This is a genomic window from Anaerotignum sp. (assembly GCF_017483025.1).
Classification (GTDB): domain Bacteria; phylum Bacillota; class Clostridia; order Lachnospirales; family Anaerotignaceae; genus Anaerotignum_A.
Genome location: NZ_JAFUMA010000010.1, coordinates 115,343 through 164,598, shown reverse-complemented (window position 1 = coordinate 164,598; position 49,256 = coordinate 115,343). Strand labels below are relative to the sequence as shown.

At 44.5% G+C, this 49,256-nt stretch carries 40 protein-coding genes and 1 other annotated feature (1 of these 41 cut by a window edge); of the genes, 29 read left to right on the top strand and 11 right to left on the bottom strand.

Translation table 11 applies throughout. The features are described 5' to 3' along the window. A partial coding sequence (locus tag IJ369_RS01170) for a hypothetical protein (protein ID WP_330612877.1) occupies window positions 1-221 on the top strand: 221 nt, incomplete at its 5' end. Window positions 222-279: 58 nt separating this feature from the next. Continuing rightward, on the top strand, window positions 280-1,203 hold the full coding sequence (locus IJ369_RS01165) for an alpha/beta fold hydrolase (RefSeq protein ID WP_290715033.1): 924 nt from the start codon (window positions 280-282) through the stop codon (window positions 1,201-1,203). Window positions 1,204-1,250: 47 nt separating this feature from the next. Here the strand turns inward: IJ369_RS01165 and IJ369_RS01160 are convergent, their stop codons facing one another. Beyond that, complete coding sequence (locus tag IJ369_RS01160) at window positions 1,251-1,991, bottom strand: nucleoside phosphorylase (protein ID WP_290715030.1); 741 nt, start codon at window positions 1,989-1,991, stop codon at window positions 1,251-1,253. A gap of 190 nt (window positions 1,992-2,181) precedes the next feature. Between IJ369_RS01160 and IJ369_RS01155 the strand changes: the two genes are divergently transcribed. The 8 genes from IJ369_RS01155 to IJ369_RS01120 are packed head-to-tail and all read left to right on the top strand — an operon-like array spanning window position 2,182 to window position 9,960. Continuing rightward, a complete protein-coding gene (locus tag IJ369_RS01155; protein WP_290715028.1) occupies window positions 2,182-2,604 on the top strand; it encodes a DMT family transporter in 423 nt (140 codons plus the stop codon). A 13-nt stretch (window positions 2,605-2,617) separates the two neighbouring features. Beyond that, complete coding sequence (locus tag IJ369_RS01150) at window positions 2,618-3,055, top strand: DMT family transporter (RefSeq protein ID WP_290715026.1); 438 nt, start codon at window positions 2,618-2,620, stop codon at window positions 3,053-3,055. A gap of 24 nt (window positions 3,056-3,079) precedes the next feature. Then, window positions 3,080-4,003 (top strand): ribokinase, encoded by a 924-nt coding sequence (locus tag IJ369_RS01145; RefSeq protein WP_290715024.1) that lies wholly within the window; start codon window positions 3,080-3,082, stop codon window positions 4,001-4,003. Window positions 4,004-4,016: 13 nt separating this feature from the next. After that, window positions 4,017-4,607, top strand: a complete 591-nt coding sequence (locus IJ369_RS01140) for an FMN-dependent NADH-azoreductase (protein WP_290715022.1) — start codon at window positions 4,017-4,019, stop codon at window positions 4,605-4,607. A 29-nt stretch (window positions 4,608-4,636) separates the two neighbouring features. Next, complete coding sequence (locus IJ369_RS01135; RefSeq protein WP_442859655.1) at window positions 4,637-5,680, top strand: alcohol dehydrogenase; 1,044 nt, start codon at window positions 4,637-4,639, stop codon at window positions 5,678-5,680. 55 nt (window positions 5,681-5,735) lie between these two features. Continuing rightward, window positions 5,736-6,146, top strand: coding sequence for a metallophosphoesterase family protein (locus IJ369_RS01130; protein WP_290715018.1), 411 nt, complete (start codon window positions 5,736-5,738; stop codon window positions 6,144-6,146). Further along, complete coding sequence (locus IJ369_RS01125) at window positions 6,068-6,868, top strand: exonuclease SbcCD subunit D C-terminal domain-containing protein (RefSeq protein WP_290715016.1); 801 nt, start codon at window positions 6,068-6,070, stop codon at window positions 6,866-6,868. The genes IJ369_RS01130 and IJ369_RS01125 overlap by 79 nt, the downstream gene beginning before the upstream one ends. Further along, window positions 6,865-9,960: an SbcC/MukB-like Walker B domain-containing protein gene (locus IJ369_RS01120; protein ID WP_290715014.1), complete on the top strand. Its 3,096-nt coding sequence runs from the start codon at window positions 6,865-6,867 to the stop codon at window positions 9,958-9,960. Before IJ369_RS01125 ends, IJ369_RS01120 begins: the two co-directional genes overlap by 4 nt. Before the next feature lie 45 nt (window positions 9,961-10,005). Here IJ369_RS01120 and IJ369_RS01115 read toward each other — a convergent pair whose 3' ends face one another. Both IJ369_RS01115 and IJ369_RS01110 read right to left on the bottom strand, forming a co-directional pair. Beyond that, window positions 10,006-10,677 carry a YoaK family protein gene (locus IJ369_RS01115; RefSeq protein ID WP_290715011.1) on the bottom strand — a complete coding sequence of 224 codons (672 nt, stop codon included), beginning with the start codon at window positions 10,675-10,677 and terminating at the stop codon, window positions 10,006-10,008. Between the two features lie 18 nt (window positions 10,678-10,695). Next, the gene (locus IJ369_RS01110; RefSeq protein ID WP_290715009.1) at window positions 10,696-12,231 is read right to left on the bottom strand and encodes a YifB family Mg chelatase-like AAA ATPase; all 1,536 of its coding nucleotides are present in this window, start codon (window positions 12,229-12,231) and stop codon (window positions 10,696-10,698) included. 200 nt (window positions 12,232-12,431) lie between these two features. Between IJ369_RS01110 and dprA the strand changes: the two genes are divergently transcribed. From dprA to IJ369_RS01050, 12 genes are all read left to right on the top strand, one after another. After that, complete coding sequence (dprA, locus tag IJ369_RS01105) at window positions 12,432-13,520, top strand: DNA-processing protein DprA (RefSeq protein WP_290715007.1); 1,089 nt, start codon at window positions 12,432-12,434, stop codon at window positions 13,518-13,520. Between the two features lie 16 nt (window positions 13,521-13,536). Then, window positions 13,537-15,711, top strand: a complete 2,175-nt coding sequence (topA, locus tag IJ369_RS01100; protein ID WP_290715005.1) for a type I DNA topoisomerase — start codon at window positions 13,537-13,539, stop codon at window positions 15,709-15,711. Between the two features lie 203 nt (window positions 15,712-15,914). Then, the gene (rpsB, locus tag IJ369_RS01095) at window positions 15,915-16,631 is read left to right on the top strand and encodes a 30S ribosomal protein S2 (RefSeq protein ID WP_290715003.1); all 717 of its coding nucleotides are present in this window, start codon (window positions 15,915-15,917) and stop codon (window positions 16,629-16,631) included. A gap of 91 nt (window positions 16,632-16,722) precedes the next feature. Beyond that, on the top strand, window positions 16,723-17,655 hold the full coding sequence (gene tsf / locus IJ369_RS01090; protein WP_290715000.1) for a translation elongation factor Ts: 933 nt from the start codon (window positions 16,723-16,725) through the stop codon (window positions 17,653-17,655). Between the two features lie 191 nt (window positions 17,656-17,846). Next, window positions 17,847-18,551, top strand: coding sequence for a UMP kinase (gene pyrH, locus IJ369_RS01085; RefSeq protein ID WP_290714997.1), 705 nt, complete (start codon window positions 17,847-17,849; stop codon window positions 18,549-18,551). A gap of 30 nt (window positions 18,552-18,581) precedes the next feature. Next, the gene (frr, locus tag IJ369_RS01080) at window positions 18,582-19,139 is read left to right on the top strand and encodes a ribosome recycling factor (RefSeq protein WP_290714994.1); all 558 of its coding nucleotides are present in this window, start codon (window positions 18,582-18,584) and stop codon (window positions 19,137-19,139) included. Window positions 19,140-19,198: 59 nt separating this feature from the next. Continuing rightward, window positions 19,199-19,945, top strand: a complete 747-nt coding sequence (locus IJ369_RS01075; protein WP_290714992.1) for an isoprenyl transferase — start codon at window positions 19,199-19,201, stop codon at window positions 19,943-19,945. Window positions 19,946-19,956: 11 nt separating this feature from the next. After that, a complete protein-coding gene (locus IJ369_RS01070; protein ID WP_290714989.1) occupies window positions 19,957-20,769 on the top strand; it encodes a phosphatidate cytidylyltransferase in 813 nt (270 codons plus the stop codon). Window positions 20,770-20,790: 21 nt separating this feature from the next. Continuing rightward, a complete protein-coding gene (locus IJ369_RS01065; RefSeq protein WP_290714987.1) occupies window positions 20,791-21,936 on the top strand; it encodes a 1-deoxy-D-xylulose-5-phosphate reductoisomerase in 1,146 nt (381 codons plus the stop codon). Between the two features lie 36 nt (window positions 21,937-21,972). Then, window positions 21,973-23,037 carry a M50 family metallopeptidase gene (locus tag IJ369_RS01060; protein WP_290714985.1) on the top strand — a complete coding sequence of 355 codons (1,065 nt, stop codon included), beginning with the start codon at window positions 21,973-21,975 and terminating at the stop codon, window positions 23,035-23,037. Between the two features lie 62 nt (window positions 23,038-23,099). After that, on the top strand, window positions 23,100-24,149 hold the full coding sequence (gene ispG / locus IJ369_RS01055; RefSeq protein ID WP_330612875.1) for a flavodoxin-dependent (E)-4-hydroxy-3-methylbut-2-enyl-diphosphate synthase: 1,050 nt from the start codon (window positions 23,100-23,102) through the stop codon (window positions 24,147-24,149). 33 nt (window positions 24,150-24,182) lie between these two features. Then, a complete protein-coding gene (locus IJ369_RS01050; RefSeq protein WP_290714980.1) occupies window positions 24,183-28,514 on the top strand; it encodes a PolC-type DNA polymerase III in 4,332 nt (1,443 codons plus the stop codon). Between the two features lie 59 nt (window positions 28,515-28,573). Here IJ369_RS01050 and IJ369_RS01045 read toward each other — a convergent pair whose 3' ends face one another. Continuing rightward, the gene (locus IJ369_RS01045; RefSeq protein ID WP_290714978.1) at window positions 28,574-29,155 is read right to left on the bottom strand and encodes a DUF1836 domain-containing protein; all 582 of its coding nucleotides are present in this window, start codon (window positions 29,153-29,155) and stop codon (window positions 28,574-28,576) included. Window positions 29,156-29,385: 230 nt separating this feature from the next. Between IJ369_RS01045 and trhA the strand changes: the two genes are divergently transcribed. From trhA to IJ369_RS01015, 6 genes are all read left to right on the top strand, one after another. After that, window positions 29,386-30,009 (top strand): PAQR family membrane homeostasis protein TrhA, encoded by a 624-nt coding sequence (gene trhA, locus IJ369_RS01040; protein WP_290714976.1) that lies wholly within the window; start codon window positions 29,386-29,388, stop codon window positions 30,007-30,009. A 115-nt stretch (window positions 30,010-30,124) separates the two neighbouring features. Then, entirely contained in the window at window positions 30,125-31,861 is a 1,737-nt protein-coding gene (locus IJ369_RS01035) for an ABC transporter ATP-binding protein (RefSeq protein ID WP_290714973.1), read from the top strand. After that, the gene (locus IJ369_RS01030; RefSeq protein WP_290714971.1) at window positions 31,854-33,680 is read left to right on the top strand and encodes an ABC transporter ATP-binding protein; all 1,827 of its coding nucleotides are present in this window, start codon (window positions 31,854-31,856) and stop codon (window positions 33,678-33,680) included. Before IJ369_RS01035 ends, IJ369_RS01030 begins: the two co-directional genes overlap by 8 nt. A 90-nt stretch (window positions 33,681-33,770) precedes the next feature. After that, window positions 33,771-33,998, top strand: a binding site (T-box leader). Window positions 33,999-34,064: 66 nt separating this feature from the next. Then, entirely contained in the window at window positions 34,065-36,476 is a 2,412-nt protein-coding gene (leuS, locus tag IJ369_RS01025) for a leucine--tRNA ligase (RefSeq protein WP_290714969.1), read from the top strand. A gap of 73 nt (window positions 36,477-36,549) precedes the next feature. Further along, a complete protein-coding gene (locus IJ369_RS01020; protein ID WP_290714966.1) occupies window positions 36,550-37,224 on the top strand; it encodes a 4'-phosphopantetheinyl transferase family protein in 675 nt (224 codons plus the stop codon). Window positions 37,225-37,304: 80 nt separating this feature from the next. After that, window positions 37,305-38,444: a murein hydrolase activator EnvC family protein gene (locus IJ369_RS01015; RefSeq protein WP_290714964.1), complete on the top strand. Its 1,140-nt coding sequence runs from the start codon at window positions 37,305-37,307 to the stop codon at window positions 38,442-38,444. A 394-nt stretch (window positions 38,445-38,838) separates the two neighbouring features. Here the strand turns inward: IJ369_RS01015 and IJ369_RS01010 are convergent, their stop codons facing one another. From IJ369_RS01010 to IJ369_RS00985, 6 genes are all read right to left on the bottom strand, one after another. Next, window positions 38,839-41,757, bottom strand: a complete 2,919-nt coding sequence (locus tag IJ369_RS01010) for an insulinase family protein (RefSeq protein WP_290714961.1) — start codon at window positions 41,755-41,757, stop codon at window positions 38,839-38,841. 89 nt (window positions 41,758-41,846) lie between these two features. Further along, a complete protein-coding gene (locus tag IJ369_RS01005; RefSeq protein WP_290714959.1) occupies window positions 41,847-42,392 on the bottom strand; it encodes an NADH peroxidase in 546 nt (181 codons plus the stop codon). A gap of 200 nt (window positions 42,393-42,592) precedes the next feature. After that, window positions 42,593-43,585 carry a DUF2156 domain-containing protein gene (locus IJ369_RS01000; protein WP_290714957.1) on the bottom strand — a complete coding sequence of 331 codons (993 nt, stop codon included), beginning with the start codon at window positions 43,583-43,585 and terminating at the stop codon, window positions 42,593-42,595. A gap of 18 nt (window positions 43,586-43,603) precedes the next feature. Then, window positions 43,604-44,704: a GNAT family N-acetyltransferase gene (locus IJ369_RS00995; protein ID WP_290714955.1), complete on the bottom strand. Its 1,101-nt coding sequence runs from the start codon at window positions 44,702-44,704 to the stop codon at window positions 43,604-43,606. Window positions 44,705-44,835: 131 nt separating this feature from the next. Further along, window positions 44,836-45,882 carry an A/G-specific adenine glycosylase gene (gene mutY, locus IJ369_RS00990; RefSeq protein WP_290714952.1) on the bottom strand — a complete coding sequence of 349 codons (1,047 nt, stop codon included), beginning with the start codon at window positions 45,880-45,882 and terminating at the stop codon, window positions 44,836-44,838. Window positions 45,883-45,957: 75 nt separating this feature from the next. Next, window positions 45,958-46,581 (bottom strand): formate/nitrite transporter family protein, encoded by a 624-nt coding sequence (locus IJ369_RS00985; RefSeq protein WP_290714950.1) that lies wholly within the window; start codon window positions 46,579-46,581, stop codon window positions 45,958-45,960. 198 nt (window positions 46,582-46,779) lie between these two features. Between IJ369_RS00985 and IJ369_RS00980 the strand changes: the two genes are divergently transcribed. Next, window positions 46,780-48,111 (top strand): D-serine ammonia-lyase, encoded by a 1,332-nt coding sequence (locus IJ369_RS00980; RefSeq protein ID WP_290714948.1) that lies wholly within the window; start codon window positions 46,780-46,782, stop codon window positions 48,109-48,111. A 54-nt stretch (window positions 48,112-48,165) separates the two neighbouring features. Here the strand turns inward: IJ369_RS00980 and IJ369_RS00975 are convergent, their stop codons facing one another. Further along, a protein-coding gene (locus IJ369_RS00975; RefSeq protein ID WP_290714945.1) for a diaminopimelate decarboxylase crosses the window boundary here: on the bottom strand, window positions 48,166-49,256 show its 3' portion. It continues 166 nt past the right edge of the window; the window shows 1,091 of its 1,257 coding nt (coding positions 167-1,257); its start codon lies beyond the right edge, outside the window — the gene reads right to left on this strand; it ends in the stop codon at window positions 48,166-48,168.

The following is a 49,256-nucleotide window of genomic DNA, read 5'->3' as shown; positions in this document are numbered from 1 at the left end:
TCCATGACCCTACAGCGGTACTGTTTACAGCTTATCATGAACTGTTCAAAGGCGAATGGTGCGGTGTGCATGTAGAAACAAAGGGCAAAATTACATCTGGCAAAACGGTTACAGACCTGTATAGCGATAAACAGTTTGATGAACACAACACATTCATTGTAACAGAGGTGGATCGCGCAGCATTTGTAGAAAAAGTATTTGACCTGATGGGTAAATATTAAATAATAGAAAGTCGGGGGAGTTTTCCTCCGATTTTTTTACGAAAGGAGGGCGAAGGAAATGAAAAAGCATATTTATTTTCCTTCCTCTGATGGAAAAACAAAACTCCATGGCGTAATTTGGACACCAGATAGTGAACCCAGAGCTATCGTGCAGATCGCTCATGGTATGGTGGAATATGTGGAACGCTATGAAGGGTTTGCGGAATTTTTGAATGAGCATGGCATCCTTGTGGCAGGGAATGACCATCTGGGGCATGGCTATTCTTATACCAATGAAGAGGACAAGGGCTATTTTGCAGCAAAAAAAGGCGATATCGTTCCTCTGCAGGACTTGCATAGAATGACGCTGTTGCTGCAGAAAAAGTATCCTGATATTCCTCATTTTCTCTTTGGGCATAGCATGGGTTCCTTCTTCACCAGAAGATATCTTTGCATGTATCCCAATGAGATCGACGGGGCGATCATCTGCGGCACAGGCTGGCAGCCGAAGGCAGTTTTGGCAGGGGGACTTGCCATTGTAAAGGCAGGCACGCTGCTCCGTGGCGATCATCACCGCTGCAGGATCGTAGACAAACTGGCTTTTGGTTCTATCAATAAAGCCTTTGAGCCTGTCAGAACACCAAAAGACTGGCTTTCCAGAAACGAGAAATCTGTTGATGAATATATCAATGATGAAAGATGCGGCTTTATCTTCACATTGAATGGCTATCGCACGTTGTTCCGCAATATGCTGCTGGCGCAGGATATGGAATTGCTGCAGAGAATGGATGAGGATCTGCCTGTTCTGTTTATTTCCGGTGAGGCAGACCCTGTAGGTAATTTTGGTAAGGGCGTAAAAAAGGCAGTAAATGCTTTCAAAAAAGCAGGCATGGAGGATGTGGAATGTATCCTTTATCCCGAATGCAGACATGAGCTGATCAATGAGTTGAATAAAGAAGAGGTATTCCAGGATGTTTTGGAATGGCTGGAATTCCATATTTAAGCACAGAAAAAGGACTATGAGATTTCTCATAGTCCTTTTTCTGTTTCTTATTTATTATGGTATTTAACAAAGGCTTCCAGTGCTGTGATGATCTCGTTCTTTTCGCCTACCATAGCCAGGTTTTCGCCGTCCACATAGCTGCCGATGCTTTCAGATGTATCGCCGTCGTAAGGAACAACGTTGTTCAGAATAGATGCGGTTTTTACGCCTCTCAAGCGACCGATGGTGAAGAGAGCAGCAGTTTCCATATCGGAACCGTAAACACCCTGTTCTGCCCAGTAGGAATAGATTCTGTCTTCATCACCTGTGTAGAAGCTGTCATGGCTTCTGGCGATTCCTACATGGTAGGGGAAGTTGTTTTCCTTTGCAGCTTCGATGCAGTTGATCATCAGTTCTGTATCGGGAACAGCGGGATATTTATCAGCAATATACGCTTTGGATGCGCCATCATCACGAACAGCACCGTTTACGATCAGGATATCGCCAACTTTCAGTTCGGGCTGCAGAGTGCCACAGCTGCCGATACGGATCATAACTTCCACACCGATATTGTGCAGTTCTTCAACAGCAATGCCTGCAGATGCGCCGCCGATACCTGTGGAAATGGCAAGGATACGAACCCCTTTGTATTCACCAACCAGAGAACGATATTCTCTGTTGAAGGCCAGTTCCTGTACATTTTCAAGATAAGGGGCGATGCGATCCAGACGGGCGGGGTCGCCGGGCATCAGTGCATATTTCACATTGAGTGTTTCATCTAACTGGATATGAGGCTGTACGTTTGCCATAGGTATTTCCTCCTTTAAAATCAAATCGATTGTCTTACAAACAATTTACATGATTTTTTGGAAAAAAGCAATGGAAAGTGTTTATGAAAAAAGGCGAGAGAATCGGTCGATTTCGAAGGGAAGCGTTTGAAGAATGTAGTAGGTTGTGTTATACTTAAATTTAAGGGAAAAAGGGTTAGGAGGAAGAAAAATGTATATCCTTTTACTGGTTCTGGCTGGCATCTTGCAGGGATGCATGACCTCTCTGAATGCACAGCTGGGGAATTATTACAGCATGTTTGGTATTTGCTTTTTCGTACACATCATTGCGATGGTACTTTTGCTTTTATATATCAAAGGAAAAGAGAAAAAGAAACTCTCCTTTAAAGGCGCGCCCTGGTATGTCTACCTGGTAGGCTTTATGGGCGTTGGTATGGTTGCATCCAGCAGTTGGGTGACCCTTCGCATCGGCGCAACAGCCATGATGAGCCTTTCCGTTATCGGGCAGATGGTTTCTTCTGCACTGGTAGACCACTATGGTTGGTTCGGTGTGGAAAAGAGAAAATTCAGCCTGAAACAGCTGCCTTGCTACATTCTGGTTTTAGCAGGCATTCTGTGTGTTGTGAACGGATAAGGAGGGGAAAGAGATGATTTTTTATCTGACGGCGATTGCCAATGGTTTTTTGAATACCATCAATAGAATGACAAATGTAAAAGCAAAGCAGTGTCTGGGAACGACCAATGGCACACTGATCAACTATATCGAAGCGACCATCATCGCCTTTGTGCTGGTTTTTCTGACGGGGAATGGCGCAGAATTGAACTGGGCCCATGTGAAAGAGGTTCCCATTGTATTTTATCTGGGGGCGATCTGTGGCCTGGTTGCTATGATTTTTATCGTGATTGGTACACCAAAAACAGGCGCTATGCTTTCTTCTGTGCTGATGTTGATCGGTCAGCTCAGTACGTCCATTATTCTGGATTATGTTTTCTTCAATGAATTCAGTATGATTCGAGTTGTAGGCATTTTCCTCATCATTTTGGGGATTGCCTGGAGAGATAGATTGAAAGAAAAATCGGCTTAAGCATTGATTAAGGAGGAACTTGCAGTGAAAATTTTGAATTTTGGCTCTTTGAATCTGGACTATGTGTATGATGTGGACCATTTCGTTCTGCCAGGGGAAACCATGTCCTCTCTGGATCTGTTTATCAACTGCGGCGGTAAAGGTCTGAATCAGTCCATCGCGGCAGCAAAGGCGGGGAATGTTGTTTATCATGCAGGCGTTGTTGGTTCCGGTGGGGATATGCTGGTGAAAGAACTGGAAAAGAATGGCGTAGACGTTTCCTATATGCAGACAACAGACCAGCCTAATGGGCATGCCATCATTCAGGTGGACCAGAATGGTCAGAATTGCATTATCCTCTATGGCGGTACAAATCAGATGCTGACAAAGGAATATATCGACGCTACACTGGATTCCTTCGGCAAGGAAGGTCTGGTTCTGCTGCAGAATGAAACGAATTTGGTAGGTTATATCATCGAAGAAGCCCACAAGAGAGGGTTAAAAACAGCCCTGAATGCTGCTCCCATGAATGAAAAGGTTCTGGGTTATCCTCTGGATCTGTTAGACTGGCTTATCGTAAACGAAGTGGAAGGCAGCCAGATCGCAGGCTGCAGCCCCGAAGATGATATTCTGCCTGTTTTGAAAGAAAAATACCCCCATTGCAGCATCCTGCTGACACTGGGCAGCCGTGGTGCATGCTGCTTCCATAATGGGGAAACATACATCATTCCTTGCCATAAGGTAGATGTGGTTGACACAACTGCTGCAGGGGATACCTTCAGTGGTTATTTCCTGTATTCCATGCTGAATGGCGGCACAGTGCCTGAAGCACTGCAGCTGGCAAGTGCAGCCAGTGCCATCGCCATCGGCAAAAAAGGTGCGTCCGATTCTGTTCCCCTGAAAGCAGATCTGGAAGAAGCCTTGAAAAACGGCGTACTGAAAGAACTGGCGGTGGAAAAAATTGGTTGAGGAGGAATTTGAGATGAAAAAAGTATTATTCGTAGATTGCTGTATTCGCAGAGAAGGTTCCCGTTCCAAACAGCTGGCAGATCATTTTATCGGTGAACTGGAAAAAACAGGTGACTATGAAATGGAAACCCTCTGCCTGATGGATGAAAACCTTTCCTATTTCTCCGATGGTTTCTTCCTGCAGAGAGAAAGACTGCTGGAAGCAGGCAACTTTGACCATCCCCGTTTCCGTTATGCCCATCAGTTTGCGGCAGCAGATAAGATCGTGATCGCAGCGCCTTTCTGGGATCTGAGCTTTCCTGCGCTGCTGAAAGTATACATCGAAAATCTTTGTGTAGATGGTATCACATTCCACACAGACGAACATGGCCTCCACGGCCTTTGCAAGGCTGACCATATGGTTTACCTGACAGCCAGAGGTGGTATCTATACGGATTCCCCTATGGAACAGGGCTCCAGATATCTGGAACAGATGGCTGCTTTCTTTGGTATCGAGAAGTATGATTGCGTGGCGACAGAAGGCCTGGATATTGGTGCTTGGCCTGTGGAAGAGCTGATGGATAAAGCCAAGGCTCAGGCAACAGAGGTTGCAAAAACATTCTAAGAAAGAAGGCATGATTTATGGAAAACATGATGAAAGCTGTTGTATATAAAGGTAAGGGCGAAGTGGTTCTGGAAGACAGACCTATGCCTGTGCTGAAAAATGATACAGATGTTATTGTAAAAGTAACACTGTCTACGATTTGTTCCAGCGATTTACATATTAAGCATGGTGCAGTGCCCCGTGCGAAGGAAAATACCGTTCTGGGCCATGAATTTGTTGGCATCATCACAGAAGCCGGCGCGGGAGTGAGAAAATTCAAAGTGGGCGACAGGGTTTCTGTAAACGTGGAAACTTTCTGTGGCGAATGTTATTTCTGCAAACGCGGCTATGTGAATAACTGTGTGCATGGCGGCTGGGAGCTGGGCTGCCGTATCGATGGCGGCCAGGCAGAATATGCCCGTATTCCCATGGCAGATCAGGCGCTGACATTGATCCCTGATGACGTAACAGATGAAGCTGCTCTGTTCAATGGCGATATCCTTGCAACAGGCTATTGGGCAGCGCAGGTGGCAGAGCTGAAGCCTGCAGATACTGTAGTCGTTTTGGGCGCAGGCCCCACGGGCATGTGTACGCTGATGAGCATTAAGCTTTATAGCCCTGCTAAAGTCATCGTTGTTGATATCAGCAATGAAAGACTGCAGCTGGCAAAGGAACAGGGACTGGCAGATGTCATTCTGAATGCCAATGAAGTGGATGTAGAGGCAGAAGTGCTGAAACTGACAGAAGGCAGAGGGGCAGACCGTGTATTCGAAGTTGCCGGAACAATGGGTACTTTCGAAATGGCATGGAAAGTGGCAAGACCCAATGCAATCGTTGTGGTAGTTGCCCTGTATGAAGAGGCAGTTTCCATTCCTCTGCACGTGATGTATGGCAAAAACCTGACCTTCGTAACAGGCGGTGTAGATGCCAATTCCTGTGATGATATTATGACGATGGTACAGAGCGGCAAGATCGATACAAGCTGCCTGATCACCCATAAGAGACCTTTGAATGATGTCATGAAAGGCTATCATGTATTTGAAAATAAACTGGATGGCGTTATCAAATGGGTCATCACACCTTATGAAAGATAAGTGATTCGAAAACGGTATGGCGAAAGTTATACCGTTTTTTGTTAGGAGGGATAGCATGAAATTGTTCCATATTAGTGACTTGCATCTGGGCAAGCGGGTATATGAGTTTTCCATGCTGGAGGAGCAGAAAGAACTGCTCCGAACCATTTTAAAGAAAATAGACGAAGAAAAGCCGGATGCGCTGCTCATCAGCGGCGATGTGTATGATAAACCCGTACCACCAACGGAAGCGGTAAAATTATTGAATGATTTCCTGACAGAATTAGAGAAAAGGGAACTGCATACCTATTTGATTGCGGGCAACCACGATTCTGCCCAGAGGTTGGAATTTGGCAAAGATATCTTCGGGAAAATAATATCCATATTGCAGGCAATATCGGTGAAAAGATGGAACATTTCACGGAAATCGATGAATTTGGCCCTGTGGATATCTGGTTGCTGCCATTCTTCAAGCCTGCCCACGTAAATGGGGTACTTGTGGATAATAATTTTTCTTCCTACGGAGAGGCAGCAAAGGCGCTGCTGAATTGTGTAGAAATCGATTTTTCCAAGAGAAATATTATTCTTGTACACCAGTTTGTTACATGGAAAGGTGCTGCAGAGCGCAGTGAATCGGAAACGATGTCTCTGGGGGGTGTGGATGAGATCGATGTCAGCTTGTTCTTTGATTTCGATTATGCAGCTCTGGGGCATCTTCATAGCCCTCAGCGGATGGGGAAGGATACAGTGCGCTATGCTGGCTCTCCCATGCCGTATTCCTTTTCGGAAATTCGACAGAAAAAGGGAATCAACGTTGTAGAACTGAAAGAAAAGGGAACTGTCGATCTCGATTTTATTCCCTTGGAAACGAAGCGAAAATTCCGTGAAATCAAAGGCCCTTTGCAGGAACTGATCAAAGCGGCAAAGGCGGAAGGCGGCTCGGATGATTATATCCGCTGCATTTTAACGGATAAAGAAGCATTGCTCGATCCTATAGGTCAGCTGCGCAGTGTTTATCCGAACCTGATGACCTTGGAATTTGAACAGAGAGAAACAGAATGTGAAACGGAAATCACTATAGACGCAGAAGATATCAAGCCAGACGAACTGTTCTCCAGGTTCTTCCAAAAACAGAACGATCGAGAAATGAATGAAACGCAGCAGAAACTACTGCAAAAAATCTGGAAGGGATTGGAGGAAGAAGCATGAAACCATTATATTTGACTATTTCTGCCTTCGGACCCTTTGCGGAAAAAACAGAGATTTCTTTTGAGAAACTGGGCGACCAAGGGCTGTTTCTTATTAGTGGGGACACGGGCGCAGGGAAGACTACCCTTTTCGATGCCATTTGCTTTGCGCTTTTCGGGGAAGCCAGTGGTTCTAATCGCGGTGTTGACAGTGTGCGCAGCGATTTTGCTTTGCCAGGTACGAAAACCTATATAGAATTCACGTTTTCTCATCAGGGAAAACGGTATAGAGTGGTACGTAATCCTGCTTACCAGAGGCCGAAGCTGCGCGGGGAAGGCATGACAACAGAATCTGCCGAAGCAGCTCTCTATAGAGAAGAAGGGGAAGAAAAAGAGACCCTTGTGACTGGCTTTACCCCTGTGAAAAATGAGATTGAAATATTATTGGGTGTGGATGCCAAGCAGTTCAAGCAGATCTGTATGATCGCTCAGGGAGAATTTCTGAAGCTGCTTTATGCTGACAGCACGGAGCGGGGCAGTATCTTCCGAAAGGTCTTCCATACCGACCTGTATGCTGATTTCCAGAAAAAGCTGAAGGAAGCGGAGAAAGAAAAACGCATCGATTTAGAAGACAGCGAAAAGCGCCTGCTGCAATATTTGAGGCAGATGACAGAGGGAGAACTGGAAAAGAATGATATCTTCCGAGGAGAAGAACTCCTTTCTGCACAGGAAGAAAAATTGAAGGATATGCAAGAAACCCTTCGTACAGCCGATGAAAAACTGGCGAAATTGGAAACGGAGATCCGTCGCCTGGAGAAGGAAATCAACGAAGGAAAAGAAACAGAACAGCTATTCGAAAGAGAAGCGGTCGCCTGTGCAAACTGGCTGAAACAGGACGCATTAACCGTAGAAAAACAGGAAGAGACAGCTTACCTCAAAAAACAACGGATTGCTTTGGATATCATCTATCCTCTGGAACAGGCGTGGAAAACAGCGAAGGACGCGCAGGAAAACTGGTTGAAAGTTTTCCGCGAAAATGAAGAAAAGCAGAAACAGGCAGAAGAAAAACTGTCCCAAATGATAAAGGAAAAACAGGCATTGGAAGAAGAAAAGCCTGGGTTAGAGGAAAAAAGAAACCTTCTGCGAAAACTGACAGAAGAGCAGGAACGCTATCAGCAGAAAGAAGTGCTGGAAAAGGAATTACAGGGTCTTTCTGAAAAGAAAGCAACATTGGAAAAGGATGTTTCCGAGAAAAAGGAAAGGCTGACTGAACGGAAAATTAAGTTGGAAGAATGGCAGAACAGACTTCTGGAACTGGATAAGCTGTATGCAGAAATCAAACTGCAGGAACAGAAGGTCGGCCGGAAAGAGGAGAAAATCGAGGCCATCAAAGCTCTTTTGTCGCAAAAAGACAACATCATCCGGAAAGATGCTGAGCTGCGGAAGCTGGCACAGAAATATCTGACGGCAGAAAAAGAGTGGAAGCAGGCGAAAGACGATGCCGATTTGGCGGAAACTCTCTTCCTGCGGGAACAGGCAGGCTTTCTGGCGGAAGGATTGGAGGATGGCATGGCATGTCCTGTTTGCGGTTCCATCCATCATCCCGATAAGGCGAAACTGACAGGAAATGCTCCTACGGAAGCAGAATGGAAAGCGAAAAAGGACGTTCTGGAAGCTGCAAATCAGAAACGACAGGCACTTGCTGAGCAAGGGAAAGGCGAAAAAGAAAAGCTGGTTTTACTGAAAGAGACCTTCCTTTCAGGCTGCGAAAAAATTGCTGTCACAGCGGAAACCTTGGCGGCAGAGAAAGAAATTTCTGAAACCACACTGCGCCAGGAAAAAAGCATACTGGCAATGCAGCGGGAAACAGTGGCTTCGATAGAAGCCCTTCGTCCTAGAAAAGAAAAAATGGAAGAAAGGATTGCAGAAGGGGAAAAGGTATTGGAGGAACTGGAAGAAAAACAGGCAGAAGCCACTACTGTTTTCCAACAGAAACAGGGGGAATATGGCCTGCTGCAAGAGCAGTTGGGCGATACGACCGCTGCGGAACTGCAGGAGAAATGTGCTGCACTGCAAGAGGAGCTTTCTCAGGCAGAGGAAAGAGGAAACAGAGTGAACGATGCCCTGCAGATTTCCAGGGAGGAAAAAGAACGCGCCGTAGCTTTGAAAGAGCAGGCTGACAGAGAAGCAAGAGAAGCTGCGAAAACAGCAGAAAATGCTGAAAAAACTTTCCTGCTGGCATTGGGTGAAAATGGATTCGAAAACCAGAATGAGTATGATTTCACTTTGACGGAACGCTCCATTTTGGAGAAGGCGGAGGAAGATAACCGTAAATTCTTCACGGATCTGGCATTGTTGAAGCAAACAGCAGAAAATCTTCGTCAGGAATGTGAAAAAAAAGAAAAAAAAGACATTTCTGCCTTGGAAGAAGAAAAAACAAAATTGGATGCTGAAAAAGGAATCGAAAAACTAGCAGTAGACGAAGCCCGCGGGAAAGCGGCGGTTCTGGGGAATCTGTTGCAAAATGCCCGTAAGGAGCTGGCTCTCAGAGAAAAGGCGGCACAGGAGTTCCTGCCCATTTCTGAGCTTTCCAAAACAGCCAATGGCGAGCTGGTAGGGAAAGACAAAATTGCCTTTGAGCAGTTTGTACAGGGGTTCTATTTTCAAAAGATTTTGCAGGCAGCGAATTTGCGCCTGAAAGATATGACAGAAGGCCGATATCTTCTGCTTCACGCACAGAAGGCGACGAACAAACGATCTCAGGCGGGGCTGGATGTAGAAGTGCTTGACCATTATACGGGCAAAAGTCGTTCCGTGCGCTCTCTTTCCGGCGGGGAAGCCTTCAAAGCATCTCTTTGCCTGGCGTTGGGGCTTTCTGATGTGATACAGGCCCATGCAGGTGGTGTTCGTATCGATGCCATGTTTATCGATGAAGGCTTTGGTTCCCTGGATGATCGCTCCAGAGAACAGGCGGTGGAAGTGCTGCAGAAGCTTTCCTATGGGGACAGACTGGTTGGCATCATCTCCCATGTGTCCGAATTGAAGGATACCATCGATAAAAAAATCATCGTGAAAAGAGGCAGTGCTGGCAGTACGGTCGAACTGAAAGTATAATAAAAAAGCTTCACGGAATCTCGAAAGAGAAACCGTGAAGCTTTATTATTCATTGCTTTTGATGGAAAGCAGGGCGCAGACCAAAACCAGCAGGATATTGCAGTAAACCACTGCAGTATTTCCAAAGTGATTCGTCATCAATGCGCCGATGCCGGCACCGATGATGAAAAAGCCGATGACACCATAATAACGCAGGGCTTTCTTCCGTTCTTCCATATTTTTCGTCTGGGTGAAGCGGAAAAGCAATTCCGTACCGCTGCGGAGATTTCCTGTACACATGGTAGTGGCATAGGGCAACCCCTGCACCTTGCGGAAGCTTTGCACCTGCATGGAGCAAACGAAGGAGACCAGCACATTGGCAATCAGGTCATTTTTTCCGCCCAAAGGCAGCCATGCGACGATGCATAGGATGACAATCTCGAACAACAGCACGATTTGCCTCCAATGTATCTTTTTCTTTGGGAGAAAATATTTTTTGATCCATTCATCGACAAAAATACCACAGACGAAGGCCAGTATGGGGATGAAATAAGAGATGGCGTTCAGCCAGTGTCTTTCCGCCAGATTCAGCCCCAGTAGGACGATATTGCCCGTCTGGGCATTGGCGAAGACATGTCCTCTTGCTACATAGGTATAGGCATCCAGAAAGCCGCCAACGATGGCAAGCAGAACAGCGATGAGGAATGAATCGGACATTTGACGCTTAGAATATATCATCAGAAAGACCTCTTTTCCTTACAACAAATATTTTCTGTCCAGAGAACGATACTGCAATACCTCCAGTAAGTGTTTCAGACTGATTTGTTCCTCTCCTGCCAGATCGGCTACAGTACGGGCCAACTTCAAAACTTTGTGATAAGCTCTGGCGCTCAGTTCCATTCGTTCAAAGGCGGTGCGGAGCATTTCTTTATCTCTGGGCTGCAAAGTACAGTATTTTTCGGTCTGAGCTGCATTCATCTGGGCGTTGAAGAAAATGCCGTCATTTTTGAAACGTTCCAACTGTATTTTATGGGCACGAACCACTCTTTCTTTGATGGAAGCAGAGGATTCTGCAGCGGTAGTATTTTCTAAATCGTCATAGGACACAGGGGGCATTTCCACCATCAGATCGATACGATCCAGCAGGGGACCGCTGATTTTTCTATGATATTTCAATATCTCGTTGGCAGAGCAATGGCATTTTTCGCTGTTGCCCAGGTAACCACAGGGGCAGGGGTTCATGGCTGCTGTCAGCATGAAATCGGAAGGGAAGGTCAGGGTGCCGTTTACTCTGGCGATGGTCACTTTGCCATCTTCCAGGGGCTGACGCATGACTTCCAAGGCATTCCGCTGGAATTCGGGCAGTTCGTCCAGAAATAATACTCCATGGTGGGCCAGAGAAATTTCCCCGGGTCTGGGAATACGACCGCCACCGGTCAGTGCAGATGCGGAAATGGTATGATGAGGAGAACGGAAGGGTCTAGTTTTGACCAGAGCGTTTTTCTCCTTCAATAACCCAGCCACGCTGTAAATTTTCGTGATTTCAATACTCTCTTCGAAACTCAGGTCGGGCAGGATGGTCGGCAGACGTTTTGCCAGCATGGTTTTGCCTGAGCCGGGAGGGCCGATCAACAGGATATTATGACCGCCTGCAGCGGCGATCTCCATGGCCCGCTTGGCGTTTTCCTGTCCTTTTACATGGGAGAAATCCAGGTTTTCCGGGCCATCTTCTTTCTGAAAAGTAAAGGTATCGGCGTTTTTTTCGAAAGGTGGGATTTGTTTTCCACCGGAAAGATGGTTTACGATTTCCTGAATGGTCTGGACGGGATAAACAGTTATTCCTTCTACCAGAGCCGCTTCTTCCGCATTTTCTGCAGGAACGAAGCATTTTATAACGCCTCGGCGGTAAGCATCATATACCATTGGCAGAACACCATTCACAGGACGGACAGAGCCATCCAGAGAAAGTTCTCCGGTGATGATGGCATCTTCCAGTTGAGAGGCGGAAAAAAGATTGCAGGCTGCAAGAATACCCAATGCGATGGGTAAGTCAAAGGAAGCACCTTCCTTTTTCGTATCAGCGGGAGCTAGATTGACGGTAATTCTTTTTACCGGGAAAGAAAAACTGGAATTGCGTATAGCGGTTTTTACGCGCTCGCGGGATTCTTTGACGGCAGAGTCAGGAAGACCAACGATATCGAAGGCGGGTAGGCCATTGCTCAGGTCTACTTCTACATCCACAGGATAGCTATCAATGCCCATAAGGGCAGCGGATTTTATGATGGAAAGCATTTGAAAGCCTCTTTTCTTCAAAAATTTGCTTTTATCATATCAACTTTTACAAAAAAGTGCAATCAGATGTCCAAGTTCCTACTTTAAATAATGGGCTAATTTTGCTGAAATTGTGTAGTTCAAAAAAATTTAGTATTGAATTTTAATAGGAAAGGATTTATAGTATAGGTCGTAACTCGGAGAGGGGAAGGAGTGTTCGTATGGAAGAATTTTATCTGATGTGGTTGACGCATATTGAAGGCGTTGGCTTCAAACGGGCAAACCAGCTTTTGGAACACTTCGGCAGTGCGGAAGCCATCTGGCAGGCAGAGCCTGCAGAAATCAGAAAGATCGCTTCGGATAAAACAGGAGAACTGATTATCACATCCCGAGATGAAGATCAGCTGAATGAATGGATCATCGAACTGGAGGAAAAGCAGATCGATTTTTATTCCTACTGGCATCCCCGTTACCCTAAAATGCTGAAAGAGATTTATAACCCACCCCTGGGTATTTATGTTCGCGGCGAACTGCCTGATGATGATATTGATACGGTAGCCATTATTGGCGCAAGAAAATGTTCCCGTTACGGCGCAACGGTTGCCCACGATATTGCGAAGGATCTTGGAAAGGCTAACATCGTCGTAGTTAGCGGTATGGCCCGCGGCATCGACAGCGAAGGGCACAGGGGCATTCTGGATGGCGGCGGTAAGACTATTGCGGTTTTAGGCTGTGGTGTGGATATCTGCTATCCTTCCGAAAACAGACAACTGATGGAACGTATCATCGAAAATGGATGTATCGTTTCCGAATATCCGCCCGGTATGCCCGCGGTTCCTGGGAATTTTCCTGCAAGAAATCGTATCATTGCGGGTTTGAGCAAAATGGTGGTCGTTGTGGAAGCAGGCAAGAAAAGCGGCACGCTCATCACGGCGGATATGGCGTTGGATTATGGAAGAGATGTTTATGTCGTCCCCGGGAATGTGACCAGTGCTTTGAGTTATGGAACAAATGCCCTCATCAAACAGGGCTGTCCAATCATCACAGAGGGCAGCGATATTCTGATGGCTTTGGGCATCACATACAAAGAAGAAGAGAAAGAAAAGTTTAAACGCAAAACTGCAGAGAATATCTCTGCAGAGGAGAAAGAAGTTTTCGACCTGATCGAGGATGGCACGCCCATCCCGGCGGAGGCCCTGTGCAGAAAGCTGCATAAGGATATTCAGGAAGTGCAATATATCTTATCTCTGCTTGAGCTGTCCGGATATATCGTAAAAGTACCCCAGGCAGGCTATGTCAGAGCTAATTGAAATAGAGGTGAAGTGAATGGCAAAAACAGCCACAGCAGAAAAGAAACCTGCTGCAAAGAAAACAACAACAAAAAAAGCTACGGCAAAAAAGGCCACGAAGACAGGGAAAAAATACCTTGTTATCGTGGAATCCCCTGCGAAAGCTGCCACCATCGGTAAATTCCTGGGGAGCAATTACAAGATCGAAGCATCCATGGGGCATATCAGAGATATGCCGAAAAGCCAGATGGGCATCGATTTTGAAAATGACTTTGAGCCCAAATATATTACTATTCGTGGGAAGGGGGAACTTTTAAGCAAGCTGCGTAAAGATGCGAAAGCTGCTGATAAAGTATATCTCGCGACTGACCCGGACCGTGAAGGGGAGGCCATCAGCTGGCATCTGCTTCACGCCCTCAATCTTGGCGATGAAAAACCTATCAGCCGTATCACATTCAATGAAATTACAAAAACAGCAGTCAAAAAATCCATTACAGAGGCCAGAGACATTGACATGGATCTGGTAGATGCCCAGCAGGCACGCCGTGTATTGGATAGAGTGGTAGGCTATACTATCAGTGACCTGCTTTGGAAAAAGGTCAAAAAAGGCCTTAGCGGCGGCCGTGTGCAGTCTGTTGCGCTGCGCCTGATCTGTGACAGAGAAGAAGAAATCAGAGATTTCATTCCCGAAGAATACTGGACACTGGGCGCAAAACTGAAAGATGCAGATGGGAAAGGCTTTGAAGCGAAATTCTATGGCAAGGGCGACGAAAAAATGGAACTTGCCAACGAAGCGGAAACGAACCAAGTGCTGGCTGGCCTGGAAGGAAAAGATTTCGAAATTACGGAAGTAAAAACAGGCAGCAGACAGAAAAAGCCCGTTGCGCCTTTCACAACAAGTACCATGCAGCAGGAAGCCAGCAAACACCTGAATATGGCGACCCAGAAAACCATGATGATCGCTCAGCAATTGTATGAAGGTGTCAATGTCAAAGGTGAAGGCACTGTCGGTCTGGTTTCCTATATCCGTACTGACTCCTTCCGTATTTCCGATGAGGCTTATGAAGCAGCAGTAGCGTTTATCAAAGAAACCTACGGCGATGCATTTGTGAATTCCGAACGGATCGTATATAAATCCAAGGGCAAAACACAGGATGCTCACGAAGCGATTCGCCCTACAAACGTAAGCAGAACCCCCGATAGTATCAAGGACTCCCTGTCCAAAGACCAGTATCGTCTGTATAAGCTGATCTGGGAACGCTTTGTTGCCAGCCAGATGAGTCCTGCGCTCTATGACACACTGTCTGTGAAGTTGGCGGCAGGAGATTACAGTTTCCGTGCATCCGGTTCCAGACTTCGCTTTGCTGGTTTCCTGGAGGTTTATAACAAAGGTGAGGAAGAGGATGAAAAAGTCATCCCCAAATTGTCCCAGGGTGATATCCTGAAGGCGAAGGAATTGCTGCCTGAACAGCATTTCACACAGCCCCCTGCAAGATATACTGATGCTTCCCTGATCAAGACACTGGAAGAGATCGGCGTTGGCAGACCTTCCACATACGCACCTACCCTGACAACTATCCAGGCTCGCCACTATGTGACAAAAGAGGCGAAGAACCTTTTCCCCACAGAACTAGGCGAAATGGTAGATGATATCATGAAGGGTTATTTCCCTGATATCGTAGATATCGACTTCACAGCCAATATGGAAGAACGTTTGGATGATGTGGAAATGGGTAAGGAAGAATGGAAACAGATCATCCGTGATTTTTATCCCGGTTTCAAGGAAAGCGTGGAAAATGCTGCAGAAAAGCTGGAAAAGATCGAGATCAAGGATGAAGAAAGCGATGTCATCTGCGAAAAATGCGGCAGAAACATGGTCATCAAATATGGCAGATACGGTAAATTCCTGGCATGTCCCGGTTTCCCTGAATGTCAGAATGCAAAGCCTTATTTTGAAGAAGCAGGTGTGAACTGCCCCGAATGCGGGGGCAAAGTTCTCATCAAGAAGACGAAAAAAGGCCGTGTATATTACGGCTGCGAACATAATCCTGATGAATGTGGCTTTATGAGCTGGAATAAGCCCACAGGAGAAAAGTGTCCCAGATGCGGCTCCTTCCTGGAAGAAAAGGGAAGAAAAAATCCCAAAATCGTTTGTTCCAACGAAAAATGCGGTTTTGTACAGGAAAAATCTGCGGAAGAAGAAGTAGAGTAATGTACAATGAAAAGAACAACTATTTTTTCTTAATTTTTTTCAAAAAAATGAGGAAAAGTAGTTGTTTTTTGGTTTTTGTTGTGCTATAATCCCATAGGTAACTTTTAGTACACACGTATCCACAAAGAGAGGATTGGTGCTGGCAGGAGCCAGTTATTCCTACGGAAAGGATGCGGAGGATTAACCAATAGGAGGTTCATACAATGAGCGTAATTTCTATGAAACAGTTATTAGAAGCTGGTGTACACTTTGGTCACCAGACAAGAAGATGGAACCCTAAAATGGCTGAATACATCTTCGCAGAAAGAAACGGTATCTACATCATCGACCTGCAGAAAACAGTGAAAAAAGTAGATGAAGCTTACGCAGCAATCTGCAACTGCATCGCTGAAGGCGGGGAAATCCTGTTCGTAGGTACAAAGAAACAGGCACAGGAATGCATCCGTGAAGAAGCTGAAAGATGCGGTATGTACTACGTAAACCAGAGATGGCTGGGCGGTATGCTGACAAACTTCACAACAGTGAAAACAAGAATCGCTAGACTGAAAGATCTGGAAAAAATGCAGGAAGACGGTACATTCGAAGTACTGCCCAAAAAAGAAGTTGCTAAACTGATGCACGAAATGGAAAAACTGCAGAAAAACGTTGGCGGTATCAAGGAAATGAAAAAAGTTCCCGATATGATGTTCATCGTTGACACAAGAAAAGAAAAAATCGCTGTTCAGGAAGCTCACACACTGGGTATCCCTACAGTAGCTATCGTAGATACAAACTGCGATCCCGATGAAATCGATTACGTAATCCCCGGTAACGATGACGCTATCCGTGCGGTAAAACTGATCGCTTCCAAAGTAGCTGACGCTGTTCTGGAATCCAAACAGGGTGAACAGGAAACAGCTGAAACAGTAGAAGCTGAATAATTTTAAAAAGGCATTTGCCCGAGCTTCAGCCTAGAACGGGCTGAAGCTTTTTTAATACTAACCGATTAAGATTATTAGGAGGGAATTTAACATGGCTATTACAGCAGGTATGGTAAAAGAACTGAGAGAAATGACAGGCGCAGGTATGCTGGATTGCAAAAAAGCTCTGACAGAAGCTGACGGCAACATGGAAAAAGCTGTTGAAATTCTGAGAGAAAAAGGTCTGGCTGCATCTGCGAAAAAAGCTGGTCGTATCGCTTCCGAAGGTATGGTTGAAATCTACCTGAGCGAAGACAACAAAATCGGTGCAATCGTAGAAGTTAACTCTGAAACAGACTTCGTTGCAAAGAACCAGGTATTCAGAGATTATGTAGCAGCAGTTGCAAAACAGGCTTCTGAAACAACAGCAGCAGATATGGACGCTTTCTTCGAAGAAAAATGGGCTCTGGATCCTCAGTTTACAGTAAAAGAAGCTCTGTCTCAGCAGGTAGCTGTTATCGGTGAAAACCTGAACATCAGACGTTTCGAAAAATATGAAAAAGCACAGGCTGGCAAACTGGTTTCCTACATCCACGGCGGCGGCAGAATCGGTGTTCTGATCGAACTGGCTTGCGAAAACGAAGCAGACGAACTGGTTGAACTGGGCAAAAACATTGCTATGCAGATCGCAGCTCTGAACCCTAAATTCATCGCAGAAAAAGATGTTCCCGCTGATTTCATTGCAAAAGAAACAGAAATCCTGACAGTACAGGCTAAGAATGATCCTAAAAACGCTAAAAAACCTGACAACATCATCGCTAAGATGATCGAAGGCAGACTGAAAAAAGAACTGAAAGAATTCTGTCTGGTTGAACAGCCCTACGTTAAAGATACAGATATGTCCGTAAAACAGTACATCGAATCTGTAGCAAAAGTTGTTGGTGCTCCCATCGAAATCACAAGATACGTTCGTTTCGAAACAGGCGAAGGTATGGAAAAGAAAGAAGAAAACTTCGCTGATGAAGTTGCAAAAGCAATGAACTAATTTAAAGTTCTAATATTTATGCTTATTTAAAAATGAAAAGGAAACGCTTCTAGCAGTGTGGCTGACGCCAGCACTACACGAGCGTTTCCTTTTTTACAGGAATTTTTACACACATTTGGGTCGGATGAGAAAATAAGGTGGAAATTTTTTGTGATTTGTGTTACATTAGAATGGTAAGGAGGCTGTGAAAAATGTATAAGAGAATTGTGCTGAAATTGAGCGGCGAAGCGCTGGCCGGCGACAAGAAAGGCGTAACTTTTGACGATGCAGTGATCTGGGGCCTGATCGATCAGATCAAAGCGGTAATGGCAAAGGGTACACAGGTTTCTCTGGTTATCGGAGGCGGCAATTTCTGGAGGGGCAGAAGTGCAGATTCCAATATGGATCGTACAAAAGCAGACCAAATCGGCATGCTGGCAACCGTTATGAATGCCATCTATGTGGCAGATGCATTCCGTCAGAATGGCATCAAGGCATTCGTGCAGACACCTATTATGATTGGCACGATGACAGAACAGTTTTCCAAGGAAAGCGCCATTGCGCACCTGGAAAAGGGCGAAGTAGTCATCTTCGCTGCTGGTATGGGTCATCCTTTCTTTTCTACGGATACGATCACAGCTTTAAGAGGCGCTGAACTGGATGTAGACGGTCTGTTCTTTGCAAAGAGCATCGATGGTGTGTATGATGACGACCCTGCCATCAATCCCAATGCAAAGAAGATCGACATCATCAAAGCGGAAGACATTGTAAAAAATAACCTGAAGGTCATCGATATGGCAGCCGCAAATCTTTGCTTCGAACGTAAGATCCCTGTTATCATCTTCGGCTTGAATGAAGAAAACAGCATCATCCGTGCAGTTGGCGGCGAAAAGATCGGTACGATTGTTACTGTTTAAAGATTTTGTTATCACAGGAGGAATATAGTTATGGCATCTGAACTGACAAAACCTTATGAAGAAAAAATGAAAAAAACACTGACAGCTCTGGACAGTGATTACAGCACAATCCGCGCTGGTCGTGCAAACCCTCATGTTCTGGATAAGATCACAGTAGAATACTACGGCACACCTACACCCCTGAATCAGGTCGGCAACATTTCTGTTCCTGAACCTCGTCTGCTGCAGATCCAGCCCTGGGACACATCCCTGCTGAAGCCCATCGAAAAGGCGATCAATATGTCTGAACTGGGTATCAACCCCAATAACGATGGTAAAGTGATCCGTCTGGTATTTCCTGAACTGACAGAAGAAAGACGTAAAGATCTGACAAAAGACGTTAAGAAAAAGGCGGAAGCTTCTAAAGTTGCAATCAGAAATATCAGAAGAGATGCAATGGATCATTTCAAAAAAGCGGAAAAAGCAAAAGAGATCACAGAAGATCAGCTGAAAGATCTGGAAGACGAAACACAGAAACTGACAGATAAATACGTAGCTGAAATCGACGCAAAAGCGGAAGCAAAAAGTAAGGATATCCTTACAGTATAATTATTGGAATACCCATGCCCCTCTTCTTCGGAGAGGGGCTTTATTACAGGGAGGCAATTATGTTTTTTGAAAAAGAAACCAGCTCCTATGAGCTGAATCCCGATAAAATGCCCAGACACATCGCCATCATCATGGATGGCAACGGAAGATGGGCAACAAAACGAGGACTGCCCAGAAAGGCAGGCCATAAAGCCGGTGCGGAAGCACTGGAAAAAATCATTTATGCAGCGAAGGATATGGGGCTGGAACACTTGACAGTCTATGCTTTTTCTACGGAAAACTGGAAACGTTCCGAAGAAGAAGTGGGTGCTATCATGGATATCCTGCGTTTTTATTTGAAAAATTACTTCAAAAAATTCGTGAAAGATAATGTGCGTATGCATGTGATCGGTGAAAAATCCCGCCTAGCAAAAGACATTCAGGATGGTATTGCAGAGATCGAAGAAATTTCCAAAGAAAAAACAGGGTTGACCGTGCATATTGCCCTGAACTATGGCGGCAGAGATGAACTGCGCCGTGCTGTTACAAAAGTAGCAGAAGAAGTGGCTTCCGGAAAGCTGAATCCTGCAGATGTGACAGAAGATACCATCACAAATGCCCTGGATACAGCGGGCACACCGGATCCCGAACTGATGATCCGTACCAGCGGGGAAGAACGTATCAGCAATTTCCTGCTGTGGCAGTTGGCTTATTCTGAATTCTATTTTTCTGAAGTGCTTTGGCCTGATTTCGATAAAAAGGAACTGGAAAAAGCCATTTATTATTACCAGAACAGAGAACGTCGTTTCGGCGGCAGATTGAAATGAGGTGACGCTATATGAAAACGAGAATTATTTCTGCATTAGTGGCGCTGCCTCTGCTGATCTTTATAGTTGTAAGCGGCGGTGTTTGGCTCCATGCAGGCATTGGTATCCTGGGCCTGGTAGGCATGTATGAATTTAATAAGGCAATTTCCAAAGAAGTGAAGGGCACGCATATCATTGCATATCTGTTTGGTCTTTTCTATGTGATTTTTATCGATAAACTGATCTACATAAGTCCGTTATTCAGTGTGTTTACTTCTTTGTTTGTCATTGCACTCCTGGTTTATAGTGTGCTTTGCTATAAAAAAACAAATTATGTGGAAGTTGTGGCGGCGCTCTTTGGTTTTTTCTATGCCTGCTTCCTGCTTTCCCATGTTTATCTGGTGAGAGAATATGACCATGGCAAGCTGTTGGTTTGGCTGGCATTTATTTCTGCTTTCGGCTGTGATACAGGTGCTTATTTTACAGGTTATTTCCTGGGCAAAAACAAGCTGTGTCCTGCACTGAGCCCGAAGAAGACCATAGAAGGCTCTGTTGGCGGCATCATCACATCTATTGTGCTGTGTCTGCTGTATGGTGTATGGATCAACAAATATTATCCTCTGGAAGGCGTAAATGTACTGTTGCTTTGTGGACTGATCGGCTTTACAGGCTCTATTATTTCCCAGATCGGCGACTTAGCGGCTTCTTCCATCAAACGACAGGTAGGCATCAAGGACTACGGCAATCTGATGCCCGGTCATGGTGGTGTGCTGGATAGATTTGACAGCGTCATTATGACTGCGCCCGTGTTATACTATATTATGTTGTTCCTGATTCAGGCATAACGATAAATGAAGGTGTAAACAATGAGAAAAATTTCTATTTTGGGGTCTACCGGTTCCATTGGTACCCAGACCCTGGAAGTAGTTGAAAATTTAAAAGATATCAAAGTCATGGCTATTACAGGCAACAGCAACATCGCTCTGTTGGAAGAACAGGCAAGGAAATTCCAGCCTGAACTGGTGGCTGTGATGGATGAGAAAAATGCGGAAATATTGAAGGGGAGGCTAGCAGATACCAATATCCGTGTTGTCAGCGGCATGGATGGGCTGGTGGAAGCGTCTACATATAAAGGCGTGGATACTGTAGTTACATCTGTTGTTGGCAACGTTGGTCTGAAGCCAACTTTTGAAGCTATTCGTGCGGGCAAAAATATCGCATTGGCCAATAAGGAGACTCTTGTTTCCGCAGGTCAGCTTGTTATGGATCTGGCAAAGAAACATAATATTAAAATCTATCCCGTGGATAGCGAACATTCTGCGATTTTCCAGTCCCTGCAGGGGAATGAAGGCAACAAGATACAGCGTATCCTGCTGACGGCATCCGGTGGCCCTTTCCGCGGCAAAAGGAGAGAGGACCTGGAACATGTGACAGCGGCGGATGCCCTGAAACATCCGAACTGGAGTATGGGCAATAAAATCACCATCGATTCCGCAACGCTGATGAATAAAGGGCTGGAAGTGATGGAAGCAAAATGGCTCTTCGGCGTAGATGTTGATCAGATCGAAGTGCTGGTACATCCACAGAGCATCGTTCATTCTGCGGTAGAATATGAAGATGGTGCTATTATGGCTCAGCTGGGTGAGCCCGATATGCGTGTGCCTATCCAGTATGCGCTGACGTATCCTAATCGTGTGAAAAATCCATTTCCCAGAATTGATTTCACACAGCGTAGTAACCTGACTTTCGATAAACCTGACATGGATACATTCAAATGTCTGTCTTTGGCCTATCGCGCATTGAAAACAGGTGGTACATTGCCTGCGGTGCTGAATGGCGCTAATGAAGTGGCCGTTGCCCGCTTCCTGAAGGGAGAAATTTCTTTCCTGCAGATTCCTGAACTGATAGAACAGACGATGGATGCATATACTGTCAAATATGAATATACTTTGGAAGATTTGCTGGAAGCAGATGCATGGGCAAAAGCCTATGCAGAGAAGGTGAGCTTCTGATAAATCTATTTGGAGGTGAGGAAAATTTCCTCGTTATTGATTACAATCTTACTTCTTGGTGTTTTGGTAGTTGTCCATGAATTTGGGCATTTCATTGTAGCAAAGAAGAGCGGTATCTGGGTACAGGAATTTGCCGTGGGCATGGGCCCGAAAATCTTTTCCCGTACGAAAGGCGATACGGAATATAGCATCCGTGCGCTGCCTTTGGGCGGTTTCTGTCGTATGGAAGGGGAAACGGAAGAAGGAATTATTCCCAGCCCTACATCTTTTTTGAGTAAATCTATCGGTGTGCGACTGGCGGTTATGGCAGCAGGGCCTTTTATGAACTTCATTCTGGCATTTATTATGATTTTTGGTCTGACTTGTACCAGCTATACAGCAACGCCGGAAATTCGTGAAGTTCTACCTGATTCCGCTGCGGCTGAGATTGGTCTGGAGGCGGGAGATGTCATTCAGAAAATCGATGGCAAGACAATTCACATCTACGATGAATTACAGTATATCCTGCAGTCAAACCAGGGCGAAGCTATCATTCTGGATATCCTTGGAAATGATGGGCAGCACTATAAATATGAATTACAGCCGAAGCTGGATGCGGAAAGCGGCAGATATCTGATTGGTTTCAGCCCGCAGATCTATACGGGCCTTCTGGCAGAACCTGTCGAAGGCTATGAGAAAATGAGTATTGGCGAAACAGCTCATTACAGTTATTTTGCCATGATCAACTATGTGAAGATGACAGCAGAAGGTCTGTTGCGGGTATTTACCTTCACAGCGAATCCCGATGAATACGGTGGCCCTATTGCTATTTTCAATATGGTAGGGGAAAGCTATGAAGCGGGCCTGAAATATAGCCTGATGGCAGCGATCCAGAATGTTGTTTATATCGGTGCCGTACTCAGTGCCAACCTTGGCGTGCTGAATTTGTTTCCTATTCCTGCGCTGGATGGCGGGAAGATATTATTCCTGCTGATCGAAGCAGTCCGCAGAAAGCCTATGGAAGCAGAGATGGAAGCAAAACTGCAGTTTATGGGTTTTGCATTTATCATGGGGCTTATGGTTTATGTCCTTTTTAGCGATATCATGAAATATATCATATAAGAAAAACGAAAACGCCTTAAACTGCTAAGGCGTTTTTCTGGATTTTGAAAAGGGTGAGAAATTTGGAAAGAAAACTGACAAGAGAAGTCAAAATCGGGGATTTGATGATGGGGGGTAAGAACCCTATCATCATCCAATCCATGTGTAATACAGATACAAGAGATGTAGATGCTACCGTAGCTCAAATTTTAAAACTGGAAGAAGCGGGTTGTGAATTGATTCGCGTGGCTATCCCTGACATGGTTGCGGCAGATGCCGTTGGCGAAATCAAAAAGCGTATCCATATTCCTCTGGTAGCAGATATTCATTTTGACTACAGACTGGCGCTGCGGGTCATGGAACTGGGCATCGATAAGGTGCGCATCAATCCCGGCAATATTGGCGATGAAGACCGTATCAAACAGGTGGTCGATATGGCGAAGGAAAAGCATATTCCTATCCGCATTGGTGTGAACAGTGGTTCTCTGGAAAAGGAATTGGTGGAAAAATACGGCGGTGTGACTCCTCAGGGTTTGGTGGAAAGTGCGCTGAAACATGTTCGTATTCTTGAAAAATTTGAATTCTATGATATCGTGGTTTCCATCAAGGCATCCGATGTGCCTTTTTCCATCGAGGCCTATCGTCTCCTTTCCGAAGCCATCCCTTATCCCATCCATGTAGGCATTACCGAGGCTGGTACGCCTTATGCCGGTACCATTAAATCTGCTGTTGGCATTGGTACGATTTTGGCTATGGGCATTGGCGATACCATCCGAGTATCCCTGACGGGCGACCCTGTGGAAGAAATTAAAGCGGCGAAAGAAATTCTGAAAAGCCTTGGCCTTCGTAAATTCGGCATAGAGTTTGTTTCCTGCCCTACATGCGGCAGAACAGAAATTGACCTGATTTCTATTGCAAACGAAGTAGAAGAAAAATGTAAACATATTGATAAAAACATTAAAGTTGCCGTTATGGGGTGTGTGGTAAATGGCCCCGGTGAAGCCAGAGAAGCTGACTTGGGCATTGCCGGCGGTAAAGGTGTTGGTCTGGTATTCAAGAAAGGCGAGATCATTCGTAAAGTGAATGAGGACGAACTGGTTTCCGCATTGATGGAAGAAATTGACCGAATCTGATGATGAATAAATTTGAAGGAAAGGAGGGAGAGCATGACCGCACAGAATTTTGAAAACGTATTTCAGAAAATTTCTTTATCTTTGGCTGTACAGGAAGCTTTTCAGGGGACCGAAGTTCGTAAGCTGACTATCCATAAAAAAGAACGTACTGTCAGCATGGAAATTGCTGCGAAAGAGCTCATCCCTCTGCAGAAATGGGAAGATCTGAGAGGGGAGCTTCTGAAAAACCTGCCCGGTATCCGGGAGGTGGATATCGATATTACATATGAACTGCCAGAACAGACCCCCGAAACTTTGGCAGAAGGCTATTGGGAAAGCATCAAGACCTTTGTCAGCCAGGAAAGCAAGGTCTGCGCTGGGGTCATTGTTGATGCAGAATGGAAGATTATCGACAATAAAATGCAGATTTTCGTAAAAAATAATATGGCCTATTATCTTGCCCAGAAGCATTTGGACGATGCCATTATGAAGATGATCAAAGCGGAAACAGGGCAAAACCTGATGATCCAGTTCAAAAATGTTCAGACAACTGCGGAAGAACGAGCCCTGTTCGAAGAACAGCAACAGAAAAAACTGGAAGAACTGAGCAGACAGATCGTGACAAGTCAGGCAGAAGTGGTGCAGGAAAAAGCCAATGCGGAAGTTGCGGCCGTTTCTTCCTCTGTTTCCAAGGGCATCCTGTTGGGCAAAGAGATCAATGGCAGTAATATGAAGATCATTGATACGAAGATCGTTGGGGAAAATGTCATCATCGAAGGAAGCATTTACAATATCGAGCCCAGGGAAATCAAGGGTGAAAAATATATCGTTTCCTTTGACATTACCGATCTGAGCGATTCTACAACAGTCAAATTCTTTGTGAAGAAGAGCGTTTTCGATCAGGAATTGAGCGATAAGATCAAAAAAGGAAAATATCTTCGTGTACAGGGCGAAGTGCAATTTGATAAATATACAAAAGAAATCGACATTATGGCGAAAAACATTATGACTGCTTCTGCACCTCCTGCCCGCATGGATGATGCGGAGGAAAAACGTGTGGAACTGCATCTGCATACTCAGATGAGCAGTATGGACGGCGTGACTCATGTCAAAAAATACATCGAACGTGCTGTTGCCTGGGGGCATAAAGCTATTGCTATTACCGACCATGGCGTGGTACAGGCTTTCCCGGATGCTATGAATGCCGTTGGTAAGGCGGATTTAAAAGTTATCTATGGTGTGGAAGCCTACTTGATCGACGATTTGGGCAGTGTTGTTACCATGCCTCGCGGACAGTCTCTCGATGATACTTTTGTAGTATTTGATATCGAGACCACAGGTCTTTCCCGAGAAACAGAAAGTATCACAGAAATCGGTGCAGTAAAAGTGAAGGATGGTAAGATCATCGACCGTTTCAGCACCTTCGTCAATCCTGAAAAGCCCATTTCTGCGGAAATTACGAAACTGACAGGCATTACGGATGATATGGTCGCTGATGCGCCTGTCATTCAAGATATCTTACCCAAATTCCTGGAATTCTGCGGAGATGCGGTTCTGGTAGCACATAATGCCAACTTTGATACGGGATTTATCCGTGTCAATGCAGAGAGAAAATGCGGCATCGAAGTGAAAAATACTGTTCTGGATACGCTGGAATTATCACGCTCCCTGCTTCCCGAACTGAATAAGCATAAACTGAATCTGGTTTGTGACCATCTGGGCGTTTCTCTGGAAGGGCATCACAGAGCGGTCAATGACGCGGAGGCCACAGCGGAAGTCTTCCTGAAATTCATCGATATGTTGGTGGAAAAGAAAATTTATCGCGTGGATGATATCAACGTTTTTGCCAGCCAGACGGTAAACTACAAAAAACTGAAGGCCCATCATGCCATCATCCTGGCGCAAAACTACATAGGCCTGCGGAATCTATATGAACTGATTTCTCTGTCTCATATCGATTATTTCTTCCGCAGACCCAGAATTCCGAAAAGTAAGCTGATCCAGCATAGAGAAGGGCTGATCTTAGGCAGTGCCTGCGAAGCGGGCGAGTTGTATCGGGCCATCCTGGAGGACAAGCCGAAACAGGTCATTGAAGAACTGGTGAATTTCTATGATTATTTAGAGATTCAGCCTTTGGGCAACAATAAATTTATGATCGATTCCCCTAGGGTGGAAAATGTCAATTCTATGGAGGACATCATCAATATCAATAAGCGGATAGTTGCATTGGCGGATGAGCATAACAAGCCTGTTGTTGCCACCTGCGACGTCCATTTTATCGATCCGCAGGATGCGGCATTCCGTAGGATCATTATGGCGGCAGAAGGCTTCGCTGATGCAGATAACCAGGCTCCTTTGTATTTCAGAACCACAAAGGAGATGCTGAAAGAATTCAGCTATCTGGGGGAAGAAAAGGCGAGAGAGGTGGTTATTACCAATACGAACCTGATTGCGGATATGATTGAAAAAATCAAGCCTATCCCTGATGATACCTTCCCTCCGAAAATCGAGGGGGCAGATGATGAGCTGAGACAGATTTGTATGGATAAGGCCATTTCCATTTATGGGGATCCTCTGCCGGAAATCGTGCAGGACAGGCTGGAAACAGAGCTGAACTCCATTATCAGCAACGGCTATGCGGTACTGTATATCATCGCTCAGAAACTGGTTTGGAAATCTGTAGAGGATGGGTATCTGGTTGGTTCCCGTGGTTCCGTAGGGTCTTCCTTTGCGGCGAATATGGCGGGTATCACGGAGGTAAACTCTCTGCCGCCCCATTATATCTGCGACCATTGTAAATATTCTGATTTTGAATCGGAAACGGTAAAATCCTTTGCCATGGAAGAGGCCAGTGGCTGCGATATGCCGGATAAGGATTGTCCTGTCTGCGGGCATAAACTTCGTAAAGATGGACATGATATCCCGTTCCAGACCTTTCTGGGATTCGAAGGGGACAAAGAACCGGATATCGACCTGAACTTTTCCGGTGACTATCAGCAGCGGGCCCATGCCTATACGGAAGAACTGTTTGGCAAAGGGAAAGTATTCAAAGCCGGTACGATTGGCACACTGGCGGATAAAACTGCCTATGGCTTTGTTCGAAAATATTTCGATGCCAGAGAGATCACGCCTCATAATGCGGAGATCCAGCGCCTGACGGATGGCTGTACGGGTGTAAAGAGAACGACAGGCCAGCATCCAGGCGGCCTGATGGTCGTTCCCAGTGACCATGATATCCATGAATTCTGTCCCATTCAGCGACCTGCCAATGACGTGAATTCTACGGTAACGACGACTCATTTTGATTATCATTCCATATCCGGCCGTTTGCTGAAGCTTGACCTTCTGGGGCACGACGATCCTACAGTGATTCGTATGCTTTATGACTTAACGGGGGTCAATCCTCAGGATGTACCTTTGGGCGATCCCGAGACCATGTCTCTGTTCGAATCTCCTAAGGCATTGGGTGTTACAGAAGAGGAGATCAACTGCAAGACGGGTACATTGGGCATTCCTGAATTTGGTACAAAATTCGTACGGGGCATGCTGATCGATACAAAGCCGAAGACCTTTGCGGATCTGCTGCGTATTTCCGGCCTTTCCCACGGCACAGACGTATGGCTGGGCAATGCCCAGACCCTGATTGAAAACGGCACCATTACCCTGAAAGAGACAATTTCCACTCGTGACAGTATCATGATCTATCTTATTAATAAAGGTGTAGAGAAGAAAAAATCCTTTAAGATTATGGAAAAGGTCAGAAAAGGGAAGGGCTTAACAGACGAGGATATTGTAGATATGAAAGCGGCAAATGTGCCTGACTGGTATATCGAATCCTGCCAGAAGATCAAATACATGTTCCCGAAGGCCCACGCAGCGGCTTATGTTATGATGGCTTTCCGTATCGCATATTTCAAGATCAACTATCCCGAAGCATATTACGCTTCTTATTTCTCTGTCAGAGCCTGCGATGATTTCGATTATTCCTGCATGTGCAAAGGAATTGATGTGGCAAAGGATGCCATCAAGGAGATCCATGCAAAAGGGCAGGAAGCAACAGCGAAAGATAAGAGTAAACAGACGGTACTGGAGATTATTGTTGAGTTTTATGCAAGAGGGTTCAAATTTGTTCCCATTGATCTGTATAAATCCCATGCGAAAAATTTCCAGATCACACCAGATGGACTTCTGCCTCCCTTCAGTTCCCTGCAGGGTTTGGGCATCAATGCGGCCCAGAGTATTGTAGAAGGCAGAAAAGACGGAGAATTCAAGACACTGGAAGAATTGAAGGAACGTACTTCACTGGGGCGTTCCCTGATCGATCTGTTAAAAGAAAATGGTGTATTGGATGGTATTCCTGAAACCAATCAGCTTAGTTTGTTCTGATATGAAGGGATAAAAAGAAAAGCAACCATACTATTGAATAGTAGGTTGCTTTTTTAATTTTAGAAATAAGAATCCAGGGCATGTTCCGCCAGCTGCTTTTCTGTATTAGCACGAATTGCTAAAGCCAAAACTAAAAGGATGCGTCTCAATTTATCATCCTGATATTCTGTCAGGATGCTTCTTCCATAAAAAGTTTCATCAGGCTTACCTTCCGCTGCATTTGCCAGATACAAATTTGTTTCTTTCTGCAAAGCGACAAAACCTGCATAAATAGCTTCAATTTGTTTTGCCTGTTTATCCCTATCAGGTTCTGCCAGGGCGGACTGGAACAAAATGCCGATATCCTTGATAGAAAGGATGGATTTCAGATGATAGATCATGATCAAAAGCATCAGATGAGAACGGCTGTATTTTTTCTTCACCGGAGGAGGGAAGATTTTTGCCTTGGTGTAGTTGTTGATCATTGTCTTTGTCAGGATTTTATCCTGTTCATAACGTTTATATTGAGCCAGACCTTTATCCATGAAAGTTGTTACCTGATCCATGTAAAGGTCGATATTGGGGATATCTTCGATCTCAATGACATTGGATGAACGGATCTGAGCGGCATAACGATCTACCACTTCATTGAATGTGTTCATACTTCTTCACCTCGAAATTCTTTCCATAGGAATAATTCTTAACTTCTTTATTATATAGTATTTTAAACTATGTCGCAACATTTTCTGGAAAATTTCCCTTGAAATAGTAGGAATAACGTGTTATTATATCGATATAATAAGATGTAGTATCGAAAACTACTTGGTGTGGAGGGGATGAAATTATGGAAATGACAATGGCATAAAAAGAGAAATTTCAGGTGAAGGATCCGATGAGTGCATTGACGCATTTTATAGGGTTTCTGGCAGTGATTCCTGTATTTATTATTTTGATGGAACGAGCACAGGCGGAAGGCACCATACTGCACATGATCGGCTTTGCGGTATTCGGTGTTTCTTTGCTTTTATTGTATGGTGCCAGCACGATTTATCACACACTGCGTTTATCTCCTGAAAAAACAGCGCTTTTAAGACGCATCGATCATATGATGATCTTTGTTCTGATCGCCGGTACGTATACGCCTGTTTGTCTGGTTACATTAAAAGGTATCTGGGGCACAGCCATGCTCATCGGTATCTGGGGGATCGCTGTATTTGGTATCTTTATGAAGATTTTCTGGATGGGGGCACCTAGATGGCTTTCTACACTGATCTATGTTGTAATGGGCTGGCTTTCCATCACGGCCTTTGTTCCTCTGCTGCAGGCTATTGGCTGGGGCGGCTTCTGGTTCCTGCTGGGCGGCGGCATAGCTTATACTGTTGGCGCATTGATCTACGCCCTGAAAAAACCCAATCTGGCAATTTTAAAAAGTTTTGGTTTCCATGAAATCTTCCATGTGTTCGTCATGATCGGCTCTGCATTCCATATTGCATTTATGTTCCTGTATGTGCTGTAAAAACAGAGATTTTAATCCTTCTTTCATTGACCAATAAATGCATACGTGTTAAAATAAAACAATCAGGCATCTACCTTTAGATGCCTGATTGTTTATTTGTTTGAGAGGTGAAAGTATGAAGAAAATATGGGAATATTTGAAGCCCTATAAAAAGCTGGCGATCCTGGCGCCGATCCTGATGCTGCTGGAGGTAGCAGCGGAACTTTCCATGCCTAAGATCATGACCTATATGATCAACCAGGGGGTCGGTATGGGAAACACGGCTCTGATCGCAGAAACAGGCATTGCCATGCTGGTGATCGCAATCATTGGTATTTTTGGCGGCATTGGCTGTCTGATCTGCTCGGCAACAGTCAGCCAGAAAACGGGGACAGATCTGAGAAAGGCAGCCTTCGAAAAGATACAGGAATTTTCCTTCCACAATATCGATACTTTTTCTACACCATCCCTGATTACGCGTTTGACCAATGATATTACCCAGATCCAGCTGGTGATTATGATGTGTTTACGTACGATGGTGCGTTCTCCCTTACTCTGTGTGGGCAGCATCATTATGGCCTTCAGCATTAATATAAAGATCGCACTGATGTTCATAGGCGTAGTATTATTGCTGACAATAGCTGTTTTTGTTATCCTGCGGGCGGCAATGCCAAAATTCAAACTGGTGCAGGAAAAACTGGATAAGGTAAATACGGTCATGCGGGAATGTCTGGCAGGTATCCGTGTTGTGAAGGCTTTCGTTCGCAATGACTATGAAATGGAAAAATTTAATGATGTCAATGAGGACTATAAAGATACCACAGTCAGTGCTTTTAAAATCATGATGCTGATGATGCCTACCATGATGATCCTGGTAAATGGTATGATCATCGCGATCCTTTGGTTTGGCGGTCTGCAGGCATACGCGGGCACCATGGCGGTGGAAGAGATTATGGCATGTATCACATATCTGATGCAGATGATGCTGGCTACCATGATGATGGCGATGAACTTTATGTTTATTTCCAGAGCAAAGGTTTCTACAGATCGTCTGTCTGAGATTCTGGATACTGTTGTGGATATCGCAGACCCTGCAGAACCTAAGCATCCTGCCATCGCAGCAGGCAGGGTAGAATACAAAAACGTATCCTATCGCTATAAAATGGGCAGCGGCGACCCCGTTCTGGATGGTATCAGCTTCACTGCAGAGCCTGGGCAAACCATCGGTATCCTGGGAGAAACAGGCTCCGGTAAATCTACATTAGTGAATCTGCTGCCTCGTCTGTATGATGTAACGGAAGGGCAGATCCTAGTGGATGGGATTGATGTGAGAGACTATGCCATCAAAGACCTGAGGAAACGAGTAGCAGTTGTATTGCAGGAAACGATCCTGTTCTCTGGCACGATCAGGGATAATATCAAATGGGGCAAGCCTGATGCCACGGAAGAAGAGATCATCGCAGCAGCGAAGGCTGCTCAGGCTCATGATTTCATTATGGAGCTGCCTGAAAAATATGAGACAGAACTGGGGCAGAGAGGTGTTAATGTTTCCGGCGGACAGAAGCAGCGTATTTCTATCGCCAGAGCGCTGATCCAGAACCCCAATATCATTATTTTCGATGACAGTACAAGTGCGGTGGATTCCCTGACTGAAAAGAATATCCGTCAGGCTATGAAGGAATCTCATAATGGCTGTACGAAGTTCATCATTGCCCAGAGGATCAGCTCTGTCAGAGATGCAGATAAAATTTTGGTGTTGAGCGGCGGCAAGATCGTTGCAGAAGGTAACCATAAATATCTTATGGAAACCAGTAAAGATTATCAGGAAATTCTTGCATCTCAGATGAAGAAGGGGGTGATGGCAGATGAGTAATGAAAAGATGAAAATGGGTCCTCCCGGTCCTCGCCCTGGTGGTCCTCGCGCCATGATGTCCCACGGGAAACCGAAAAATACTAGAAAAACGATTTATCGTCTGTGCGGATATCTGGGTAAATTCTGGCCACTGATCCTGATTTCTGTCATTTGCATTTGCATTACTACAGTAGGTACTGTTTTTGCAACAAGCCTGATCGGCATTGCCATCGATGATTATATTTCTGTTTTTGATTTTACAGGATTATTTAAGGTTTGTGTGACGCTTTTGATATTCTACCTGTTTTCTTCCCTGGCTACTTGGGTGCAGAGCTATCTGATGCTGAAGGTGGGGCAGGAGACAGTCGCAGTATTGCGCAGAGAGATTTTTGAAAAATTCCAGAGATTGCCTTTGAAATATTTCGATAAAACCACTCACGGCGAACTGATGAGCCGCGTGACAAACGACGTAGATAATGTTTCCCAATGCCTGAACAGCAGCGTTTCTCAGATCCTGCAAAGTATCCTGACAGTCATTGGTACTTTCTGTATGATGATATATCTGAGTATTCCTCTGACCGTTGCCACAGTTGTGACCATTCCGCTGATGCTGGTTATGACAAAATGGGTAACAAAACATTCCAGAAAATATTTTAAAGACAAACAGAATCGACTGGGGGCTTTGAACGGCCATATCGAAGAGATCGTTTCGGGACAGAAGGTCGTAAAGGTTTTCTGTCGGGAAGAGGAAGAGATCAAAAAATTTGAAAAGCTGAACAATGAATTGCTGGATAAAAGTGTTCGTGCAGAAATTTTTTCCGGTTCCATTGGCCCTATCATGACAGCAATCAACAATATGACTTATGCCATCGTTGTTGCCACAGGCGGTATTCTGATGATCGTAGGAAGCGGCATGACCTTGGGGATTATTTCCAATTTTATCATTTATTCCAAACAGTTTGCAAAACCTTTGACAGAACTGGCGAATCAGGTAAACATGATTATGTCTGCAATGGCTGGTGCAGAACGTGTATTCGAAGTATTGGATGAAGAGGAGGAGGAACCAGATGCACCCGATGCTTATGAAATGGGCGAGATAGAGGGTGATGTCGTACTGACAGATGTAAACTTTTCCTACGAAAAAGGTCATCCTATTCTGAAAAACGTAAATCTGTATGCGAGACCCGGACAGACCATCGCTTTTGTTGGCCCCACGGGGGCAGGGAAAACGACCATCATTAATCTGCTGACCAGATTCTATGATATCGACAGCGGTTCCATCACCATCGATGGACATGATATCTATAAAACGAAGAGAAACAGCCTGCGTTCTGCCTTGAGCATCGTTCTGCAGGATACCTATCTGTTTACAGATTCCATCAAGGAAAATATCCGCTACGGCAGACTGGATGCCACAGACGAAGAAATCAAGGAAGCGGCAAAGTTGGCCAATGCCCATGAATTCATCCGCAGACTGCCCGATGGATATGATACCCTGCTGACAGACGGCGGCGGCAACCTGAGCCAGGGTCAGAGACAGATGATCTCCATTGCCAGGGCGATCCTCGCGAATCCTTCTGTTTTGATTCTGGATGAAGCCACCAGCAGTGTTGATACCCGAACAGAAGTGAAGATTCAGGAAGCTATGAACAATTTGATGAAGGGCAGAACGAATTTCGTCATTGCCCACCGCCTGAGTACCATCAAAGATGCAGATCTGATCGCTGTTGTCAACCATGGTGAAATCATCGAAAGAGGCAACCATGAACAGCTGATGGCGAAAAAAGGTTTCTATTATAATCTGTATACAAATCAGTTTGACCAAAATGAAGCAGTATAACAAAATCTTGCATAATGTAGATTGTATTCTTTTAAAAGTTTCCCAAAAATACTTGATTTATTTTGGTAAATATGATATAAATGTATCTGTGTAAAGACATTGAAGAGGAAGAGTATGCTTTTGAAGTTTCTTACAGAGAGTTGCCGGGTGGTGCGAGGCAACAGAAAGAGAAAGTAGAACTGGCCTTGGAGTTCTGTACCGAACATGTATGACATCAGTAGGATACAGCGGCAGCCCCCGTTATAGGTTTTGAGCGTGCGCACAAAGGACTTGTGGGCAAACTAGAGTGGTAACACGGAGTGTCCCTTCGTCTCTAACTGAGACGAGGGGCTTTTTTATTCGGTGAAAAAAGAAACTCAAAAATTTCTTAAGGAGGAATTTACAATGGAAAGTCGCTATGATTTTAGAGCCATTGAAAAGAAATGGCGCGCAGAATGGGAAAAGAACCCCATCAACAAAGAAGATGACGTAAAACCCAGATTTTACTGCCTGGATATGTTCCCTTATCCTTCCGGTTCCGGTCTGCATGTAGGCCACTGGAGAGGTTATGTTCTGTCTGACGTTGTAAGCCGTTATAAAGTGCTGCAGGGCTATCAGGTACTGCATCCCATGGGCTGGGACGCATTTGGTCTGCCCGCAGAAAACTATGCCATCAAAACAAACACACATCCCAGAATCTCTACAGACGCAAACATTCAGAATGCAAAGAGACAGCTGCATGAAATTTCTGCCATCTATGACTGGGACAAAGAAGTAGATACAACAGATCCCAACTACTACAAATGGACACAGTGGATCTTCGTTCAGATGTTCAAAAAAGGTCTGGCATATGAAAAAGAAATGCCTCTGAACTGGTGCCCCACATGTAAATGCGTACTGGCAAATGAAGAAGCTGCCGGCGGTGTGCATGAACGTTGCGGTTCCGTTGTTACAAAGAAAAACCTGCGCCAGTGGATGCTGAAGATCACAGCTTATGCAGACAGATTGCTGGAAGACCTGAAGAAACTGGATTGGTCTGATAAAGTTAAAAAAATGCAGACAGACTGGATCGGCAAATCCTACGGTGCAGAAGTTGACTTCAAAGTAAAAGATTCCGACGAAGTGATTACAGTATATACAACAAGACCTGATACACTGTATGGTACAGCATGTATGGTACTGGCTCCCGAATACGATGGTCTGGATAAACTGGTAAAACCTGAATGTAAAGAAGCTGTTGATAAATACTGCTACGATGCATCCACAAAATCTTCCGTAGACCGTATGACAGATAAAGAAAAAACAGGTGAATTCACAGGTTCCTACTGCATCAACCCTGTAAACGGCGCAGAAGTTCCTATCTGGGTAGCAGACTATGTACTGGCAGACTATGGTACTGGTGCTGTCATGGTAGTAGCAGCGCACGACCAGCGTGACTTTGACTTTGCGAAGAAATTTAATCTGCCTATTATCCCTGTTATCTCTCCCGATGGCAAAGATATGGGCGAACTGGAAGAAGCATATACTGGCGAAGGTATCGTTATCAATTCCGGCGACTGGAATGGTATGACCGTTTCCGAAGCAAAAGAAAAAGTACCTTTCCTGATGGAAGAAAAAGGCTGGGGCAGAAAGACAGTCAACTACAAACTGCGTGACTGGGTATTCTCCAGACAGAGATACTGGGGCGAACCTATCCCCATCATCCACTGTGATTGCTGCGGTGCTGTTCCCGTTCCCGAAGATCAGCTTCCCGTACTGCTGCCTGAAGTAGAATCCTATCAGCCTACAGAAACAGGCGAATCTCCTCTGGCACACATCGATGAATGGGTAAATACAACATGTCCTGTTTGCGGCAAGCCTGCAAAACGCGAAACAAACACAATGCCTCAGTGGGCAGGTTCCAGCTGGTATTTCCTGCGTTACACAGACGTTCACAACGACAAAGAACTGGCAAGCATGGATGCTCTGAAAAAATGGGCTCCCATCGACCTGTACGTTGGTGGTATCGAACACGCTGTACTGCATCTGCTGTATGCTCGTTTCTATACAAAATTCCTGTATGATATCGGCGCAGTACCTTTCGATGAACCCTTCCTGAAACTGTTCAACCAGGGTATGATCACAAAGAACGGCGGCAAGATGTCCAAATCTCTGGGCAACGTTGTTTCTCCCGACGAACTGGTTGAAAAATATGGTTGTGACTCTTTGAGAATGTACGAACTGTTTGTAGGTCCCCCTGAACTGGACTGCGACTGGGACGACAGCGGTATCGACGGTGTATTCCGTTTCCTGAACAGAGTTTGGAAAATGGTTTATAACAACATCGATACAAACAAAGAAGCAACAAAAGAAGAAGAATTTATCGTAAATAAGATGATCGTGGATGTAACAAAACGTGTAGAATCTCTGGCGATGAATACGATCGTATCCACATTCATGGAATCCACAAATAAACTGATGGATGTTGCGAAAAAAGAAGGCGGCCTGTCCAAAGCAACGCTGGAAACAATGACAGTAATGCTGGCACCTTTCGCACCTCATATCGCAGAAGAAATGTGGAGAGAACTGGGCCATGAAGGTACAGTATTCGATGCTGGCTGGCCTAAAGCTGACGAAAGCAAACTGGTTCAGGATTCCGTTGAGATTGCTCTGCAGATTGGCGGCAAGCTGAGAGGCAAAATGGAAGTTTCTAAGGATGCTACAAAAGAAGAAGCACTGGCACAGGCAAAAGAAGTTCTGGCTTCCAAGATCGAAGGCAAGACGGTTGTAAAAGAAATCTATGTTCCCGGCAAGATCGTGAACCTGATCGTAAAATAATCAAACAAAATAACACGAAGGCAGAGCCATTGATTGGCTCTGCTTTTTGTGCCTAAAGAAAGGAGGGCAGGAAATGAAGGAAATACTCTATATGGATGTAACGATGTTTGAAGATAAAGCATTGTTTGAACAGGGAATGTCCATGATTTCTGCGGAAAGAATGGAAAAAATAAGGAAATTCAAAAATCCTGTTCCTGCCAGACTTTCTTTAGGCGCAGGGGTGTTGTTGTATTTTGCATTGGATAGATACGGTTTGGCAGAGAAAAAAGGGAAAATCAAAACAGGTGAATACGGAAAGCCTTATTTAGAAGGGGAGGATTTCCATTTCAGTCTGTCTCATTCCGGACACTATGCTATTTGCGCTGTTTCCAGCACGCCCATTGGCGTGGATCTTCAGCAGATAAAAGAAAAACTACCAATGAGAACAACAAAAATATTAACCGAAGCGGAAAAAATATATCTGGAAGAGGTTACGGAAACAGAACGGGCAGAGATATTCTATCGTTTATGGGCCAGAAAAGAAAGTCTCATCAAATGGGATGGGCGAGGGCTGCGACTGCCTCTGGAACAGGTTTCTTTCGTAAAAGACGGAATCCTTGTTGATAAAGTAAAATTCGAAGGAAAAATATTGCATTTCAAAGAATATCAGGAATTGCTTCCACAGTATGCCATCTGCATTTGCAATGAAACAGGAAATTTTTCGGAAATAATTGAAGAAATTACAGCGGAATCTTTAAAAAATCCTTAAAATATGCAGAAATTCGTTGAAAACAGGTCAACAAATCCTTATAATAATAAGGTAAACTATAAGAAAATGAGGTTTAGACCATGAAAAATATAAAAAGATTTGCATGTGCTGCATTAGCTGCAGTGGTGGCATTTTGTGCTTTCCCTGCTTATAGTACAAATGCGGCGACATATTCTGAATTACAGACAAAGCGTAAAAATCTTGCAGCCAGCACAGATAAAGCGAAAAAAGAGATCGAGAGCATCAAAAACAAGCAACTTTCTCTGGAAGATGAAATGGCTGTATTAGATAAGGGTCTGCAGAGCATGCAGGCGGAACTGGATGAAGCTACAGCGGATCTGAACTATCTGACAGAACGTCTGACGGAAGCGGAAAATGAACTGGCAGAAGCAACAGAACAGCGTGATGCGCAATTTGAATTGCTGGGAAGCAGAATGCGCTTCCTGCAGCAGAAAGGCTCCAGCGGTTATCTGGAGATCCTTTTTGAAGCAGAGAGCTTTTCCGATTTGTTCCTGCGTATGCAATACGTAAATGATATCATGGGCTACGATAAGGAAATTCTGGATGAATTACAACAGATTCAGGAAACGATCCAGGAAAAGACCGATGAAATTGCTGAAAACCATGCAGAACAGGAAGCGGTCGTAGCGATCCAGCAGGAAAAAGTAGATGAAATGAATGAAGTAGTTGCTCAGAAAAAGGCAATCTGGGATTCCTATGAAAGCGACCTGGCGAAATATGAAAAACTGGTCAAAGCCAACGAAGCAAATGATGCAGCGATCCTGCGCCAGATGAATGCTTTGAGCAGCCCTACAGCAGTTTATTCCGGTAACGGTCAGTTTACATGGCCTGTTCCTGGATATTCCCGCATTAGTAGTGAATTTGGTTATAGAACAAGTCCTATTTCCGGCAAACGTGAATTCCATAATGGTCTGGATATTCCCGGTGGCTATGGTACGGCGATCGTTGCGGCAGAAGCGGGTACCGTTACATATGCCGGTTGGATGAACGGTTATGGTTATACGATCATCATTGACCACGGCAGTGGCTTGACAACGCTGTATGGACACAATTCTTCCTTGGTTGTTAAGAAGGGTCAGAAGGTCAGCCGCGGTCAGCAGATCGCGAAATGCGGCAGTACCGGTTGGTCTACAGGTAACCATTGCCACTTTACAGTATCTAAAAACGGCAGTGCTGTAAACCCTCATAATTATCTGTAATAGAATATAGATACAGGATGATGTCAAACGATGTCATCCTGTTTTTATATAATAAAAATGTTGTTCCGATTATACGGGAAAGCAGTATGGAAGAGTAGAAATTTCTTCGCTGAAAGTATCAAAGCATACAGGGTTACCATAATTTAATTATGTAAATATATATATAATTGCTATAGCAATCAGTTTATCGTTCTATGTGTATAATTTCGTAAAAGTATCGTTTTGCGAATAAATTTGTGTATCCCCTTTTCAGGGAGAATAACTTTGGATGGTTGCCAAATTTCTCATTTTGAAGATATTTTGCTATAGCACTATCTGATTTTACAAATATAGAAAAAGTGTTTGAGTTTTTCTCAAACACTTTTCTTTATTTCTTTTTCTTTATTTCATAGTATCAAATCAGAGACTCGATTTTTGTAAATATATCTGTGTTGTCTTTGATTTTCTGTTCATTGCCAATACTGCAGATATTTGTACAGTCAATGTATGCCAGCAGATTTTTGCAGCCGCGGATATCATCAGCCGTTGTTCGCAGGATCTCCAGTCGTTCCCGAATCAGATCTGCATCTGTGATATCTTTATAGAATTTGCTGATAGCTTCATTCAGCTGATCCATACTTGTCTTTGGCTGGTCCAGTCCATTGACGGTGCCCAGGATATACTTTGTCATTTCCCGTTCATCCGCCATGAAGTTCTGGATATCTTCAGTAAGGCTCTGGTAAATATTATAGGTTTCTTTCAGATTGGGATCTCGATAGGAATAGAAATAACTGAAACCGCTTCTCATAAATTTGCAGCCACAGCCATAGGCCCCGCCCTGTACACGGACTTTATTCCAAAGATATTCCAGGTTAATGATGGTTTTCAGCACTTGATATTTACCATGGTAAACCAGACCGTTCTTCTGATAGTCGAAAGAAGTAACATTATATAACACACCACCGGAATTGGTGAAAGCGACCTTTTCGGGCTGGGTATCAAAATGGTATACTGCTTTTTCCTGCTCTCTGGAGGGAAGTTTATTCAGAAACATATTCAGTTCATTTTTCGTTCTGTCAAAATCCTCTTTTTCACTGCCCAAGGCCGCATCCATATTCTGCTGTGTAAAAAGGATCGCTACTGTTTCTTTTAATTTTTCGATAACGGGCGCAGGGTCTTTTTCCAGTTTGGCATCGATTTCGCATAGGAAACGATAATAGCGGATACCGCTGGTAATATCTTCGATACGCTGTCCGGGAAATAAATTGCTGCCGCTGTAGAAAATGGCAAAATAATGGGAATTGTTCAGCAGTTCATTTTCCCCTTTGATCTTCGCAGATTTGACGATTTTCTTCATATTTTCTACGCAGTCGAATTTTGTATGGAGCAGAATTTCTTCTGTCAGCGCAATGGCTGTATCCAGATCTTCTTTCAAGAGTTTTTCCTTGATTGTTACGAAGGAGCGATACGCAGAAGCATCCTTATTATAGATGTTATTATGCAGGGAGAAACTGCCGAACACCTGATTTTTTACGGTAGGTAGTTCATGATAGGAATATTTGTCTGTATCCAGTTTTCCTAATAAATCGGTCAGAATGCCTGCATATGGCAGCAATTCCTGAGGAACAGCGGAAGTATCGAACATCAGCTTCAGATACAGGATGCCATTGCTTTCCACAGGTACAAAGAGCAAAGGATTTCCCTGTTTTAATGTATCCTGCTGATATTTTACCAGGTTTGGCTTTTCATCGATTTCAGAGATTTCCAGCAGAGGGATTTGTTCCAGAATTTCAGGGGAATCCTCCTGTTTCTGGAAGAGTTCCAGTCGTTCCGTGTCTGCTTTGATCCCTGCAAAATCTGCTTCTGTCATAGCAGCTTTGCGCTCTGCCATACGTAAAGCAAAGACTTCAGCTTCCTTCTGGGCTTTGCCTTTTTCGGGAGTGAAAACAACATAGGTTTTATCTTCGTTATTTAAGAATACTTCTTCGATCAGTTTTTCAAAGTACCCTTCCCCACTGCCCTTCTTCAGTTTTTCAATGGTTTCAAGGAAACGCAGACCATCGCAGGGGTCTTCCCCATGAAGCCAGTTTTTCATCATAGCTGAGCAATAAACAAGGCCTTTTGGTGTTGTACCATAATCGGCTTCCTTCAGCAGGAATTCATATTTTCGCAAAGCCCCTCGCAGTAAATCTTTGGGGAGGCCCTCGGCAACAAGGCGTCTGCATTCTTCTTCAACAATACGAATAAATGCATTTGCATTTTCTGCTGCAGCGTCTTTTGCAACGATACTAAATACCATTTCGTAGGCGGAAGAATCGAACCAGCCTTCTGTTTCCTGACAAATTCCTGCCTCCATCAATGCATTTTTGATGGGAGAACCGTTTGTTTCCAGCAGAACATAAGATAAAATCTGAATCGCTGTAATGCGTTCACGGTCAATACATTTTCCTACTTTTATATTATATGCAAGATAAGAACTGCCTTCATCGCCTTCTTCACCTACAGGGTAGGTTTCATGGATGATCTTGCCCTTTTTCAGACATTCTGTTTCACCAATCGTAGGCAGAGCAAAACTCCGCGTAAATCCATCCAGATACCTTTCATGGATATGCTGCAGGCATGCTAAAGGCTCCATATCGCCATAAAGATAGAAATAGGCGTTGGAGGGATGATAATATTTCCTGTGAAAATCCAGGAATTTTTCATATGTTAAGTTAGGGATGGCGGCAGGGTCACCGCCGGATTCAAAGCCGTACGTTGTTTTTCCGAAAACGGAACGGGAAATAGCTCCGCTCAGCAGACTTTCGGGGTCAGAAAGCGCCCCTTTCATTTCATTGTATACAACACCCGTCACTTCTAGAGGAGCATCTATATCCTTCAGGAGATAGCGCCAGCCTTCCTGCTGGAAAATTTCCTTTTTTTCATAAATTTTCGGAAAAAAGACTGCATCCATATAGACATCCATCAGGTTATGGAAGTCCTTTTCATTGCAGCTGGCAATGGGATACATGGTCTTGTCTGCATAGGTCATAGCGTTCAGGAACGTATTCAGAGAGCCCTTCGCCAGTTCGTTGAAAGGGTCTTTTGCTTCATATTTTCTGGAGCCGCAAAGAACGGAATGTTCCAGAATATGGGGTGTGCCGCAATCATCGGCGGGTGGTGTTTTGAATGCCACATTGAAAACTTTGTTGTTATCGCTGTTTTTCAGATATAATAAGCGTGCCCCGCTCTGCACATGAAAAAAAAGATATGCAGTGCTGTGGACGTCGCTGATGTCTTCAATTTTTTCTAATGTAAAACCATGATAGGTCTGATTAAGGTCAAATTCAGCCATATAATACCTCCTTCATTGGAATATGTTTATGATGTTATTATAACACAAAAAGGACGGGATGTTCTCCCGCCCTTTGGACTTCCTTATAATTATTTGAAGTATCTGTTGTACAGACCCAGGAATGCTTTGCCGTGTCTAGCTTCGTCTTTTGCCATTTCATGTACTGTGTCATGGATTGCATCCAGATTATATTCTTTCGCTCTCTTAGCCAGATCAAATTTACCAGCTGTTGCGCCGTTTTCAGCATCGATTCTCAGTTCCAGATTTTTCTTTGTAGAGTCTGTTACTACTTCGCCCAGCAGTTCAGCGAATTTAGCAGCGTGTTCAGCTTCTTCCCAAGCCGCTTTTTCCCAATACAGACCGATTTCGGGATAACCTTCTCTATGAGCAACTCTAGCCATTGCCAGATACATACCAACTTCTGTGCATTCGCCTTCGAAGTTTGCTCTCAGATCCATCATGATATCCTCAGGAGAACCCTGTGCAACACCAATTACGTGTTCACAAGCCCATTCCATTTCGCCTTCCTTCTGTTCAACGAATTTATCGGCGCCAACATGACAAACGGGACATTCTGCAGGAGCAGAATCACCAACATGAACATAACCACATACAGAACATACAAATTTTTTCATAACTTTTTCCTCCTTAAAACTCTCTCTACTCTATTTTTAAATTTGATAAATTATCTTATCTAATAATCATTATAAATTAGAAAATCTATTTTGTCAATAGAAATATGATAAAAAAACTAGGAATTTTATTTTGAATTATCTATGTGCTCTTTTGCAAAAAATGAAACAGGCAGGATACAGTCCTGCCTGTTTTCTTTCTATTATTCCTCTTCCTCACCCCAGATACCCTTCGCATCGGTCAGGTCTCTTGTGCTGATGAGATATTTTTCGATCATTTTCAGGGGATTATAGGAGCGTTTTGCTTTTCGCATCCCTTCGATGCCCATATCCTCTTCCCTGTTGATGAGCTCTACGTCCTCACATTCATGGAGTACATACTGCTGGTTGATCATGGGAAAAATACCATCATATTCCGTATTGGCCTTTTCGATATGGATCAGCTGTACATGGGGATGCAGGCGTTCGCCTACGGTGAAAGCGCAAAGCTTGCCATCGATAAAGATAGTGCCGCCCGTAAGGCTCAGTTCATCCATATTGTTCAGTGCCAGCAGAACAGATTTCTTTTCATCCTCCATGGATTGCGCTGTTTTTTCATCCTTTTCGCCAACCCACTGATCATATAAAGCGATACAGTCATTGATCATGGTTTTATCCAGCTTTCTGTATTCATACTCTGGATATTTAGACAGGAATTTATTGATATGATTCCGTTTGCCGTGGAGCTTTTTGCCCTTCAGGGTTGCCAGACTTTCTCTGGAATAGACATAGTCCCAGGCGATATCTGTAGGCATAGAGAACAGCTCAGGGCATGTTTCCAGCATTTTGTCCCGGAAAGGTGTCCATACGGAGCGGAAGGTAGGTTCTGCGCCGATACTTTTCATGTATGCGATACCATCGCAGATCGCTTTACGATAATCTACTTCCACACCATACATGGGAACAGGCGCCCAAAGGAACACGGGTACACCTTCAAAATCCAGCTTGATATAAAGCACATGATCTTTTTCTGCATATTCCATCTTGCCATCTGCGCCCCAAATGAAGAGGTTTGCAAAGGAAAGATCGGAACATTCCAGATTCCAGGGTTTTGTATAGGAATCGATCAGCTGTTTTGTATCCAGCGTGATGGGTTTGAAGATCAGTTCTGTTGTTTTGGTTTCTATTTTATTTTCACATTCGCAACAATTTGGCATAGTGATTGCCTCCATTTTTTAATATTCATCTATGATATAACAGTTTTGCTTTGGCAGAAGAGTGTCGATCACTTCGAATTTCTCTTCGTCAAAGATCACAATTTCTTTTCTTAGTTCATTCAGGGTATGATATCCTACTAAAACCTGCAGAAGATGCCCTGCGGAAATCTCAAACACAGGTTCAGAGGCGTAGATGTTTCCTTTAAAATCAAAAGTGCCGTTATTTTCAGGAACCACATGATCATTTATTTTGATACCATAAGGGATATCCAATTCCAGAGCTTTCAGCAATGCAGAAGCTTTACACAGGCCCATAACGCCTTTTTGCTTTCTGGTTAGCTTTGCAAATGGATAGGAAAGATACAACTCAGGGGGAAGCTTTGCAGAAAAAGCAAGTCCTTTTCCTATAGCGAACAAACCTTCCATTAGATAATGATAATAGCCCTCTTCCGCAACGGCTTCCACACAAAGGAGCGTATCTTCCGTCTGGTAATAAAAGGCATATCCCTTCCACTCCCCATTTTTAATATATGCAGCACATTTCCCGCCGTCCGCAGCATAATCTGCTGCTTTCCGAAGGAAATCCGCTTCAGTACGCTGAATAATGCCGCTGTATTTCACCGCAAAGCGGGTATACAAAGGAAACAGTTTGTTCCACTCCATTTCTTCCACAGAAACCAACTCTACAGATGTTTCGTAGTCAGAAATACAATCGCACTCCAGATATTTTGCATCAGCCACAGGCAAATGCCCAAAGGAAAAATAGCTGGGCAAAACGGCAGGTGTATGAGGCGCAACGACACAACCCATTTCTCTCAGGTGATTCATTTCGTAACTGAAGATCTGACCCATAAAGCCCTTCTTTCTATGACTAGGATGGGTGGAAACACCGCAGAGCATAGCTCCGGGAATTTCCTTTCCTCGGATGCGCAATGTATAAGGGAATGCCTGCATACAGCTGGCAATCTCCCCGTCTGTTTCCAGAACGACAGAATAATCGGGTGCAAAGCGGTTTTCGAAAAACCAATCACAGAAAGCATCGCTGTCGCCAAAGCAGACCTTCCACAGTCTGTAAAAATCCGCTTTATGTTCTATTTTTGCCACTCTGACAGAAGCCATGCATGTCCCTCCTTATCCTATCTTTTCTCTATGACTTATCTATTATACCCCGATTTGGAATAAAAAACAATCGATAATTATTCTTATTTAACAACGTTTTTAAAAATATTTTTGTATACTGTGACGAAATCTCACGGTTCCATACATTTGAATCCTTCCTGCCAGATCTTTTTGAAGGCAGAGGGCAACGCATAATTCGCTTCGGCTTCTTCCTTCGTCAGCCAGAGCAAATTAGAATCTGTCCGTTCGGATACCTTTACAAAATAACAATCCATGTGCCATTCCACATGGGTAAAAATATGCTTCTGCCCTTTCATGGGAATCAGCTCCGCTTTTAAGATACCCATTTCCTGCAAAATCGCAGGGGGAGCCATCTCCCTATTTCCATTGGGCAGCTCCCACAGTCCGGAAAGCAAGCCTTTCTTCGGACGTTTGCCAATAGCGATTTTGCTCCCATCGACGCAGAAAAAGACATTTAAATATTCCTGAGTACGGGCTTTCTTTTCTGCCTTTACAGGATACAATGTAGTCTGGTTCTTTTGATAGGCTTCGCAATATTTTCGTACAGGGCAAATGCCGCATTTTGGTGTACCATTGGGTAGGCAGACCGTTGCACCCAGTTCCATCAATGCCTGATTCAGATCCCCGGGAAAATCTACAGGCATGATCTCTGTCAGCCGTTCTTCCCATTCTTTTTTTGTTGCCTGCAGGGAAATATCCGATGCGTCAGCCGTAATTCTGGAAATAACACGAAGAACATTCCCGTCCACTGCAGGAATTGGAAGTCCAAAGGCGATAGAACCCACTGCCCCGGCTGTATAAGGCCCGATACCTTTCAACTTCAACAGAGCTTTCTGGTCGGCGGGAAATTGGCCACCGTATTCCTCCATAACCTGTATGGCGGCCTTCTGCATATTTCTTACGCGGCTGTAATATCCTAAACCTTCCCATAATTTCAAGATGGTTTCCTCATCCGCTTCCGCAAGGTCTTTTACTGTAGGCAAAGTCTGTAAAAAGCGCTCATAGTAAGGCTTCACAGCTTCTACTCTGGTTTGCTGCAGCATGATTTCTGAAACCCAGATATGATATGGGTCTTTCGTCCGCCGCCAGGGCAGATCTCTTTTATTTTTCTGATACCACTGAACCAAAGGTTCCACGATATTTTTCAATCTTTCCATATTTCACCTTTCAAAAGAAATGGGAGATTCTGAAGCTGCGGACTTTTCGACCGAACTTCGACTCTCCCTTTTTTCTTATCTTTGTTTAAATACTTTCAAATAAATTGGAATTAGCATACCACCAACGGCATTGCCCAATGTCATTACAATAATAGATGCGAGACAATGGGCACTCCATACACCAGCAAGGCTAAAATAGAACATGTTTGCGATTACGTGTTCAAAGCCACTGAGGATAAAGACCATAACAGGAATAAAAACACCGATAAAACGCAGCGTAGAACCCTGTACATTGCGGAAGGAATCAACAGCAATAAACATCAGCATGCCGCAGAAAACTGCCAGCAGGAAAATGCTGAGGAAATTATCTGTCAGTTTGACTTCGGCAATGCCAGCTACTCTTTCAGCCATCCCCTCATAAATGCGGCTGTTTTTCACCATTGTTGCTGTGATCCATGTACCCACAAGGTTCCCCAACCATGTGATGGCAAGCTCAATGAGATATACGGGTTTGTTAAAGGGTGTATACCCTACCTTCCCCGTAAACAGATGCAGCTGGAACACTACGATCGTAAACAGACCGATGGCGAACAGGAAACTACCCACTACCGGATTGGACTGGGAAAGAAACACGGTACCACCCATACCGATCAGCATACCCGCCAGGATCGCAGAAAAAAATTGCCTTACTCTTTCCATAAAAAGACCTCCTTATTTAGTTGTAAAAAACTTTTCATCTGTTCTTTCATTTTACAGGCTTCGACTTTTTCTGTCAATCCTTGAAAAAATCAATATGTTTCCAGATTTATACATTTACCTTGCGGCCTAGTATTCATTGTGTTAATATAAAAAAGGTAGGAAATAAACGCAATGTTTTATATAAAAGGAGGCTTTTTAATGAATCAGGAACTTTTAGCAAGATGCAAAAATGCTGACCTGCTGAAACAGGTGGCAGAAGGCAAAGAGGTTGTATGGATCAATGAAAATCTGGAAAAAACAGAAGACGCCATGGCAAAGATCGATATCACAATGGCAGATATTGACGATGCAGAAGCAAGACTGGCGCGTTTTGCTCCTTTCCTGATGAAGAAATTCCCTGAAACAGTACCTACAAACGGTCTGATCGAATCCCCTCTGACATATATCCCCAATATGCAGAAAAAGCTGGAAGAAAACTATGGCACTTCCATTCCTGGCAAAATGTATCTGAAACAGGACAGCCATCTGGCAATTTCCGGTTCCATCAAGGCTCGCGGCGGTATCTATGAAGTGTTGAAGCATGCAGAAGATCTGGCTTTGGAACACGGCATGCTGAAGGAAGGCGACGATTACAGCGTATTCGCTTCCGATGAATTCAGAGAATTCTTCAGCAAATTCAAAATCCAAGTTGGCTCCACTGGTAACCTGGGCATGTCCATTGGTATTATGAGTGCGGCTTTGGGCTTCCATGTAATCGTTCATATGTCTGCAGATGCAAAGCAGTGGAAAAAAGACCTGCTGCGTCAGAGAGGCGCAGATGTTGTAGAATATGCAGATGACTACAGCAAAGCCGTAGAAGTTGGTCGTAAAAATTCCGATGCTGATCCTACAAGCTATTTCGTAGATGATGAAAACTCCGTAACACTGTTCCTGGGCTATGCAGTAGCGGCAAAACGTATTGTAAAACAGTTTGAAGAAAAAGGTATCGTTGTGGATGCAGACCATCCTCTGTTTGTTTATATTCCCTGTGGCGTAGGCGGCGCCCCTGGCGGTGTTGCTTTCGGTTTCAAGAAGCTGTTCGGTGATAATGTACATATCTTCTTTACAGAACCTACTGAAGCCCCTTGTATGCTGGTTGGTATGGCTTCCGGTTTGCAGAATGAAGTATGTGTAAAAGACTTCGGTCTGTCCGGTCTGACACACGCTGATGGTCTGGCAGTTGGTCGTCCTTCCGGTTTCGTTGGAGGTGTAATGAACAACCTGCTGGCTGGCGAAATGTCTCTGGAAGACTACCACATTTACGACCTGATGAGAGATCTGGTGGCTACAGAAGATATCTTCATCGAACCCTCTGCATGTGCTTCCTTCTGGGGTCCTATCATGCTGAAAGACGAAAAGGTTCAGGCTTATATCAAGAAAATGGGTCTGGAAGACAAGATGGCAAACGCTACACACATCCCTTGGGCAACAGGCGGCAGCTTAGTTCCCGAAGATATTCGTGAAGAATACAAAAACACATACCTGAAATAAGAAATAAGCATCAAAAAAGGAGTTGGATTTCCAACTCCTTTCTTTTTTATGCAATTATTTGTTGAGCAGACCTGTGAAATCCAGTGTTGCGAAATAATCAGCAGGTGTTTCCGCTCTGCGGATCATTTCCACACTGCCGTCTTCTTTCAGCAGCAGCTCTGCGGAACGCAGTTTGCCGTTGTAGTTATAGCCCATGGCATGGCCGTGAGCACCTGTATCATGGATATAGATGATGTCGCCGATTTCGATTTCAGGCAGCATACGGTCGATGGCAAATTTATCGTTGTTTTCACAAAGACCACCTGTTACGTCATATTTATGGTCGCATGCTGCGTCTTCCTTGCCCAGCACTGTGATATGGTGGTAAGAGCCATAGATTGCAGGACGCATCAGGTTTGCTGCACAGGCATCCAGACCAATATATTCTTTATGTGTATGTTTTTCGTGAATCGCTTCAGCGATCAGCGCGCCGTAAGGAGCCAGCATGAAGCGGCCCATTTCTGTATAGATGGATACATCATCCATACCTTCGGGTACCAAAATTTCTTCATAAACCTTTTTCACACCTTCACCGATTGCTATGATGTCACATTCAAATTCGCCGGGTTCGTAGGGAACACCAACACCGCCGGAAAGATTGATAAATGCGATATGGATATCCAGCTCTTTTTTCAGTTCCACTGCCAGTTCGAAAATGACCTTTGCCAGCAGGGGATAATAGTCATTGGATTTTGTGTTGCTTGCCAGGAAAGAATGGATACCGAAGTGCTTTGCACCCTTTTCTTTCAGCATTTTGAAAGCTTCCTTCATCTGTGCCTTTGTCATGCCGTATTTTGCATCTCCGGGATTATCCATGATGCCGTTGCTTACCTGGAACACACCGCCGGGATTGTAGCGGCAGGATACAGTCTCAGGGATGGTGGCCAGTTTTTCGAAGAAAGGAATATGTGTGATATCGTCAAAGTTGATGATGGCACCCAGTTCTGCCGCTTTCACGAAATCCTCCGCAGGTGTTACGTTGGAAGAGAACATGATATCGTGGCCCTTGAAGCCAACAGCTTCGGACATGAGCAGCTCTGTATAGGAGGAGCAGTCTGCGCCGCAGCCTTCTTCCTTCAGCACCTGCAGGATACCGGGAGTAGGTG

Coding starts and splice junctions, on each gene's coding strand:
- IJ369_RS01035 (WP_290714973.1), top strand. CDS start 30,125: ATGAAGAAAATATGGGAATATTTGAAGCCCTATAAAAAGCTGGCGATC.
- IJ369_RS01115 (WP_290715011.1), bottom strand. CDS start 10,677: ATGATATATTCTAAGCGTCAAATGTCCGATTCATTCCTCATCGCTGTT.
- IJ369_RS01110 (WP_290715009.1), bottom strand. CDS start 12,231: ATGCTTTCCATCATAAAATCCGCTGCCCTTATGGGCATTGATAGCTAT.
- IJ369_RS00980 (WP_290714948.1), top strand. CDS start 46,780: ATGAATCAGGAACTTTTAGCAAGATGCAAAAATGCTGACCTGCTGAAA.
- IJ369_RS01065 (WP_290714987.1), top strand. CDS start 20,791: ATGAGAAAAATTTCTATTTTGGGGTCTACCGGTTCCATTGGTACCCAG.
- pyrH (WP_290714997.1), top strand. CDS start 17,847: ATGTATAAGAGAATTGTGCTGAAATTGAGCGGCGAAGCGCTGGCCGGC.
- rpsB (WP_290715003.1), top strand. CDS start 15,915: ATGAGCGTAATTTCTATGAAACAGTTATTAGAAGCTGGTGTACACTTT.
- IJ369_RS01120 (WP_290715014.1), top strand. CDS start 6,865: ATGAAACCATTATATTTGACTATTTCTGCCTTCGGACCCTTTGCGGAA.
- frr (WP_290714994.1), top strand. CDS start 18,582: ATGGCATCTGAACTGACAAAACCTTATGAAGAAAAAATGAAAAAAACA.
- IJ369_RS00995 (WP_290714955.1), bottom strand. CDS start 44,704: ATGGCTTCTGTCAGAGTGGCAAAAATAGAACATAAAGCGGATTTTTAC.
- IJ369_RS01030 (WP_290714971.1), top strand. CDS start 31,854: ATGAGTAATGAAAAGATGAAAATGGGTCCTCCCGGTCCTCGCCCTGGT.
- IJ369_RS01135 (WP_442859655.1), top strand. CDS start 4,637: ATGAAAGCTGTTGTATATAAAGGTAAGGGCGAAGTGGTTCTGGAAGAC.
- IJ369_RS01015 (WP_290714964.1), top strand. CDS start 37,305: ATGAAAAATATAAAAAGATTTGCATGTGCTGCATTAGCTGCAGTGGTG.
- mutY (WP_290714952.1), bottom strand. CDS start 45,882: ATGGAAAGATTGAAAAATATCGTGGAACCTTTGGTTCAGTGGTATCAG.
- topA (WP_290715005.1), top strand. CDS start 13,537: ATGGCAAAAACAGCCACAGCAGAAAAGAAACCTGCTGCAAAGAAAACA.
- IJ369_RS00985 (WP_290714950.1), bottom strand. CDS start 46,581: ATGGAAAGAGTAAGGCAATTTTTTTCTGCGATCCTGGCGGGTATGCTG.
- IJ369_RS01140 (WP_290715022.1), top strand. CDS start 4,017: ATGAAAAAAGTATTATTCGTAGATTGCTGTATTCGCAGAGAAGGTTCC.
- leuS (WP_290714969.1), top strand. CDS start 34,065: ATGGAAAGTCGCTATGATTTTAGAGCCATTGAAAAGAAATGGCGCGCA.
- dprA (WP_290715007.1), top strand. CDS start 12,432: ATGGAAGAATTTTATCTGATGTGGTTGACGCATATTGAAGGCGTTGGC.
- IJ369_RS01125 (WP_290715016.1), top strand. CDS start 6,068: ATGGAACATTTCACGGAAATCGATGAATTTGGCCCTGTGGATATCTGG.
- trhA (WP_290714976.1), top strand. CDS start 29,386: ATGAGTGCATTGACGCATTTTATAGGGTTTCTGGCAGTGATTCCTGTA.
- IJ369_RS01005 (WP_290714959.1), bottom strand. CDS start 42,392: ATGAAAAAATTTGTATGTTCTGTATGTGGTTATGTTCATGTTGGTGAT.
- IJ369_RS01050 (WP_290714980.1), top strand. CDS start 24,183: ATGACCGCACAGAATTTTGAAAACGTATTTCAGAAAATTTCTTTATCT.
- IJ369_RS01155 (WP_290715028.1), top strand. CDS start 2,182: ATGTATATCCTTTTACTGGTTCTGGCTGGCATCTTGCAGGGATGCATG.
- IJ369_RS01130 (WP_290715018.1), top strand. CDS start 5,736: ATGAAATTGTTCCATATTAGTGACTTGCATCTGGGCAAGCGGGTATAT.
- IJ369_RS01010 (WP_290714961.1), bottom strand. CDS start 41,757: ATGGCTGAATTTGACCTTAATCAGACCTATCATGGTTTTACATTAGAA.
- IJ369_RS01000 (WP_290714957.1), bottom strand. CDS start 43,585: ATGCCAAATTGTTGCGAATGTGAAAATAAAATAGAAACCAAAACAACA.
- IJ369_RS01075 (WP_290714992.1), top strand. CDS start 19,199: ATGTTTTTTGAAAAAGAAACCAGCTCCTATGAGCTGAATCCCGATAAA.
- IJ369_RS01150 (WP_290715026.1), top strand. CDS start 2,618: ATGATTTTTTATCTGACGGCGATTGCCAATGGTTTTTTGAATACCATC.
- IJ369_RS01160 (WP_290715030.1), bottom strand. CDS start 1,991: ATGGCAAACGTACAGCCTCATATCCAGTTAGATGAAACACTCAATGTG.
- tsf (WP_290715000.1), top strand. CDS start 16,723: ATGGCTATTACAGCAGGTATGGTAAAAGAACTGAGAGAAATGACAGGC.
- IJ369_RS01070 (WP_290714989.1), top strand. CDS start 19,957: ATGAAAACGAGAATTATTTCTGCATTAGTGGCGCTGCCTCTGCTGATC.
- IJ369_RS01045 (WP_290714978.1), bottom strand. CDS start 29,155: ATGAACACATTCAATGAAGTGGTAGATCGTTATGCCGCTCAGATCCGT.
- IJ369_RS01020 (WP_290714966.1), top strand. CDS start 36,550: ATGAAGGAAATACTCTATATGGATGTAACGATGTTTGAAGATAAAGCA.
- IJ369_RS01165 (WP_290715033.1), top strand. CDS start 280: ATGAAAAAGCATATTTATTTTCCTTCCTCTGATGGAAAAACAAAACTC.